General features: G+C 66.1%; 56 protein-coding genes (1 of these 56 running past the window's edge). 16 read left to right on the top strand and 40 right to left on the bottom strand.

What is annotated here, in order from left to right; all coding sequences use genetic code 11:
• On the bottom strand, nt 1-223 hold the start of the coding sequence (locus AC07O3_RS23835) for an IlvD/Edd family dehydratase (RefSeq protein ID WP_093058272.1). Its footprint begins 1,514 nt before the window's first position; the window shows 223 of its 1,737 coding nt (coding positions 1-223); the start codon lies at nt 221-223; its stop codon lies off the left edge, out of view.
• Between the two features lie 149 nt (nt 224-372).
• On the opposite strand from AC07O3_RS23835, the gene AC07O3_RS23830 reads away from it, so the two are divergent.
• From AC07O3_RS23830 to AC07O3_RS23810, 5 genes are all read left to right on the top strand, one after another.
• Entirely contained in the window at nt 373-1,116 is a 744-nt protein-coding gene (locus tag AC07O3_RS23830; RefSeq protein WP_093058273.1) for a FadR/GntR family transcriptional regulator, read from the top strand.
• Nucleotides 1,117-1,227: 111 nt separating this feature from the next.
• Complete coding sequence (locus tag AC07O3_RS23825; RefSeq protein ID WP_093078812.1) at nt 1,228-2,610, top strand: ABC transporter substrate-binding protein; 1,383 nt, start codon at nt 1,228-1,230, stop codon at nt 2,608-2,610.
• Between the two features lie 43 nt (nt 2,611-2,653).
• Nucleotides 2,654-3,535 carry a carbohydrate ABC transporter permease gene (locus tag AC07O3_RS23820; RefSeq protein ID WP_093058275.1) on the top strand — a complete coding sequence of 294 codons (882 nt, stop codon included), beginning with the start codon at nt 2,654-2,656 and terminating at the stop codon, nt 3,533-3,535.
• Nucleotides 3,532-4,383 carry a carbohydrate ABC transporter permease gene (locus tag AC07O3_RS23815; protein ID WP_093058276.1) on the top strand — a complete coding sequence of 284 codons (852 nt, stop codon included), beginning with the start codon at nt 3,532-3,534 and terminating at the stop codon, nt 4,381-4,383. Before AC07O3_RS23820 ends, AC07O3_RS23815 begins: the two co-directional genes overlap by 4 nt.
• Nucleotides 4,384-4,402: 19 nt before the next feature.
• The gene (locus AC07O3_RS23810; protein ID WP_093058277.1) at nt 4,403-5,473 is read left to right on the top strand and encodes an ABC transporter ATP-binding protein; all 1,071 of its coding nucleotides are present in this window, start codon (nt 4,403-4,405) and stop codon (nt 5,471-5,473) included.
• 10 nt (nt 5,474-5,483) lie between these two features.
• Here AC07O3_RS23810 and AC07O3_RS23805 read toward each other — a convergent pair whose 3' ends face one another.
• The 6 genes from AC07O3_RS23805 to AC07O3_RS23780 form a co-directional block, all read right to left on the bottom strand.
• Complete coding sequence (locus AC07O3_RS23805; protein WP_495340488.1) at nt 5,484-6,524, bottom strand: endonuclease/exonuclease/phosphatase family protein; 1,041 nt, start codon at nt 6,522-6,524, stop codon at nt 5,484-5,486.
• An 89-nt stretch (nt 6,525-6,613) separates the two neighbouring features.
• Nucleotides 6,614-8,428 (bottom strand): DEAD/DEAH box helicase, encoded by a 1,815-nt coding sequence (locus AC07O3_RS23800; protein WP_440533855.1) that lies wholly within the window; start codon nt 8,426-8,428, stop codon nt 6,614-6,616.
• A gap of 412 nt (nt 8,429-8,840) precedes the next feature.
• The gene (locus tag AC07O3_RS23795) at nt 8,841-10,913 is read right to left on the bottom strand and encodes a peptidase domain-containing ABC transporter (RefSeq protein WP_495340487.1); all 2,073 of its coding nucleotides are present in this window, start codon (nt 10,911-10,913) and stop codon (nt 8,841-8,843) included.
• Nucleotides 10,914-11,199: 286 nt separating this feature from the next.
• Entirely contained in the window at nt 11,200-11,496 is a 297-nt protein-coding gene (locus AC07O3_RS23790) for a hypothetical protein (RefSeq protein ID WP_495340486.1), read from the bottom strand.
• A 166-nt stretch (nt 11,497-11,662) separates the two neighbouring features.
• The gene (locus tag AC07O3_RS23785) at nt 11,663-12,889 is read right to left on the bottom strand and encodes a JmjC domain-containing protein (RefSeq protein WP_495340485.1); all 1,227 of its coding nucleotides are present in this window, start codon (nt 12,887-12,889) and stop codon (nt 11,663-11,665) included.
• A 38-nt stretch (nt 12,890-12,927) separates the two neighbouring features.
• Entirely contained in the window at nt 12,928-14,421 is a 1,494-nt protein-coding gene (locus AC07O3_RS23780) for an HlyD family secretion protein (RefSeq protein WP_495340484.1), read from the bottom strand.
• Between the two features lie 281 nt (nt 14,422-14,702).
• Between AC07O3_RS23780 and AC07O3_RS23775 the strand changes: the two genes are divergently transcribed.
• From AC07O3_RS23775 to ettA, 3 genes are read left to right on the top strand one after another with little or no spacing between them, the layout of a single operon-like run.
• A complete protein-coding gene (locus tag AC07O3_RS23775; protein ID WP_093177883.1) occupies nt 14,703-14,939 on the top strand; it encodes an AbrB/MazE/SpoVT family DNA-binding domain-containing protein in 237 nt (78 codons plus the stop codon).
• A complete protein-coding gene (locus tag AC07O3_RS23770; RefSeq protein WP_093177881.1) occupies nt 14,926-15,357 on the top strand; it encodes a type II toxin-antitoxin system VapC family toxin in 432 nt (143 codons plus the stop codon). The genes AC07O3_RS23775 and AC07O3_RS23770 overlap by 14 nt, the downstream gene beginning before the upstream one ends.
• Before the next feature lie 2 nt (nt 15,358-15,359).
• Entirely contained in the window at nt 15,360-17,021 is a 1,662-nt protein-coding gene (ettA, locus tag AC07O3_RS23765; protein WP_093058280.1) for an energy-dependent translational throttle protein EttA, read from the top strand.
• 89 nt (nt 17,022-17,110) lie between these two features.
• Here ettA and AC07O3_RS23760 read toward each other — a convergent pair whose 3' ends face one another.
• Genes AC07O3_RS23760 through AC07O3_RS23740 form a run of 5 tightly spaced genes read right to left on the bottom strand, consistent with a single transcriptional unit; the run spans nt 17,111 to nt 22,258 of the window.
• A complete protein-coding gene (locus AC07O3_RS23760) occupies nt 17,111-17,563 on the bottom strand; it encodes a carboxymuconolactone decarboxylase family protein (RefSeq protein WP_495340483.1) in 453 nt (150 codons plus the stop codon).
• Nucleotides 17,481-17,978 carry a MerR family transcriptional regulator gene (locus tag AC07O3_RS23755; RefSeq protein ID WP_093058282.1) on the bottom strand — a complete coding sequence of 166 codons (498 nt, stop codon included), beginning with the start codon at nt 17,976-17,978 and terminating at the stop codon, nt 17,481-17,483. Before AC07O3_RS23755 ends, AC07O3_RS23760 begins: the two co-directional genes overlap by 83 nt.
• A gap of 51 nt (nt 17,979-18,029) precedes the next feature.
• Nucleotides 18,030-19,817, bottom strand: a complete 1,788-nt coding sequence (gene pabB / locus AC07O3_RS23750) for an aminodeoxychorismate synthase component I (RefSeq protein WP_495340482.1) — start codon at nt 19,815-19,817, stop codon at nt 18,030-18,032.
• Nucleotides 19,807-21,213 (bottom strand): TAXI family TRAP transporter solute-binding subunit, encoded by a 1,407-nt coding sequence (locus AC07O3_RS23745; RefSeq protein ID WP_093058283.1) that lies wholly within the window; start codon nt 21,211-21,213, stop codon nt 19,807-19,809. Before AC07O3_RS23745 ends, pabB begins: the two co-directional genes overlap by 11 nt.
• Nucleotides 21,214-21,229: 16 nt before the next feature.
• Nucleotides 21,230-22,258: a P1 family peptidase gene (locus tag AC07O3_RS23740; RefSeq protein WP_093058284.1), complete on the bottom strand. Its 1,029-nt coding sequence runs from the start codon at nt 22,256-22,258 to the stop codon at nt 21,230-21,232.
• 40 nt (nt 22,259-22,298) lie between these two features.
• On the opposite strand from AC07O3_RS23740, the gene AC07O3_RS23735 reads away from it, so the two are divergent.
• Nucleotides 22,299-23,600 carry an NAD(P)/FAD-dependent oxidoreductase gene (locus AC07O3_RS23735; RefSeq protein WP_354337607.1) on the top strand — a complete coding sequence of 434 codons (1,302 nt, stop codon included), beginning with the start codon at nt 22,299-22,301 and terminating at the stop codon, nt 23,598-23,600.
• Here AC07O3_RS23735 and AC07O3_RS23730 read toward each other — a convergent pair.
• Nucleotides 23,597-24,493, bottom strand: a complete 897-nt coding sequence (locus AC07O3_RS23730; RefSeq protein WP_495340481.1) for a LysR family transcriptional regulator — start codon at nt 24,491-24,493, stop codon at nt 23,597-23,599. The genes AC07O3_RS23735 and AC07O3_RS23730 overlap by 4 nt on opposite strands.
• Nucleotides 24,494-24,505: 12 nt before the next feature.
• Between AC07O3_RS23730 and AC07O3_RS23725 the strand changes: the two genes are divergently transcribed.
• Entirely contained in the window at nt 24,506-25,495 is a 990-nt protein-coding gene (locus tag AC07O3_RS23725; RefSeq protein ID WP_495340480.1) for an isocitrate lyase/PEP mutase family protein, read from the top strand.
• On the opposite strand, the gene AC07O3_RS23720 is transcribed toward AC07O3_RS23725, so the two are convergent.
• The 22 genes from AC07O3_RS23720 to AC07O3_RS23615 all read right to left on the bottom strand — a co-directional run bounded on the left by AC07O3_RS23720 (nt 25,464) and on the right by AC07O3_RS23615 (nt 43,175).
• Entirely contained in the window at nt 25,464-25,754 is a 291-nt protein-coding gene (locus AC07O3_RS23720; RefSeq protein ID WP_495340479.1) for a copper-binding protein, read from the bottom strand. The two genes, AC07O3_RS23725 and AC07O3_RS23720, sit on opposite strands and share 32 nt — an antisense overlap.
• Before the next feature lie 32 nt (nt 25,755-25,786).
• Nucleotides 25,787-26,233 (bottom strand): DUF411 domain-containing protein, encoded by a 447-nt coding sequence (locus AC07O3_RS23715; protein ID WP_097199601.1) that lies wholly within the window; start codon nt 26,231-26,233, stop codon nt 25,787-25,789.
• A gap of 10 nt (nt 26,234-26,243) precedes the next feature.
• Nucleotides 26,244-26,762: a cupredoxin domain-containing protein gene (locus AC07O3_RS23710; protein ID WP_495340478.1), complete on the bottom strand. Its 519-nt coding sequence runs from the start codon at nt 26,760-26,762 to the stop codon at nt 26,244-26,246.
• A 33-nt stretch (nt 26,763-26,795) separates the two neighbouring features.
• A complete protein-coding gene (locus AC07O3_RS23705) occupies nt 26,796-28,187 on the bottom strand; it encodes a multicopper oxidase family protein (protein ID WP_495340477.1) in 1,392 nt (463 codons plus the stop codon).
• Nucleotide 28,188: 1 nt separating this feature from the next.
• The gene (locus AC07O3_RS23700; protein WP_495340476.1) at nt 28,189-29,664 is read right to left on the bottom strand and encodes a TolC family protein; all 1,476 of its coding nucleotides are present in this window, start codon (nt 29,662-29,664) and stop codon (nt 28,189-28,191) included.
• Between the two features lie 77 nt (nt 29,665-29,741).
• The gene (locus AC07O3_RS23695) at nt 29,742-30,158 is read right to left on the bottom strand and encodes a hypothetical protein (protein WP_426392115.1); all 417 of its coding nucleotides are present in this window, start codon (nt 30,156-30,158) and stop codon (nt 29,742-29,744) included.
• Between the two features lie 36 nt (nt 30,159-30,194).
• Nucleotides 30,195-30,473: a hypothetical protein gene (locus AC07O3_RS23690; protein ID WP_093058291.1), complete on the bottom strand. Its 279-nt coding sequence runs from the start codon at nt 30,471-30,473 to the stop codon at nt 30,195-30,197.
• Complete coding sequence (locus AC07O3_RS23685; RefSeq protein WP_495340475.1) at nt 30,470-31,471, bottom strand: glycerophosphodiester phosphodiesterase; 1,002 nt, start codon at nt 31,469-31,471, stop codon at nt 30,470-30,472. Before AC07O3_RS23685 ends, AC07O3_RS23690 begins: the two co-directional genes overlap by 4 nt.
• The gene (locus AC07O3_RS23680; protein WP_093058293.1) at nt 31,468-32,049 is read right to left on the bottom strand and encodes a DUF1439 domain-containing protein; all 582 of its coding nucleotides are present in this window, start codon (nt 32,047-32,049) and stop codon (nt 31,468-31,470) included. The genes AC07O3_RS23685 and AC07O3_RS23680 overlap by 4 nt, the downstream gene beginning before the upstream one ends.
• 59 nt (nt 32,050-32,108) lie before the next feature.
• A complete protein-coding gene (locus tag AC07O3_RS23675; protein ID WP_371127407.1) occupies nt 32,109-33,077 on the bottom strand; it encodes a M14 family metallopeptidase in 969 nt (322 codons plus the stop codon).
• A 2-nt stretch (nt 33,078-33,079) separates the two neighbouring features.
• Nucleotides 33,080-34,060 (bottom strand): Bug family tripartite tricarboxylate transporter substrate binding protein, encoded by a 981-nt coding sequence (locus AC07O3_RS23670; RefSeq protein WP_489017154.1) that lies wholly within the window; start codon nt 34,058-34,060, stop codon nt 33,080-33,082.
• A gap of 96 nt (nt 34,061-34,156) precedes the next feature.
• The gene (locus tag AC07O3_RS23665) at nt 34,157-35,050 is read right to left on the bottom strand and encodes a LysR family transcriptional regulator (protein WP_495340474.1); all 894 of its coding nucleotides are present in this window, start codon (nt 35,048-35,050) and stop codon (nt 34,157-34,159) included.
• 18 nt (nt 35,051-35,068) lie between these two features.
• Nucleotides 35,069-35,611: a GNAT family N-acetyltransferase gene (locus AC07O3_RS23660; RefSeq protein WP_495340473.1), complete on the bottom strand. Its 543-nt coding sequence runs from the start codon at nt 35,609-35,611 to the stop codon at nt 35,069-35,071.
• A complete protein-coding gene (locus AC07O3_RS23655) occupies nt 35,612-36,391 on the bottom strand; it encodes an amino acid ABC transporter ATP-binding protein (RefSeq protein ID WP_093078782.1) in 780 nt (259 codons plus the stop codon).
• A complete protein-coding gene (locus AC07O3_RS23650) occupies nt 36,375-37,028 on the bottom strand; it encodes an amino acid ABC transporter permease (RefSeq protein ID WP_495340472.1) in 654 nt (217 codons plus the stop codon). Before AC07O3_RS23650 ends, AC07O3_RS23655 begins: the two co-directional genes overlap by 17 nt.
• A 24-nt stretch (nt 37,029-37,052) precedes the next feature.
• Nucleotides 37,053-37,715: an amino acid ABC transporter permease gene (locus tag AC07O3_RS23645; protein ID WP_093058300.1), complete on the bottom strand. Its 663-nt coding sequence runs from the start codon at nt 37,713-37,715 to the stop codon at nt 37,053-37,055.
• A 15-nt stretch (nt 37,716-37,730) separates the two neighbouring features.
• Entirely contained in the window at nt 37,731-38,531 is an 801-nt protein-coding gene (locus tag AC07O3_RS23640) for a transporter substrate-binding domain-containing protein (RefSeq protein ID WP_093078781.1), read from the bottom strand.
• Complete coding sequence (locus AC07O3_RS23635) at nt 38,528-39,310, bottom strand: GntR family transcriptional regulator (RefSeq protein WP_495340471.1); 783 nt, start codon at nt 39,308-39,310, stop codon at nt 38,528-38,530. Before AC07O3_RS23635 ends, AC07O3_RS23640 begins: the two co-directional genes overlap by 4 nt.
• Before the next feature lie 88 nt (nt 39,311-39,398).
• Complete coding sequence (locus AC07O3_RS23630; RefSeq protein ID WP_495340470.1) at nt 39,399-40,736, bottom strand: MFS transporter; 1,338 nt, start codon at nt 40,734-40,736, stop codon at nt 39,399-39,401.
• Between the two features lie 42 nt (nt 40,737-40,778).
• The gene (locus AC07O3_RS23625; protein WP_495340469.1) at nt 40,779-41,852 is read right to left on the bottom strand and encodes an MBL fold metallo-hydrolase; all 1,074 of its coding nucleotides are present in this window, start codon (nt 41,850-41,852) and stop codon (nt 40,779-40,781) included.
• A gap of 34 nt (nt 41,853-41,886) precedes the next feature.
• On the bottom strand, nt 41,887-42,660 hold the full coding sequence (locus AC07O3_RS23620) for an SDR family NAD(P)-dependent oxidoreductase (protein ID WP_495340468.1): 774 nt from the start codon (nt 42,658-42,660) through the stop codon (nt 41,887-41,889).
• Nucleotides 42,657-43,175, bottom strand: a complete 519-nt coding sequence (locus AC07O3_RS23615; RefSeq protein WP_093058326.1) for an ester cyclase — start codon at nt 43,173-43,175, stop codon at nt 42,657-42,659. Before AC07O3_RS23615 ends, AC07O3_RS23620 begins: the two co-directional genes overlap by 4 nt.
• 142 nt (nt 43,176-43,317) lie before the next feature.
• Between AC07O3_RS23615 and AC07O3_RS23610 the strand changes: the two genes are divergently transcribed.
• Nucleotides 43,318-44,043, top strand: a complete 726-nt coding sequence (locus tag AC07O3_RS23610) for a Crp/Fnr family transcriptional regulator (protein WP_495340467.1) — start codon at nt 43,318-43,320, stop codon at nt 44,041-44,043.
• Between the two features lie 22 nt (nt 44,044-44,065).
• Here the strand turns inward: AC07O3_RS23610 and AC07O3_RS23605 are convergent, their stop codons facing one another.
• Together AC07O3_RS23605 and AC07O3_RS23600 are read right to left on the bottom strand one after the other, a co-directional pair.
• Nucleotides 44,066-45,031, bottom strand: coding sequence for a Bug family tripartite tricarboxylate transporter substrate binding protein (locus tag AC07O3_RS23605; protein WP_495340466.1), 966 nt, complete (start codon nt 45,029-45,031; stop codon nt 44,066-44,068).
• A gap of 43 nt (nt 45,032-45,074) precedes the next feature.
• A complete protein-coding gene (locus AC07O3_RS23600; protein ID WP_426392129.1) occupies nt 45,075-45,515 on the bottom strand; it encodes an OsmC family protein in 441 nt (146 codons plus the stop codon).
• Nucleotides 45,516-45,731: 216 nt separating this feature from the next.
• Here AC07O3_RS23600 and AC07O3_RS23595 point away from each other — a divergent pair, with 216 nt between their 5' ends.
• Entirely contained in the window at nt 45,732-47,429 is a 1,698-nt protein-coding gene (locus AC07O3_RS23595) for a long-chain fatty acid--CoA ligase (protein ID WP_489017135.1), read from the top strand.
• A gap of 7 nt (nt 47,430-47,436) precedes the next feature.
• Here AC07O3_RS23595 and AC07O3_RS23590 read toward each other — a convergent pair whose 3' ends face one another.
• A complete protein-coding gene (locus AC07O3_RS23590) occupies nt 47,437-47,919 on the bottom strand; it encodes a tetratricopeptide repeat protein (RefSeq protein ID WP_093058310.1) in 483 nt (160 codons plus the stop codon).
• 120 nt (nt 47,920-48,039) lie between these two features.
• Here AC07O3_RS23590 and AC07O3_RS23585 point away from each other — a divergent pair, with 120 nt between their 5' ends.
• Complete coding sequence (locus tag AC07O3_RS23585) at nt 48,040-48,564, top strand: thermonuclease family protein (protein ID WP_093078768.1); 525 nt, start codon at nt 48,040-48,042, stop codon at nt 48,562-48,564.
• An 83-nt stretch (nt 48,565-48,647) separates the two neighbouring features.
• Nucleotides 48,648-50,558 carry a PhoX family protein gene (locus AC07O3_RS23580; protein ID WP_495340465.1) on the top strand — a complete coding sequence of 637 codons (1,911 nt, stop codon included), beginning with the start codon at nt 48,648-48,650 and terminating at the stop codon, nt 50,556-50,558.
• A 24-nt stretch (nt 50,559-50,582) separates the two neighbouring features.
• On the opposite strand, the gene AC07O3_RS23575 is transcribed toward AC07O3_RS23580, so the two are convergent.
• Nucleotides 50,583-50,831, bottom strand: a complete 249-nt coding sequence (locus AC07O3_RS23575; RefSeq protein WP_097199583.1) for a hypothetical protein — start codon at nt 50,829-50,831, stop codon at nt 50,583-50,585.
• 18 nt (nt 50,832-50,849) lie between these two features.
• Nucleotides 50,850-52,196 (bottom strand): NAD(P)/FAD-dependent oxidoreductase, encoded by a 1,347-nt coding sequence (locus tag AC07O3_RS23570; RefSeq protein WP_093058314.1) that lies wholly within the window; start codon nt 52,194-52,196, stop codon nt 50,850-50,852.
• A 157-nt stretch (nt 52,197-52,353) separates the two neighbouring features.
• Here AC07O3_RS23570 and egtB point away from each other — a divergent pair, with 157 nt between their 5' ends.
• Together egtB and egtD are read left to right on the top strand one after the other, a co-directional pair.
• Nucleotides 52,354-53,610 carry an ergothioneine biosynthesis protein EgtB gene (gene egtB, locus AC07O3_RS23565; protein WP_495340464.1) on the top strand — a complete coding sequence of 419 codons (1,257 nt, stop codon included), beginning with the start codon at nt 52,354-52,356 and terminating at the stop codon, nt 53,608-53,610.
• 110 nt (nt 53,611-53,720) lie between these two features.
• Nucleotides 53,721-54,617, top strand: a complete 897-nt coding sequence (gene egtD, locus AC07O3_RS23560) for an L-histidine N(alpha)-methyltransferase (protein ID WP_256329591.1) — start codon at nt 53,721-53,723, stop codon at nt 54,615-54,617.
• The last annotated feature ends 81 nt before the right edge of the window (nt 54,618-54,698 follow it).

Raw genomic sequence — 54,698 nt, 5'->3', positions numbered from 1 at the left:
CGCCGATCTTCACCTGCTCCGCGAGCGTGCGGAAGTGCGAATTGCAAGGCGTGAGTTCGCTGAAGGTGTTGCAGATGCCGATGACCGGGCGACCGTCGAACTGGTCGTGCGGCACACCCTTGCCCTTCATCCAGCTGCGGTAGATGAAGCCGTCGCGGTCATGACGGCCGAACCATTGCTGGCTGCGAAGTTCACCGGGTTTTTTCTTTGGGGCGGTGCTCATGAAATGTCTCTCTTTGTTGTCGATGCGTGGGCTCGACCCTCAGGGTTTGTCCTGCCGATCCAGCGTTTCAATCATCATATGATAAGCGTGAACAATGCGCCGGAGCCTTAGTGTTTTCGAGCGGCGAGATACCAGATTTCACATCGCACATGATCAAGAACATCCACGGTCGCACGCTCGAACTCCTCGGTGAAGCCGTGGTGGCGGGGCGCTATGCGATCGGCGCGTCGATCCCCTCCGAGCCCGTGCTCGGCGAGGAACTCGGCGTGAGCCGGACCGTGGTGCGCGAGGCCATCAAGTCGCTGGCGGCCAAGGGCCTGATCGTCACGGGGCCGAAGGTCGGCACGCGCGTGCTGCCCAAGGACAAGTGGAACTGGTTCGATCCCGACGTCATTACCTGGCAGGCGCGCGCGGGGCTCACGCCCGAGTTCCTGCGCGACCTGCAGGACTTGCGCCGCGTGGTGGAGCCGGCGGCAGTAAGGCTCGCGGCCGAGCGGGCCACGGCCACCGACATCGAGGAAATAGAAAGCGCCTTCGCGGGCATGAAGGAAGCCGTGGAGAACGGCGGCGACTACGTCACCTTCGACCTGCGCTTTCACAACGGCCTGCTGAGTGCCGCGGGCAACCGCATGCTGTCGCAGATGAGCAAGGTGCTCAACGCGCTGCTGCGCACCAGCTTCGAGATTTCGACCACCAAGCCCGACGGCCCCACGCTTTCGCTGCCGCTGCATCGCGCGGTGCTCGACGCGGTGATCGCGCACGACCCGGCCAGGGCGGAGCTCGCGATCATCCGTCTCATCGACGGCGCGCGCCAGGACATCGAGGACGTGCTGGGCTCGCGCCGGCGATTGCCGCGCCTGAGCAGACCACCGCCCAGGCTCAAGGCCAGTTAGCTGGTCGTATCGGCGCCGTCTACGCGTTTGTCCGCAGTTCGCATCCGGTTCTTTCACCCTACGCTCGCGCCCCGAGCAAATTCCACCCAAGAGAAGAAGGAGACACCAACCATGAAACTCGTCAAGTCGCTGATTGCGCCGACGCTGGTCGCGCTGGGCCTGCTGTCGGCAGGCCACGCTGCCGCGCAGGAAAAACTCACCGTATGGTGGGTCAAGGGCTTCTACAAGGCGGAGGACGACGCGCTGTTCGCCGCCATCAAGAAGTTCGAGGAGAAGAACAAGAACGTGAAGATCGAACTGTCGCAGTACCCGATCCAGGACATGATCCCCAAGACCGTGTCCGCGCTCGACTCGGGCAGCCCGCCAGACGTGGCGTACGCCGACGTGTACGACTTCCAGGTCACCGGCAAGTGGGCCTACGACGGCAAGCTCGAAGACATCAGCAGCGTGCTCACGCCCATGAAGGACCGCTTCGCGCCCAACACGCTGGAGACCACCTACCTCTACAACGACCAGACCAAGACCAAGGCCTACTACGCCTTCCCGATCAAGCAGCAGACGATGCACATCGAGTACTGGCGCGACATGCTGGCCGAGGCGGGCTTCAAGGAGTCGGACATCCCGACCACCTGGAAGGAGTATTGGTCGTTCTGGTGCGACAAGGTGCAGCCCGCCAGCCGCAAGGAAAGCGGCAAGCGCAACTTCGGCATCGGCATGCCGATGGGCGTTGATTCGAGCGATGCGTTCTATTCGTTCCTGACCTTCATGGACGCCTACAACGTCAAGCTGGTGGACGACAACGGCAAGCTGCTAGTCGACGACCCGAAGGTGCGCACCGGCTTGATCGGCGCCATGACCGACTACACCACGCCCTACACCAAGGGCTGCACGCCGCCTTCCTCCACCAGCTGGAAGGACCCGGACAACAACGTCGCCTTCCACAACAAGACGACCGTGATGACGCACAACGCGACCATCTCCATTGCCGCCAAGTGGCTCGACGATTCGAACAACGCCTCGCTCACGCCCGAGCAGCGTGAAGAAGCGCGCAAGAACTACACCGAGCGCATCCGCACGGCAGGCTTTCCGAGCAAGCCCGACGGCAGCAAGATGGTCTACCGCACGGCCGTGAAGACCGGCGTGGTGTTCAAGGACGCGAAGAACAAGGCCCGTGCCAAGGAGTTCGTCACCTTCCTGCTGCAGGAAGAAAACCTGACGCCGTACGTCGAGGGTTCGCTGGGCCGCTGGTTCCCCGTGACCAAGACCGCGCAGCAGCGTGACTTCTGGAAGGCCGACCCGCACCGCCTCTCGGTCTACAACCAGTACGCCGCCGGCACCGTGACCTTCGAATTCACCAAGAACTACAAGTTCACCGTGCTGAACAACGAGAACGTCTGGGCCAAGGCCATGAGCCGCGTCGTGACCGACAAGGTGCCGGTGGACAAGGCCGTGGACGAGATGATCGCGCGCATCAAGACGGTGGCGGGGCAGTAAGCCGCGCACGCACGGCACCCTTCAACAACAGCAGCTGCATGCCATGAGCGCCACTGCCACCGCCGCCGCGTCGACCACACCGGCGCCTGTCGTCAATCTCGGGGCGCGGCATGCGCGCTGGCAGTTCTGGGGCGCGGTCATGGTCGTGCCCTACCTGCTGGTGTTCGTGGTGTTCGTGCTGTACCCGGTGGGCTACGGGCTTTGGCTCGCCCGCCATCCGCAAAGCTACGTGAAGCTGGTCGAAGACCCGATCTTCTTCCGCTCCGTGATCAACACCGCCATCTTCCTGGTCGTGGCGATCAACCTCAAGATGCTCGTGGCGCTGGTGCTCTCGGGCTTCTTCGTAACGTCTCGCTGGTGGATCAAGATCATTTCGGCGATCTTCATCCTCCCGTGGGCGATGCCCTCGATTCCGACCATCCTGTCGATCCGCTTCATGCTGAACCCGGAGTGGGGCGTGATCAACAGCACCATCTTTCGCCTGACCGGCGCTGATGGTCCCAACTGGCTCAACGACCCTGCGCTGGCGCTGAGCTTCGCGATGGTGGTGCATGTGTGGAAGTCGCTGCCGTTCTGGACGCTCATCCTCGTGGCGGGGCGGCTGGCCATTCCCACCGAGCAATATGAAGCGGCTTCGGTCGATGGAGCCTCGTCGTGGCAGAAGTTCCGCTTCGTGAGCTGGCCTGCGCTCAAGACGCTCTACATCACATCGCTGATCCTCTCGATGATCTGGACGCTGGGCGACTTCAACAGCGTCTATCTGCTCACCGGTGGTGGCCCCGCCGACCTGACGCACGTGCTCGCCACGCTGGGCATCCGCTACCTGCGGCTCGACCAGGTCGACCTGTCGATGGCATCCATCGTGGTGGCCTTGCCACTTGTGCTGCCGCTCGTGTACTTCATGATGAAGAGGCTCTCGAAATGAAGCGCTGGACCCCCAAGGCCGTGGCGACAGAGGCCAAGCTGCTGCTCATCGGCATTCCGGTGCTGCTGTGGACGCTGATCCCGGTCTATCACATGGTGCTGTTCGCGATCTCGTCGAAAGACTCCGCGACCTCGGGCCACCTGTGGCCCAAGAATCCGACGCTGGACAACTTCCGCATCGTGTTCCAGCAGAAGCACTTCTACCTCGACCACTTCTGGCTGCAGCTGTGGAACTCGCTGCTGATCGCGGTGTCGGTCGGCGCGATCACGCTCTTCGTGGCAACCACGGCAGCCTTCGCGATCAGCCGGCTGCGTGTGCGCGGCGGGCGCACGGTGATGAACCTGGCGCTGTTCACGTACTTCATTCCGGCGGCGTTCCTGGCCGTGCCCATGTACAAGACCATGGGCAACTACGGGCTGCTCAACAGCCAGTGGGCGCTCATCCTGGCGATGGTGACCATCGCCTCGCCGTACTGCATCTGGGTGCTGAAGCAGGCGTCGGACAAGCTGCCCTACGAGCTCGACGAAGCCGCGCGCATGGACGGCGCCTCGCCGCTGCAACTGTTCCGCCTCGTGTACCTGCCGCTGATGGTGCCGTCTCTGGTGGCCGTTGGCACGTATTCGCTGCTGCTGGCCTGGAACGAGTACCTCTATGCCTTCCTGCTGCTGTCGAACGACAAGAGCGTGACGCTGGCGGTGGCGCTGGGCAACTTCCTGTCGGCCGACGATTCGCCGTGGGAACTGCTGATGGCCACCGGCCTCATCTACGCACTGCCGCCCGCGGCGATCTATTACGCATTCAAGCGCTACATGGTCGGCGGCCTGACCGCCGGCGCCGTCAAGAGCTGAACGATTTCAGGGACAACACATGGCATCCGTATCCTTTCGCAATATCGAGAAATCCTTCGGCAAGGTCCAGATCATCAAGGGCCTGGGCTTCGACATCACCGACGGCGAGTTCGTCGTGCTGGTCGGGCCTTCGGGCTGCGGCAAGTCGACGCTGCTGCGCATGCTCGCGGGCCTGGAAGACATCAGCGGCGGCGAGATCGTCATCGACGGCCGCGTGGTCAACGACCTCGAGTCGAAGGACCGCGACATCGCGATGGTGTTCCAGAGCTACGCGCTGTACCCGCACATGACGGTGGGCGAGAACATGGGCTTCAGCCTGCGGCTGCGCAACGCCGAGAAGTCGGTGACCGACGAGCGCGTGGCCAGGGCCGCAAAAATTCTCAACCTCGACGCGCTGCTGGGCCGCTACCCGCGCGAGCTCTCGGGCGGCCAGCGCCAGCGCGTGGCCATGGGCCGCGCCATCGTGCGCGACCCGAAGGTTTTCCTGTTCGACGAGCCGCTGTCGAACCTCGACGCCAAGCTGCGTGTGGCAATGCGCGCCGAGATCAAGGCGCTGCACCAGCGGCTGAAGACCACCACCGTCTATGTGACGCACGACCAGATCGAGGCTATGACCATGGCCGACCGCATCGTCGTGATGCACGACGGCATCGTCGAGCAGATCGGCACCCCGCTGGATTTGTACGACCGGCCCGACAACCTGTTCGTCGCGCAGTTCATCGGCTCGCCGTCGATGAACGTCATCGAAGGCACGGTGCGGCGTTCGGGCGGCGACTGCTGGGTCGAGTCGCAGGGTGCGCGCTGGCCGGTTCCCATCGGCACTTCGGCGCCAGACGGCCAGCCGGTGCACTACGGTATCCGGCCCGGCGACATGACGCTCGGCGGCGGCTCGCACGGCGTGGAGGCCAGGGTGATCGTGGTCGAGCCCACGGGCGCGGAGACCGAACTGCTGGTGCAGGTCGGCGAAGCCAAGCTGGTGCTTGCGGTGCATGGGCGTGTCGATGCCGGACCCGACGACACGGTGCGGCTGGCCATCGAGGCCGAGAGCGTGCACATGTTCGACCGGCAGACCGGCCGGCGCATGGGCTGAGTCGCCTGGGTCAGGTCGTGCGCAGCCGCAGCAGGGCGCGCACGAAGCCGTGGTCGGAGCGCGAGCGGTCGCGCCCTTCGTGCAGGTGGTCGTTGAAGTAGTCGACACGCCGCACGTCGCCAAGGCTGTGCCGACTGCTGGCGACGAACTCCTCGCTCACGAGAATCTGGTCGAGCACATCCGGAAAGCCCTGGTGGATGTGCGAGTACGCCACGTCCTTCTTGAGCGCCGACTCACCCTGCATCTCGTAGGCGTTGAACAAGGCCACGTCGCGCGCGGCCTTGTCGTAGGCCACTTCGGAGGTGGCCGCCACGAGCTGCGTCGTCACGCTGTGCGGGTTGTCGTTGAAGTCGCCCATCACCACGAGCGGTACGTTCGTGCCCTGCAGCAGATCGATGACGATGCAACGCAGGGCTGCGGCCTCCGCGCCGCGCATCAGCAGCGAGCGCAGCGACGCCATCACGCCGATCTTGCGGTCGTCGCGGTCCTCGAGGTGGTTGCCCTGCGCGTCCTGCAGGAACTTCGGGCGCTTGGATTTCAGATGCACCGTGAGCACATGCACCTGCTGGCCGTGCTTCATGCGCACCGTGACCAGCAGGGGAGGCCGCTCGAAGCGTGTGTGTGGACCGAGGCCGGGCACATCGACGCCGAAGCCCGGCGGAAAGTCGACGAAGGAGCGGACCTCGTCCACCATCAGGCGCGTGACGATGCCTACGCGCGGCGTGCCTTGTGCGCCAGTTCTCGCAGGCGTGCCCTCGGGGCTGCCGGGCGGTGGCGTGTTCTCGGCGCCGGGCACCGAGACGAAGTCGTAGCGCAGGCCGCTGCGCGCGATGGCCGCCTTCAGCGCCGATTCGTCCCACACCTCCTGCACCGCCAGCACGTCGGCATTGAGCGCATGAAAGCGCTCGCCGGTCCAGTCGATCTTTCGCTCGTACTCGCGCTCGGTGTAGGCGTCCTGGTTCTCGTAGTACACGCGGTTCGGGGCCGCGAGATTGAGGAGGTTGCAGGTGGCTACGAAGAGGGTGGCGTAGTTGGGTGGGATGTATTGCATGGCGGAACGATTGTGCCGATGCACCAAAGAAAAAGGGCACCGAGGTGCCCTTTCTTCATGTTCCGGGGCAGGTGTTCTGCCCGTGGATGTCAGCGACCGAACGAACGTCCGCCGCCACCGCCACCCGAGCGGTTGCCACCACCGCCGCCACCGTAGCCGCCACCACCACCCGAACGGCCACCGCCGCCCGAACGATTGCCGCCGTAGCCACCACCGCCGCCGCCACCCGGGCGACCGCGTCCGCGGCCGCCACCCATGTGGTCGACGCTCGTGCGCAACGGATCCGGCTGGCCGGCGCCGCCTGCGACCGCCTCGGCGCGCAGGTGCGCGACCTGGTTGGCTTGCGTCGGGCTGTGGCTGTTGCCGTGATGGCGCGGTTGGCGCTCGTCGTGCGGCAGATGGCCTTGTTGGTGCTGCGGGGCATGGTGCGGCGTGCGTGCCGGACCTTGCGGGCCGCGGCCTTGCGGCGGGCGAGCGCCCTGGCCGCGCGGACCCTGGCCTTGGCCTTGGCCGCCGCCGTTGTTGGCGTTGCGGCCTTGACCGCCACCGCCCTGGCCGCCACCGCGGCGCTGACCGCCGCCATTGCCGCCACCACCGCCACCGCCAGCACCCTGGCCGGCCTTGTTCTCGCGGATGCGCTGCAGCATCTCGGTGCGGGCAGCCTTGGCGGCTGCCTGCATCACGTCGCGGCTCGGGGGACGACCAGCGCCGCCCCAGATGGTCTGGCGGCCCATGGCGATGGGTTCGGCGCGTTCGCCTTCTTCAGGACCGAAGCCGTCGACGATCTGCACGGGAATCGTCTGCTTGGTGAAGCGTTCGATTTCCTGCATGAAGCCTTCTTCGTCCAGGCACACGAAGCTCACGGCCTCGCCGCTCGAACCGGCACGGCCGGTGCGGCCGATGCGGTGAACGTAGTCTTCGCTGACGTTCGGGATCTCGTAGTTCACGACGTGCGGCAGCTCGTCGATGTCGATGCCGCGGGCCGCGATGTCGGTGGCCACCAGCGCGCGGATGTCGCCGCTCTTGAAGCCGGCCAGCGCCTGCGTGCGCGCGCTCTGGCTCTTGTTGCCGTGCAGCGCCATCGCCTCGATGCCGTTCTTGGTGAGGAATTCGGCCACGCTGTTGGCGCCGAACTTGGTGCGCGTGAACACGAGCACCTGGCTCCACTTGTTCTCGTTGATGATGTGCGCGAGCAGCGCCTTCTTCTTGCCGCGGCCCACGGGGTGGATCACCTGGGTGATGCGCTGCACGGTGGTGTTGCGCGGCGTGACCTGGATGCTTTGCGGGTTCTTCAGCAGCGTGGCCGCGAGGTCGCGGATCTCGTCGCTGAAGGTGGCCGAGAACAGCAGGCTCTGCTTTTCCCTGGGCACCAGGGCCAGGATCTTCTTCACGTCGTGGATGAAGCCCATGTCGAGCATGCGGTCGGCTTCGTCCAGGATCAGCATCTGGACCTGGCTCAGGTCGAGCATGCCTTGCTGCTGCAGGTCGAGCAGGCGGCCGGGGGTGGCCACGAGGATGTCGACACCCTTCTTGAGCTTGCTGATCTGCGGGTTCATGCCGACACCGCCGAAGATCACGGTGGAGTCGAGCTGCAGGTACTTGCCGTAGGTGCGCACCGACTCTTCGACCTGGGCCGCGAGTTCGCGCGTGGGGGTCAGCACGAGGGCGCGGATACCGGTGCCGCCGAACTTGTTGGTGGCGCTGCGGCTCATGCTGAGCTTGTGCAGCATCGGCAGCGTGAAGGCGGCCGTCTTGCCGGTGCCGGTCTGGGCGCCGCCCAGCAGGTCATGGCCTTCGAGAACCGCGGGAATGGCTTGCGCCTGGATGGGGGTGGGAGTGTCGTAGCCGTGCTCGTGCACAGCCTTCAAGATGGCGGGGGCCAGCTTCAGTTCGTCAAAATTCATTGGAAACAATAAGCGCCATACACGGCGCAGTGGCATCGGCCCGCCAGGCGTCTTGTTGACGCCGAGCCAGTCAAGGCAGATGAAGGTCAGGGGTGGGAGCCGGAAAGTCCGCCCTCGCAAAAGGGTTGAAATGGAGCTTTCTTCGTCCCCGGCAGAGAGCCGGTGTTGCGGGCAACTGGACCCGGCAACGGTGGCTATTGTCGCATGAGTCGGGTTTTCCTGTCTCCAAGCCCGACTCAGGTAAATGAACATGCCGTGGATGGGCTCGCGCCGAGCTTCACCTGTCGGCGCTCGGATCGGTTGGCCGAGGTCGACGCCGTGCTGCCTGGCCAACGCACGCAGGCATCGTTCCGACGGACATCGAGCAGGCTAGGCAGCAGTTCAAGAGCGCTGCGCTCGTCGGTCGCGTCTCTCAGGCGATTTGCGGCAACGCCGGCAGCGCCGTGAGATCGATCACGCGATCGGCCATCGCGATCGTCTCAGGGCGGTGCGCGATTGTGATGCGTGTTATGAGAAGGGCGCGGATGGCCTCGTTCACCTGTCTTTCCTTACCCACATCGAGGTGGCTGGTCGCCTCGTCAAGCACCAATACACGAGGCTGTCGATACAGGGCGCGAGCCAGAAGGATGCGCTGCTTCTGTCCGCCCGACAGGCTGCTCCCCATGTCGCCGTTCAGCGTGTGATAGCCCATCGGCATGGCTGTCACCTCAGCGTCGATTGCTGCAAGCGTCGCCGAGACCTGGACACGCGCCAGGTCGATCGTTTCGTCAAAGGCGGCGATGTTGTCCTGCAGGCTGGCGGAAAACAACTGATCGTCCTGCATGACAGCCGCAATCTGTCTGCGCCAATGACCGATGCCGAATCGGTCGAGAGGTACGCCATCGATCCGGACTGTGCCCTCCGTCGGCGTCAGAAGGCCCAGGATGATCTTGGCGAGTGTGGTCTTGCCGCAGCCTGTGGCGCCCACGACGGCAACGTGTTCGCCGGCCCGGATTTCGAGTTGCACATGACGAAGCACCCACGGTGCGCCACTCCCATAGCGAAAGCTGACGTTGTCGAGTGTGATGGTCGGGTGAAAACCCTCTGCACTTGCCAAGCGTGGTACTCCGCCTTGCAGTTGCTCCGGCTCGGCAAGCACGATGTCGGACAGCCGCTCGACGTGCAATCGCAGCATTCGAATGGCCATGAGGTTGTCGACGAAGCGCTGCATGCGCGAGGAGAACTCGTCCTTGTATGAAATGAACGCCATCAGCATACCCACGGTGAGCGTGCCACCGATCGCCATTGCCACGCCCAGGCCGAGCACTGCGATGCTCTCAATGCCGAACACCAGGCTGTAGCCCGCGCCGAAAGCCAGCGTCATCTTCTGTGTGCTCGTCCGTCGATTGGTTGCCTGGACGACTATGTTCGTCCAGCGCGCAGCGCGCTGGTCTTCGAGACCCGCGATCTTGATCGTCTGGATAGCGCGCAAGCTTTCCAGGAAATGGGTTTGCGCCTTGGCGTCGTGCGTCAGCACCTCGTCGCTCGCGCGATGAAAGGCGCCATGGGGCAGCACGCGGATCGCCGCGTAGGCGAGCACGCCGGCGATGACGACGGCAGCAAGCTTGGCGCTGTAGAGCAGCATCACCAGCAGGGTCACGACGGCGAACAGGCCATCGAGCAGGATCTCCACCAGCCTGCCCGTGACTGCCTGCTGGATGCTCTGCATCGACTGGAAGCGCGACACTACGTCGCCCGTGTGCCTGAGCTCGAACCATTGCGCAGGCAGGTGCATGAGATGGCCCATGATCCGTGCGGCCCACTGCGTGCCGAACTGCACCGAGGCGACGATGCTCAGCCATCCCCGCGCCGCTTCGAGCCCTACCTTGATCAGCGTGACCAGGCCGAAGCCGATGACCAGCAGCCATAGCAGTTCGACATCGCCGGAAACAACGGCGTCGTCCACGATCCATTGCGTGAACAGTGGGGCGACCAGCAGCACCACTTGCAGGCTTGCGGCCATCACAAAGAGCTGACCCAAGCTGCGCTTGAGGCCGTGGAGCTTGCCGACGAGTTGACGCCAGCTGATGGGTGTCTTGGGTTCGTTGCGCTCGAATTCGGGGGCGGGTGTGAGCTCGAGCGCGACGCCGGTGAAATGAGGGCTGGCTTCCTTGAGCGTCATGCAGAGCTCGCCCCAAGCCGGATCGTGGATCGTCAGTTTGCCGCGAGAGCATCGGACCAGTACGACAAAGTGACTCATGTCCCAATGAAGGATGCAGGGCAAGGCCAGTTGTGGCACTTCGTCCAGTTCCAGCCTCAGCGGCCGCGCGCGAAGACCGAGTGTGCCGGAGAGTTGCATGAGATCGCCCAGGTCCATCCCGCGCATCGAGACGGCGAATTTGGCGCGCAGCTCACTCATTTCGTAGACGCGGCCATGGTGAGCGGCGATATAGCCGAGGCAGGCGGCGGCGCATTCGGTAGCGGTGGATTGGAGGTAGGAGGGCATGATTCACATTCGAATTCATCGAATGCTTGGAATAAGGGCTGGCTCAGAGGCAAATTTTGTGGTCGGGGCAACAGATGGAGGCAGGGCGATAAATCCTCAAAAGCAGAAGAGCGCTCCGTTTCACAGGGCGTCTTCTGCTGCAAGGAATTAGCTGAGCAATTTATCCCATAGCCCAGAAATCGCGAGAATGCATACGGCGATTATTCCGATTCCTGCAATTTTCACCCATATGCCTTTGAAGAGAAAGGCAATTAATGCGAGAGTGAGAATTGTGATGGATAAAGCATTAATAACCATCGCCGTCTAAATCTTTCCCAATTATGTCGTTGCACATCAGCCCTCCAACAATCGTTCCAAATGCTGCCCCATTGATTCCTGTCACAAAGCTCCGACCTGCCGCAGCACCTATAAGAAATCCAACTGCAGCAAATCCGGCTATGCACTGATTTTCTGTCATGCCACCACTCACCAAGGACATGTCTTCAATAACGAGTTCTCTCATATCACTCCTTTGTTGAGCTTGAAAATTTTCGGAAAAATAAGCCGCTAATTCCTGTAATGCCTGCTGCGGGTATAATTGCAAGAATTATTTTTTAAAGCCCATTGGGCAAATAATTTCGCAAAAATCCAATTGAAATTTGCAGCCAATAACACGCTTAATATCGATATTTGTATTGCTGCTCCAATGGCAAATCATTGAAGAAATAGTGGCGCAATATTAATCGTGTAAATGCGATGGGAATAATCTTTCATATTTCTTGGTATTTTGGGTTCTGATGTGAATTTTCCTTAAATTGTTGTTGAAAAATTGAACGCGTTGCCACTCGATAGTCCGGGACCGGCGAAATGACGTCCTTGTCCGCCAGTTGCTGCAAGAGCGCCGAGGTCTTTTCGCGTTGGTCCGGGGACTTCGAAATTTCCTCCAGCGAGGCTCGTGGTCGCGAGAACAGGCTCGCGATGTGCCTTTGGCTTGCCGCATCCATTCGAATGGCTTGGCCGTTGACGTACATATTTGTCGACGCGGGCGAAGCCGTCCGGTAGACCGAGTTCAATCTGAACTGACCTTGAGGCTCGCCCGATGCGCCGGGTTTGCCCAATGTTTCGATCGCGAATCGCGATACCACCCTCTCGTTCGAGAAGACCTCGCGCTTGAACTCCGCAAGATTTGTCTTGCTGACCAAGAGTTCTTCTGCAGCCTGTGCCGCCAGCGCAAGGCCGTCGAGGTTGTCTCGTTCGGCCTTGATCGACTGGCGCAGTGCGATGTCGGAAGGCAGTGTCTTGAAGCACGACCACGCAACGTAGTCCCTGATCAGCATCGGATGGATGCCAACCGCGATATGGAAGGTCTCTTCGCTGGCGAGTGGAACCGCCTCGTGCCACCAGCCGCGCGGTATGTAGAGCACGTCACCAGCTTCCAGATACCCGTCGAACACGGGCTCCGCCGGGCATTCGTGCTTGTGTTCCTTGCTCTTCTGATGCGGCAGCGGAAGCGCAAAGGTCGGCGCGAACACGCGCCAGCGCTTGCGGCCGATCAACTGGACGGCGAAGACGTCATGCGTGTCCCAGTGCTGCGCGAAGGTGCCTCTGCCGCCGAAGGCGGCGTAGCCGTTGGCGACCGCCTTCTCGCCAACGAAGCGCGCAATCTCCATGGCGAGGTCATGAACGGGCTCCGACTTCGTCTCCAGCCGGTTCAATACCAGCGTCGCACCCTCTTGCAGGAGTTCGTAGAAAGTGTCCTTGACGATCTTCGATCGCTGCATGGCGAGATCGACAAAGGTTTCGGTGTAGTGCTCGACGGGGATCGGGCCGTCCTTGAAAAGCTGCAGCAACCCATCACGAGGATCCCAGGCGAACAGGGCGGAGTTGATGTCCTTCCATGTCACTGGGCGGTGTGCCAGCGCGCCTTTGCGAACGAAGAACTGTTTCTCGTAGTACTCCTCGATGAACCGCTCTGTCGAAACCCCGAAATCGATCATCTTGAAACTCCTGCTTGAAAGAAAAAACGGCGATCGCTTCAGCAGCCGGTGTCGGCGATGCAGCGGATGAACTGGGGCAACCGCTTTCTGGAGAGCACGTCGCCATTCATCGTCGAGACTTCGCTCTCCCCGGGTCGGTGAACCCGAACGATCGCGGCTTCTGAAGCCGTTGAACGTCTTCCGGCGCGGCGGGCGGCGGCGAAGATGCGTCGATCGCGTGGCGAGCTGGTGGTACAAAGAGCGGAAGTTGCTTTTTCATTGGTGCTGCCTAGAAGGTGTACTTGCGCAAGCCGATCAACGGCTCGAGCACCCACTCGATAAGCCGTCTGCGCTCCTGTTCGATATCCGTTTCGAGTGCCATGCCTGGCATCAGCGGCAGCGCCTTGCCGTAGGCCAGGACGCTCTGCGATTCGAGCTTCACGGTCACTCGGTACAGGCCTTCCTGGCTTGCCGATGCGAGCGGCGATGCGGCGCTCAGTTCGCCGGGCTGAAGCGGACTGCGCGACACTTCGGTGACGACGCCGGCGTACTGTCCGAACTTCTGGTACGGAAAAGGCCTGATAGCGGATGCGAACCCGCTGTCCGGCTTCGACAAACCCTACGGCGCGAGAAGGCGCGAAGAGCTGTGCAACCAGTTCCGCATCTGCCGGAAGAAGGGTGGCAAGGGCTTGGCTGCCTGCCGGCTGGCCAACCTGCGCGGTGATCGCTGTGATGACGCCGTCCATTGGCGCAGTTACGGCGAGTTGGTCTCGCGTGCGCGCCTCGGCGACTTCCTGGCCCAATGCGGCCAGGTCGCGTTCCAGCTCGGCGATCTGGGCTTCTGCGCGTGCGGCGGTCTGGTTGAGCTCGCTTTGGACCGAGACGGTCGTGCTCGTCAACTCGGCCTTCTGGCGATGGGCGGCAACCCATTGCGCGCGCAACGTTTCGACTTGATCTTCCTTATCCTGCAGCGCCACTTCGGAGATGAAGCGCTCGCGCGCGAGGGTTCGATGGCGTTCGAGCATCCTTGTGGCGGCTTCGATGCGACGCCCGTGCAGTTCGATCTCCTGCTGGACGCGGCGGCCTTGCTCCCGCAATGTCTCGAGGCGGTTGCGCAGTCCCTGCTGCGTTTGCTCGCGCAGTAGCCGCAGAGTGCCGACGGCCCGCAGCAGGCTGTCGCGGCGCTGCGTCAGTGATGCTGCCTGCGCGTCCGAAAGTCTCGCGTGCTCGGACGCGCCTGCGGCGCGGCGATCGTCGGAGAGTACGAAGAGCAACTCGCCCTGCCGCACGCGCTGGCCTTCTTCGACGCGCTTTTGCGTGACGATGCCAGGCGTCGCAGCAAGCAGGCGGATGGTGCCCTTCGTCGGCACGAGCAGGCCTGCCGCAGTCGCACGCTTGGTATAGCTGCCAAGCGTCAGGTAGCTGCAGATCAGCAGCGCCGTCAGGCCGGCAGCCAGCACTAAAACCAAACTCGGCCAAGGCCGCGCCAGCACGATGGGTCCGTAAGACGCGCACGACCCCACGTTCAGCGCCTCGGCGCGGAACAGGCTCATGGCGTTGGCCTACGGGCGTGCGGAAATCGAGTGAGGGCGGGACTGGCGCCGCGGCGAAAGCCGCAAGCGCGTCAAAGCGTAAGTAAATTTCATTTTTCTCTTCCCTGATGAGCGATTAGCGCGCCGGAATTGCCGGCGGGGCTATCGGCCACTTTGTTGAGCGGCGACCTCTATGGGCGCGAATATAGCAGCGCCGAATGCCACGGCCGCGTCACTGGTCGAACGGTCGGTTCGCGACCATGCGTTAAACTCTTACCCTGCCGGTATTACTACAGCGCAACATGCGACTCACATCCAAAGGTCAGGTAACCATCCCCCAGAACATCCGCGAACTTGCCGGCCTCAAGCCATACGACGAAGTGGAGTTCGAATACCGCAACAAGCAGATCGTGGTGAAGCCCATCAAGCGCACGAATACGCCTGCCGAAGAGGCGATTGCATTGCTGCGCGGCAGTGCCACCTCTAAGCTCGACCTGTCGGCCGACGACTGGCTGGAGATGACGCGTGGCGAGCGTTGAACGTTCCGAAACTTTCCTGATCGACAGCAATGTTCTGATCGACGTGATCCATGAAGATCCGAAATGGATGGATTGGTCTGTCGCGGCTATTTCCGATTGCCTGAACCGGGGTAAGCTGGCGATCAACCCGCTGATCTATGCCGAGGTTTCGGCATACTTCAATTCGGACCGCGATGCCGACGCGGCACTACCTGCGCGGCTGTACGAGCGGCTGGATCTGCCCTACGCAGCCACGCGGGGCGCGACAGTGGCGTTTCACAAGTATCGGAAGGCCGGCGGAACGTGTCCTTCGCTGCTGCCGGATTTCTACATCGGCGCGCATGCGCAACTGCTGGGTTGCACCCTCGTATCGCGCGACAGGGCGCACTACAAGGCCTATTTTCCAAAGCTCAAACTGATTTCACCCAAGCAAAGATAACCATGGCTCAATACGTCTATTCGATGAACCGTGTCAGCAAGACCGTGCCGCCCAAGCGGCAGCTCTTGAAAGACATTTCGCTCTCTTTCTTCCCCGGCGCCAAGATCGGCGTGCTCGGCCTGAACGGCTCGGGCAAGTCCACGCTGCTCAAGATCATGGCGGGTGTGGACAAGGAATTCGAGGGCGAGGCGCTGCCCATGCCGGGGATGACGATCGGCTATCTGGAGCAGGAACCCAAGCTCAACACCGAGCACACGGTGCGCGAGTCGGTCGAAGAGTCCATGGGCGCGGTGTTTGCGGCCAAGGCGCGCCTCGAAGAGGTGTACATCGCCTATGGTGCCGAAGACGCCGACTTCGACGCGCTGGCGGCCGAGCAGGCCCAGCTCGAAGCCATCATCGCCACCGCCGGCACCGATTCCGAACACCAGCTCGAAATTGCCGCCGACGCCCTGCGCCTGCCGGCCTGGGACGCCAAGATCGGCGTGCTGTCGGGCGGTGAAAAGCGCCGCGTGGCGCTGTGTCGCCTGCTGCTGAGCAAGCCCGACATGCTGCTGCTCGACGAACCGACCAACCATTTGGACGCCGAATCTGTCGAATGGCTCGAAGTGTTCCTGCAGCGCTTCACGGGCACCGTGGTGGCCATCACCCACGATCGCTACTTCCTCGACAACGCGGCCGAGTGGATCCTGGAAATGGACCGTGGTCGCGGCATTCCCTGGAAGGGCAACTACAGCACCTGGCTCGAGCAGAAGGGCGAACGCCTGGCGCAGGAGCAAAAGAGCGAAGAAGCCCACGCCAAGGCGCTGAAGAAGGAGCTGGAGTGGTCGCGCCAGAACCCGAAGGCACGCCAGGCCAAGAGCAAATCCCGCCTGGCCCGCTTCGAAGAGCTGAGCGACATGGAATACCAGAAGCGCAACGAGACCCAGGAAATCTTCATTCCGGTGGCGGAGCGGCTGGGTCAGCAGGTGTTCGAGTTCCACGGCGTCAGCAAGTCCTTCGGCGACCGCATGCTGATCGACAACCTGAGCTTCACCGTGCCGCCGGGCGCCATCGTCGGCATCATCGGCCCGAACGGCGCCGGCAAGTCGACGCTGTTCAAGCTGCTCGCGGGCAAGGAAAAGCCGGATTCGGGCGAGGTCGTCATCGGCCAGACCGTGAAGATGGCTTTCGTCGACCAGCATCGCGACGAACTGGCCAACCAGAAGACCGTGTGGGAAGACATCTCGAACGGCCTTGACATCATCAACGTCGGCAAGTTCCAGATGGCCAGCCGCGCGTATGCGGGCCGCTTCAACTTCAACGGCGCCGACCAGCAGAAGAAGGTCGGCACGCTGTCGGGCGGTGAACGCGGCCGCCTGCACCTGGCCAAGACGCTGATTGCGGGCGGCAACGTGCTGCTGCTTGACGAACCCTCGAACGACCTCGACGTGGAAACGCTGCGCGCGCTCGAAGATGCGCTGCTCGAATTCGCCGGCACGGTCATGGTGATCAGCCATGACCGCTGGTTCCTCGACCGTATCGCCACGCACATCCTGGCCGCCGAAGGCGACAGCCAGTGGACCTTCTTCGACGGCAACTACCAGGAGTACGAAGCCGACAAGAAGAAGCGCCTCGGCGAAGAAGGCGCAAAACCCAAGCGCATGCGCTACAAGGCCCTGAAATAAGGCTCACCCCCAGGCTGCGCGCACTTCGTGTCGCTTCTCCTTCCTGCCGGGGGAGGGTTGGGTGGGGGTAGACGGCCTCTGAAAAAAGCTCAGTCTGCTTCAGCAAGAGCGCGCGGTTCCGCAAGGGGCTGCGCGCTTTTTTCATCGTCCGCCGCAAACACCTCGCGTGCGGCGAAGAGGCCGTTCAGTGCCGCCGGGAAGCCTGCGTATACCGCCATCTGCATGATGACCTCGACCACCTCGTCGCGCGTCACGCCGACGTTCAGCGCAGCGTGGATGTGCACCTTCAACTGCGGCGCGGCATTGCCCATGGCGGTGAGCGCGGCCACGGTCGCGATCTCGCGGGAGCGCAGGTCGAGGCCGGAGCGCGAGTAGATGTCGCCGAACGGAAACTCGATCACCAGACGGCCAAAGTCGGGCGCGATGCCGGCCAGGCTCTCGACCACCTTGACGCCGCCTTCACCGTCGATCTCGTGGAGCTTGGCCAGGCCACGCGTGTAGCGCAGGTTGTCGTTGTGGCCCTGGTTCTGTGTGTTCGTCATTGCTCGTCTTTCCTTCCCGGGCTTTGCCCGATAGAGGAGGACGCTTCTTCGTCTTCTCGACCTCGCGGTAGTGGTCGATCTTGAGCGACAGCGCCTGCATGGATTGCTGCAGCGTCGCCACCCGGGCCTGAACTTCGGCAAGGTGCTGTTCGAGCATCTCGCGCCGTTCGCCGACGCTGGCGTCCCCCTGGCTTCGAAGCCTGACGAAGGCCTGCATGCCCTGGATGGACATGCCGGTCTCGCGCAGGCGCAACAGGAAATCCAGCAAGTCCATGTCGGCGCTCGCGTAGCGCCGCTGACCGCCCGGTGCACGCGGCACCGCGGCAATCAGCCCGATGCGTTCGTAGTAGCGCAGCGTGTAGGCCGTCAGGCCGGTTCGCTCTGCGACTTCCGCAATGGTCAGACTGGTTTCCATGGCGTTGATTCTCGAAATTAGAGCGCGCTCTAAGTCAAGCGCTTTGTCGAACTATTTTTGCGGGACGTTCAGATCGGCATCCAGCCAGCCGCGCAGGCTGTTCACGAAGGCCAGCGCCTGCACCCGGGGCAGATCGTCCACCCGCACGACCGCTTCGGCAAGCTGGCCGCTGCGCACGCGGTTGGCGCGGCCGATGCCGTTCAGCAAACCACAGCGCAAGGGCGGCGTGACCCAGCGGCCGTCGAGCAGCAGGGCAATGTTGCCGCGCGTGCATTCGGTGACCTCGCCGTCGCGGTTCCACAGCAGGGTGTCGAACACGCCCGCAGCGGTGGGCGCGAAGGCTTCGTAGTGGGCGCGGCGGGTGGTCTTGAAGCGGGTGAAGTCGCTATGGGCCTCGTCGAATGCGCGGTCCGCGAGCTGCAGTTGCACGCGTGAGGGCGGCGATTCCATCGCGAACGCCTCGGCGCGGGGCGTGCCTTGCGCATCGAGCAGCAGGCGCACGCGCCACGTGCCGGCCGTGTGCTGTGCCTGAAGACGATGCAGGCAGGCGGCGACGAGCGCTTCGTTCCACGCGTAGCCGAAATGCCGGGCGGCGTTTGCCATGCGCGCCAGGTGCGCCGGTGCATCGCGCAATTCGCCTTCCGCCAGTGCCAGTGTTTCGAGCAGCTCGAAAGGCGGATTCACGGGCCGCTTTGCGTGCGACAGGAAGGCGCGCTTGTGCCGCCATTCCTCCCACTCCGCATCGGCTTGCGCATCGGCGGTGATGCCGCTGCCAATGCCGCAACGCGCCTCGCCGTCGCGCAGCGTCACGGTGCGGATCGGTACGTTGAAAGTCGCCTGTCCGCCGGGCTGCACCACGCCCACGGCACCGCAGTACACACCGCGCGCCTCGGGCTCCAGTTCGCGGATCATGCGCATCGCGCTGACCTTGGGCGCTCCGGTGATCGAGCCGCACGGAAACAGCGCCCCGAACACATCGGCCAGTGTGGTGCCTTCGCGCACCAGTGCCTCGACATCCGACGTCATCTGCCACACGGTCGGCAGCGCCTCGGTGTGAAAGAGCCGCGGCACACACACCGAGAAAGGCCGGGCCACGCGCGAGAGGTCGTTGCGGATCAGGTCCACGATCATGACGTTCTCGGCCCGCTCCTTCGGCACGGTGCGCAGCCGCTGCGCCAGCGCTTCGTCTTCGGCGGGCGTGGCGCCGCGCGGGGCTGTGCCCTTCATGGGACGCGTGAGGATGCGGTCGTCGTGCCAGTCGAAGAAGAGTTCGGGTGACACCGACAGCACCTGCTCTTCGCCAGTGTCGATGAAGGCGATGTAGCCGTCGGGCTGCGCTTCTCGTAGCGCAAGGAACCAGTCGCGTGCATGGCCATGGAAGCCGGCATGCAATGGCGCGGTGTAGTTGAGCTGGTAGAGCTCGCCGTTCGCAATCGCGCGGTGGATGGCCTGCATGCGCTGGTCGAAGTCGGCGCGCGAGAGGCTGTCTTGCCAATCGACAGTGGGCACCGGCGAAGCGTTGTTCTGGACTTCCGGCCATGGCAGGGCTTCGTCGTGCACGCCGAACCAGGCCAACGGCCCGTCTGCCGCATGCACCGCGAACGCGGGGTCGAAGGCCGCCGCAGCTTCGTAGCGCAGATACCCCACGCACCAGCGCCCCTCACGCGCCATCGCCTCGACGGCTTCGAGCACAGGCCGCACCTCTGCGGCCGCCCGTGCCACCAGCACGCACGAAGGCGCACCGAAAGACAGGCGCAGCCGGCTCGCACCATCGCCGCGCGGTTGTGCGAAATCGATCAGCGTGCGCAAGGTCGAATGCAGGGCGCCATCAGGCGGCATCGTTCGCCGCGGTCGTCGGTCCGGCCCCACCGCCCGCACTGCTGCCTTGCGGCGCACGGGCCAGCACCCGCTTGCGCACCGCATAGATGTTGTTGCGCAGCGCATAGAGCTCGTCGGCATACGACAGCGGCACCGCCACCTTGTTGACCGTACGGTCGAGCTGGTCGAGGTCTTCGAGCAGGGACTTCTGTTCGGCCTCTTTCACTTCCGTCTTTGCATCGACCTTCGCCTCGATGTCGCGCAGCCGCGCATACCAGCGGAACACGCGCCGGCGCACGCGGAACTGGTACAGCGGCGGCACCACGCGGCTCAGCGGCAGCATCAGCACCAGCAGGCCGCCCAGCACCAGCCACATGCGCTCGACCAGGTTGCTGGCCCAGAAGGGCAGGTAGCGCTGCCAGATCGGCGGCGTGCCGTTGATGGCGCGGTCGCCTTCGGGACTCACCGGCAGTTCGCTGGTGCGGGTGTTGGGAAAGTCGCGCGCCCGGTTGAACCAGCCGGCGCCGCTGTGCACCGATTGCGCCGCCTGCGCGAACAGTTGGCGCAGGGCCGGGTGGGTTTCGTCACGCGACAGCAACGAGGTGGTGGCTGCGAGCAGCGCCACGTCGTGCGGCGGCAGGTCTTTCGACAGGTCGACCACGCCGCGCGGCAGCGTCACCGCCGAGAGGAACGGAAAGCGCCGCGAGTAGGCGTCGGCCTGGCCGAAGTCCATGAGCTTGATGTCGTCCGAACGCAGCAGCCGTTGCACCTGCGGCGATTGCGGGGCGGAAGACAGCACGATGGCATCGAGAAGGCCGGCCTGCAGCGCCTCGGCGGCCGACGCCTGTTCGAGGTTCGACAGCAGCAGATCTTCGGGGCCCAGCCTGTTGGCCTTGAGCAGGCGCTCCATGATGTCTGGCAGCCCGCTGCCCGGAAGGTCGATGTTCACGCGCAGGCCGCGCAATTGGGCGAGCGTGGTCAGCGTGCCGGTCTTGCGGTCGATCTTCTGGGCCGAGTCGGCACGGTAGAAGAGCCAGATCGGCTCGTAGAACAGGCTGCCGAGCGAAGTGAGGCCGGCCTCTTCGTCGGCCACCGGGTCGGCGCTGCCGCCGCGCACGAAGGCCACGTCGGCCCCGCCGGTGCGCAGCAGCTGCAGGTTCTCGGTCGAGCCCGATGTGGGCTTGAGCTCCACTTCGATGCCGCTGTGCTTGAGCGCTTCGGCATAGCGTTTGCCGAACTGCGCATAGGCGCTGCCCGTGGGGCCGGTGGCCAGCGTCACGTGCTTGGGCGGCTGCGGCTGCAGCCACCAGTAGGCGGCGATCAGCAGGCCGATGACGATGAAAATGATCGGCCCCGCCGAGGCGATGAGGTCGCGGATCGACAGCAGGATCAGCTTCAGGGTTCTGGGGAACGCCATGGTGGTCTTCTCGTGTTCAGCCGCGCGCTGCAGCGAGATCCGCCGCGCAGGGAATGTGCAGCTCGCCCACCGTCACCGTGCGCGCCGCATGCACCGCGCGCAGCGTGGCGATGGCCACCGCCTCGGCGGCCATGGTGCTGAGCACCGTCATGCCGGGAGCGTTGCCTTCCAGCGGCACGCGGCCGGTGGCCAGCGCGAACAGCGTGTCGCCGTCGCTCATGGTGTGCACCGGGTTGATGGAACGCGCGAGCCCGTCGTGCGCGACCATGGCGAGCCGGTTGGCCTGTACCTTGGTCAGCACCGCGTCGGTGGCGATCACGCCGATGGTGGTGTTGGTGCCCGCCAGCAGGGGCTTGGGGCTGTCGCCGCGCAGCAGGGCACGGCGGGTGTCGAGCAGCGCCTTGCCGTCTTCGGTGCGCGCGCCGGCCACGGGCTGGCCGGTGTTGTGATCGATCACGTCGCCCAGCGAGTTCACCGCGATCAGCGCACCCACCGTGACGCCGCCGACCGTGACCGATGCGGTGCCGATGCCGCCCTTCATCGCGCGCTGCACGCCGAAGAGCTTGCCCACCAGCGCGCCGGTGCCCGCGCCCACGTTGCCTTCGGCGGGGGCAGCGGTGCTCGCGGCCTCGCAGGCGGCATAGCCGGCCGCGGCGTCGGGGCGGATGCGCGCGTCGCCCATGGGCAGGTCGAACAGCACGGCGGCCGGCACGATGGGCAGGGTGCCGAAGCGCACGTCCATGCCGATGTTGCGTTCTTCCATCCAGCGCATCGCGCCGTCGGCGGCTGCCAGGCCCCAGGCGCTGCCGCCCGCGAGCATCACGGCGTGTACCTGTTGCACGAGGTTGCCGGGCGCGAGCAGGTCGGTCTCGCGCGTGCCGGGTGCGGCGCCGCGAACGTCCACGCCGGCCACGGCGCCGTCGCGCGCCATGACGACGGTGCAGCCGGTGGGGCGGCGGGTGTCGGAGAAGTGGCCGACCTCGATGCCGGCGACGTCGGTGATGGAACCGGCGGAATGAGTGGGGGTGGAAGACGGGGCAGACATGGCGGCCGATTATGAGACCGCACCCTCTACGATCCCCACCATGACAGTTGCAAGAAGTTTCTCCCCAGACGGCGGCCGCCGTCATGTCGTGGTGATCGGCGCGGGCGCGGTGGGCAGCGCCACCGCCATCGAAGCCCTGCGCGCGGGCCTGCGCGTGACGGTGGTGGAGCCCGGCGAACCGGGTGGTCCGCAGGCCACGAGCTACGGCAATGCCGGCTGGCTGTCGTCGCACTCCGTGGTGCCGCCCGCGCTGCCGGGTGCCTGGCGCAAGGTGCCGGGCTGGCTGGCCGACCCGCTCGGGCCGCTCGCCCTGCGCTGGCGCTACCTGCCGCGCGCCCTGCCATGGCTGTTGCGTTACCTGGCCTCGGGCTGGACCGAGGCGCGCGTGCAGCGCACAGCCGATGCCCTCCGCACGCTGCTGGCCGATGCGCCCGCGCTGCATGCGCAACTGGCCGCCGAGGCCGGCGTGCCGCAGCTCATCGAGCGGCGTGGGCTGCTGCACGCCTACCGTTCGCGAGCCGAGTTCGACGGCGATGCGCTGGGCTGGCGCGTGCGCCAGCGCGTCGGCGTCCAGTGGGAGGAATGGCCGGAAGACGAACTGCGCCGCCGCGAGCCCGATCTGGCGGCGCGCTACACGCTCGGCATCTTCGTGCCCGAAGCCGGCCACTGCCGCAATCCGGGCGCCTACGTGGCGGCCCTGGCGCAGCATGCACTCGATGTGGGCGCCGAACGTGTCGCCGCCCGCGCGACGGGCTTTCGCATCGAGGGCGGCCGTCTGCGCGCCGTGCGCACAGAGGCTGGCGAAATCGCCTGCGACGGCGCCGCCATCTGCGCCGGTGCCCGCTCAGGCCCGCTGGCCGCAGCCGCCGGCTCCGCGGTGCCGCTGGAGTCGGAGCGCGGCTACCACGTGGTCGTCGAAGACGCCACGGCCGGCCCGCGCACGCCGACCATGGTGGCCGACGGCAAGCTCATCGCGCACTGGATGGACGGCGGCCTGCGCGCGGCAGGGCAGGTCGAGATCGCGGGCCTCGAAGCGGCGCCCGACTGGCGCCGCGCCGAAATCCTGCACGAGCATCTGCAATCGATGTTTCCGTCGCTTGCACGACCCGCGCCCGGCGCGCCTTCAGTGAAGCACTGGCTCGGACACCGCCCGAGCCTGCCCGACGGGCTGCCCTGCATCGGCCCGTCAGGCGGCAGCGCCGACATCGTGCTGGCCTTCGGGCATGGCCATGTCGGCCTGTGCGGCTCGGCGCGCACGGGGCGGCTGGCGGCTCAGTTGCTCGCGGGCGTTGCTGCGGAGATACCGTTGGCGCCTTTCGACCCGGGGCGCTTCAAGTCCTAGAGTTCGCCGCGCTCCAGCTCCGTGAGTAGTGCGCGCGTCGCGCGGCTGAGAAATGCCGACCGGCGCACGACGCAAGCTACGGGAACGCTCACATCGAGATCCGCGACTCGGATCAGCGCGAGATTGCCTTGTCCGACTTCCTCGGCAATGGCGCTTTCCTGGAGGAGCGCCAGGCCGAATCCCGCTTCGACCAGGCGCTTCTGAGCGGTCAGGCTGTCGATGGCGGTCCAGTCGATCCGCTCCACGCCCCGCACGAGGAACTGCGAAAAGATCGCCTCTGCGTAGGGCTCTGCGCGCCGCGGTTGCTGCGGAAAAGCCAGCCACCGTTCCCCCGAAAGACGGACGAGCGACTTCAACCGCTTGCCCGCGAGCGGATGGGCCGGCGCGCATGCGATCACAAGTCGCTCGTGGTGAATGATCTTGCACAGGAGGTCCGGCGACGGATCTTCGTAGTAGCGCAACCCCACGGCCGCATCGCCGGCACGGACCTTCTCGCTGACCTCGGCGCTGGTTGCCGTCTGCAGGCGGATGTCGAGGTCGGGAAGCGAGGACTTGAGTGTGGCGAGCACGGCAGCGAGGCCGGAGCTTGCGAGCGTTCCGACAGCCGCGATGTGCACCGTGCCTGCCGCGCCGGACTTGGCGGCCTCCACCGCGGCGGCAGCGTCGCCGAGCGCAGCGGCAACCTTCTCGGCGTGGGGCAGCAGGGCCTGGCCCGCCTGGCTCAGCCGGAGCCCGCGACCGATGCGCTCGAACAGCGGCGCGCCCAGCTCCTCCTCCAGCAGCGCGATGCGGCGACTGATTGCCGATTGCGTGCGTGCAAGCGCAGACGCGGCTGCAGACACGCCGCCTCGCCGATGCACCGTCAGGAACGTGGCAAGAGCTTCTGAATCCATGTGACGCCATCCATGCAAGAGATCGATAGATCAAAGAAATATTATGCGTTTGACGCGCATCTGCCTCCACATCACCATCGCGCCTTCATCCATCACGGCGGAGTTGAAATGGACCAGGAGACACGCATTGCGCGCGGCCGCACCTTCCTCGAACTGCATCGGGCGAAGCGCGGATTCATCATGCCCAACGCCTGGGATCCGGGCAGCGCGGTGCTGCTCGCATCAGAGGGCTTCAAGGCAATCGGCACCACCAGCGCCGGCATCGCGTTCTCGCTGGGAAAGCCGGACTACAACGTCAGGGATGCCCGCCTCTCAGTCAGCCGCGAGGAGATGCTCGCGGTGGTACGGAAGATCGCCGAAGCGGTGGCCATTCCCGTGAGTGCCGACCTGGAAGCCGGCTACGGGGACGCGCCGGAGCAAGTCGCCGACACTGTTCGCATGGCCATCGACGCGGGTGCGGCGGGCGGCAACATCGAGGACACCGATGCCGAGCATGGGCGCCTGTTCGACGAGGGGCTGGCCGTCGCCCGCATCGCCGCAGCGCGTGCCGCCGTCGATGCCGCAGGCGGCGGCTTCGTGCTGAACGCGCGCACCGATGCGTTCCTGCTTCCCGGCGACGATGCACTGAACGTCGCGATCCGGCGCGCCAACCACTTCATGGAGGCGGGGGCGCACTGCGTGTTCGTGCCCGGGGTCACTGACCTGTCCCGGGTCGCGACGCTGGCGCGCGAAATCGCGGGCCCCCTCAACATCGTGGTGGGGTTGAATGAGGCGTCCGCCAGCGCTTTCGAACTGATCGATGCCGGGGCCGCGCGGATCAGTGTAGGAGGATCGATCGCACGCTCGGTCATGGCGCTCGTGAGGCGCAGCGCGCGGGAACTGCACGCGCACGGAACGGTCTCCTACGCGGGCAGCCAGATTCCCCAGCACGAACTCAATGCCCTGTTCGAAGGGGCACTGCGAGCGAAGCTCAGTTTGCCGGCGCTATCGACAGCACAGTGAGTGCGCCGTCGACCTTGTCGGCCGTGAATTGCACCTTGTCGCCGGGCTTCACCTTCGTGAGCAGCGCGGGATCGCTCACGCGGAAGACCATCGTCATGCCCATCATATCGAGGTTGGGAATGTCGCCGTGCTTCAGCGTGATCTTCTTCGCGTCGGTGTCGATCTTGCGGACCTCGCCTTCGACGGTTGGCAATGCAGCCTGCGCGAAGGCGGCTGCAGCGAGCAGGGCGGCACAGAGTGCGGTGAACAGTTTCTTCATGATGAGTTTGCTTTCCTCGGTTGTCGGTTGATTCAGCGATAGCTTTGATAGATGCGCGTGCTGCCATCGGCCAGCACCAGCAGCACGTCGTAGGGATCGCGCTGGTCGCCGTAGGCGGGGCCATCCATGCCCGGCGAGCCGATCGGCATGCCGGGCACGGCGAGGCCGACGGCCTTGGGCTTTTCTTTGAGCAGCCGCTGTACTTCGCGTGCGGGCACGTGGCCTTCGATGGCGTAGCCACCGACGAGGCCCGTGTGGCACGAGCCCAGCTTGGCGGGCATGCCCAGGCGGGTGCGCGCGGCCGTGTTGCCTTCGTCGTGCACGCGCGTGGCAAAGCCGCTCTTGTTGAGGTGCTTGACCCAGTCCTGGCAGCAGCCGCAGTTCGGGTCTTTCCAGATCTCGACCATCGGTGCCGCGGCCATCGCAGTGAAAGGCACGGCAGTGGAAGCCAGTGCCAGCAGCAGGTTTCTTCGTTGCATGGTTTCTCCTTCAGGATTTGCCAGCGGCAGCCAGCACGCGGATGCGGCCGGCCATGCCGAGTTCGTAGTGGTCCTTCACGAGGCAGGCGAAGTCGAAATCGCCGGCGCGGTTGAAGGTCCAGACCATGTCGCCGGTCTTGCCGGCGGGCACATGCACCATCCACGGGTCGTCGTGTTCCATGTCCGGGAACTTCTTCATCATGGCCGCGTGAGCCTCGATCTCGGCGGTGGTGCCGAGCACGAGTTCGTGCAGTTCCTTGCCGCGGTTCTTCAGGCGCAGGCGGATGGTGTCGCCTTCGCGCACTTCGATGACCGAGGGCGTGAAGGTCATGTCGTCGGCCATCGCGATGTCGATGGTTCGCTTCACCGCATTGGCCTTGCCTGCGATGCCCCAGGCCTTCTGCTCGGGCGCGAGCGTGGCAGCGCCTCTGGGCTTGGGGCCGTTGTGGGCCTCGTGGGCCAACGAAGCAGTAGTGGCAGCCGCGAGCACGAGGCCCGCGGCGATGGACTTGATGAGTGTCTTGTTCATGATTTGAGCTCCAGAGAGGAAGGGGTAAAGGAATCAGTGGTTGTGTGCGCCAGACCCGGAGGGCTTGCGCACGGTTGCGTCCGGGCTGCTGTTCTTCATCGACGGCGCGGGTGTTTCCTTGCGCGTGGCCGGCGGCACGTTCGCGTTCGGCACTTCGCGCGCGACGGTGCCGGGCGGGTGCTTGAACCAACCCGGATCGCGGTAGTCGCCGGGCTTCTGGTCGCGCCGCACCTTCAGCAGCGTGAACATGCCGCCCATCTCGGCCGATCCGAAGGGGCCGGTGCCGGTCATCATCGGCACGGTGTTGTCGGGAATGGGCATCTCCATTTCGCCCATGTCCGCCATGCCCTTGTCTCCCATCACCATGTAGTCGGGCACGAGCTTGCGGATCTTCTCGGCCACGCCCTTGTGGTCCACGCCGATCATGGTGGGCACGTCGTGGCCCATCGGCCCCATGGTGTGGTGCGCCTTGTGGCAGTGCAGCGACCAGTCGCCTTCCTCGTCGGCTATGAATTCCATCTGCCGCATCTGGCCCACCGCGATGTCAACCGACACCTCGGGCCAGCGCGCGGTGTGCGGCACGGGGCCGCCGTCGGTGCCGGTCACCTCGAACTCGTGGCCGTGGATGTGAATGGGGTGGTTGGTCATCGTGAGGTTGCCCACGCGGATGCGCACGCGGTCGCCCTTGCGCACGTTCAGCGTGTCGATGGCCGGGAACACGCGGCTGTTGAAGCTCCAGATGTTGAAGTCGGTCATGGTGTTGACCTTGGGCGTGGCGCTGCCGGGCTCCACGTCGAAGCTGCCGAGCAGGAAGCAGAAGTCGCGCTGCACGGGCTCGATCAGCGGATGGCTCTCCTTCGGGTGCGTGACCCAGAAGCCCATCATCCCCATCGCCATCTGCACCATCTCGTCGGCGTGCGGGTGGTACATGAAGGTGCCGGGCCGGCGCGCGGTGAACTCGTAGACGAAGGTCTTGCCCGGCGGAATGTGCGGCTGAGTGATGCCGCCCACGCCGTCCATGCCGTTGGGCAGGCGCTGGCCGTGCCAGTGCACGGTGGTGTGCTCGGGCAGCCGGTTGGTCACGAAGATGCGCAGGCGGTCGCCCTCGACCACCTCGATGGTCGGGCCGGGCGACTGGCCGTTGTAGCCCCACATGTTGACCTTGAAGCCGGGCGCCATCTCGCGCACTACGGGTTCGGCGACGAGGTGGAATTCCTTGACGCCGGCGTTCATGCGCCAGGGCAGTGTCCAGCCGTTGAGCGTGACGACGGGGTTGTAGGGGCGGCCGTTCGGCGGAACGAGCGGCGGCGCAGTGGCGGTGGAGCCTTGCGACACAGGTTCGGGCAGTGCTGCCATGGACACACGGCTGACGGTGGTTGCGGCAACAGCGGTGGCTGCGCCTGCGAAGAAGTTGCGACGATTCATTTCAATGGCCTCCCGTTGCGGGGGCATCACCGGCCGACGCGGTCTGCGCAGCCGTCATTCCACCGGGCGAGCTGCCCGTGAGCACCAGCTGCAGATCGGTGTCCGCCAGCCAGAAATCGCGCTGCGCCTCGATGCCGGCGTTCACGGCGAGCATGCTGGCGCGCGTTTCGCCAAGCAGCTCCCACACGCTCGCGAGCATGCCGTTGTAGCGCAGCACCATCTCTTCGTTGACCTTCTTGCGCAGTGGCAGCACCTCGTCGCGGTAGCGGCGGGCGATGGCGTAGGCGGTGTTCCAGCCCTGCCATGCTTCGCGCGCCTCGCTCGCGGCCAGCACGCCCACGTCGCGCACGCGGGCGGCCGACTGCAGGTATTGCGCCTCGGCGCGGCCGTTGCGGGCCTGTCCCCAGTCGAAGATCGGAATGGGCAGGTCGAGTTCGAAGCCGCGCTTGGTCTTTTTCGTGCGGTCGGCGTCGTTGTCGAAGGTGGTGTTGCGCACCACGCCCAGTTCCATCGCGTTGATCACGCTGGTGGCACGCGTCAGGCCCAGCGAGCCGGCTACGGCGGTGTTCTGCGCTTGCGCCGAACGCACGTCGAGGCGGTCGCGCAGCGCCAGCGCCTGCACGTCGCCCAGTTCGGGCGCGGCTTGCGGCAGCGGTGGCAGGCGGTCGGGCAGGGTGTAGCCGGCGCGAGCGCCGCTCAGGCCCATCAGGCGCGTGAGCTGCTCGCGGCTAGCGACAGCCGCCTGCTCGGCACGCGCGAGCTGCGCGGCCGCGTCGGCCAGCAGCAGTTGTTCGCGGGTGCGCTGCAACGTGCTCCAGTTGCCGACCTGGGCCATGCGATGCGCGAGTTCGGCGCCGGCTTCCGCGGCCTCCTTCGCGTCGCGCAGGTAGACCACGCCTTGCTGCGCGGCCACTGCGCGCACCCAGGCGCGGCGAGTGTCAGCGGCGAGCATCAGCACGCTTTGCGCAGCCTGCAGCTTGGCCGCCTCGTGCCGCTGGCCGGCCCATCGGGCCTGCCATGGCAGCGTGACCAGGCCCACCACGTTGAAGCTGAGCATCCGCTCGAACTCGCGCTCGCTGCCCTGCGCCAGCCGGCTGAAGGAAAGCACCGGATTCGGCAGGCTCGCGGCCTGCACACGGTCGACATCGCTCAGTTGCAGGGTGGCGAAGGCGTCTTGCACGCGCGGGCCGTTGATAAGTGCGATGCGTACCGCGGCTTCGACGTCCAGCGGCCTGGCAAGCAGCGTGTCGACGCTCTTTTGCGAGGCTTCGTCGGGCGTGCGCTGGGCTGCGGTGCCCGCCATCAGCGGGTTGCCGTGGACCAGCGCCTGCACGTCGGCGGTGCCGCCGTCGGGCGAGAGGCTGGCGCAGCCGGCCAGTATCAGGACGCTCGCGAGTGCAGTGGCGCGTTTGAGCAGCGCGCTACTTCTTCGATAGCAAGGGGGGCCGGCAAGCTGCCGGCGAACAATGGGGTTCACGCTCGATCTCCATGAGCAATACGACGGACGCTGCGAGCCGGAAAGGGCTCACTGCGGACGGACTACGGGCAGGGAGATCAGGAAATGGGCGGCTTCAGGCCCTGTGCGGGCTCTGCGCTGGCGAAGCGGGCCGCGTGTGCCGCGGGCGGCGCCTGGGGCGCGCTGTGCACGATGTCGACGAGGGGCATGCCGCCAAGGGCCACCGTATGGCAGACCTGACAGGCGGTGCAGGTGCCGCAGCCTTGATGGCCGGTGCCGTCGTTGCTGCTGTTGTCATGCGAACCGGCGTGGTCCGCCATGCCCATCTGCATGTCCATGCTGCTGCCGGCATCCATCGCCTCGTGGCAATGGGCTTCGGTAGCCGCAGTCGCCATGGACACGGCTGCCTCAGCCGCCGGCAGCGAATGCCGCACCATCTCGACCGCCATGGCATCGCCGAGCCAGCCGCGGATGGGCAGCAGGGCGATCATGAGGGCGAGCAGCAGGGTGCGCATGGGCGGGATGATAAACCTGCGTCCTAAGACATCAGTTCAAGACACCAGCTGGCCCCGGGCCTTGTCCACCCACACCTGCAGGTTGTCGAGCAGGTCTTTCTGGCTGAAGGAGCAGCTTTCCTCGCTGAAGAGCGCGCTCGACTCCAGCCGGTCGAGCAGGCTCAGCAGCACCTCGCCGTAGCGCGGTGGCAGGGCGCCGAGCAGCTCGGTGCTGGCGCGGGCTTCGTTCGACAGCGTGGTGACGGAGCCGCCGCCGTCGGTGCGCAGGGCCGCGATGCGCGCGGCGATGGCATCGAGTTGCTGTACGGCGCTCATTGCTTGTTCTTTCCGGGCGGCGGCAGCGACAGCCCGCGCTCGCGCATCAGGTCGCGCAGGATGTCCGGGTAGTCCGTGATGATCCCGTCCGCCCCCCAGTCCATCAGCCGCTGCATGTCGGCGCGCTGGTTCACGGTCCAGGGCAACACCTTCAGGCCCAGCTTCTGCCCTTCCTTGATGACGGTAGGCGTGAGGTCGGCAAAGGCCGGCGACCAGATCACCGGGCCCGGCGCGTTGGCCGAAGCGGCCCTGACCATTTGCGGCACCGAGGCGAAGCCGGCCGCATCGATTCCGGCGGTCCAGCGACTGTCCTTCAGCGTGCGGGGCGTTGTGAGGTAGGCGCGCGGCAATTGCGGCGCGAGCTTGCCGACCAGCGCCAGCGTGCGCCAGTCGAAGCTCTGGATCGTCACGCGGTCGGCCATCTTCGCCTTGTCGATCTCGGCGAGAAGCGCGCGCACCATCGGCTCGGGCGCGGCGGTTTCCTCAGGCTTGGTCGGGTCGATCTTGGTCTCGATGTTGAAGCGCACCGTGGCCGCGTCGGCGCCGCGTGCCTGCACCTGCGCGAACAGCGCGGCCAGAGTGGGAATGCGCTCGCCGTCGCGCGGCTGCTGCAGCGCGAACTGCTTGCCGTAGTTGCTCGTCGGATTGAGGCGGCCCACGTCGTAGGTCTGCAGCTGCGCCAGCGTGAGCGAGCGGATGGCCGCGCCGGTGTTCGGCGCCAGCCATGCGCCGCTCGCATCGCGCGTGTGGTCGGGGTTGAGCGAAGTGTCGTGCGAGATCACGACAACGCCGTCGGCCGTGAGCCCGATGTCGAGTTCGAGCGTGGTCACGCCAAGGTCGACGGCATTGGAGAACGCGGCCAGCGTGTTCTCGGGTGCCAGTCCGCGTCCGCCGCGGTGGGCTTCGAGGTCGAAGTGCTGCTTGGCCGTGGGCAGGACGGCGGCGCAGCCTGCCATGAGCAGGGCGGAAAGGGCAGCAGAGAGAAGGGTGTATTTCATTTGAGCTGCACTTTGATCCCGTTGTCTTGCACCGTGATGTCGCCGATCTCGTAGGTCTTGCGCCCGACCGTGAGTTCGTCGGCCGTGAAGCTGCGCAGCACCTGGCCCTGCAGCAGTTCCTGCGCGACCACCGCGCCGATTTTCTGCAGCCGCTCGGCGTCGCGGCCTTCGACGCCCTGCAACTCGAGGCGCTCGGCCTTGGGCTGGTCGAGCCGCAGCGCGCGCGTGGCCGGGTCGTACCTCAACGCACTGCTGACCGACACCAGGCCCTGCACCGGCGAGGCCGCCAGCAGCGGGCTGGCGATGGTCAGCGTGGCCGTGATGGCCGCGCGGTTGCCGCGTGCGTCCAGGCCCAACTGCGGATCGCGCAGCCCGACCATGAAGATCTCGGCATAGCGCTCGGCCACCGGGAAGCGCTTGGCGATCTGCGTCTGCAGCTCGTCGCGGGTGGCGGTGTATTCGCTGGTGAAGAAATTGAAGCCGGCCAGCGCCGCGAAGGGCGCCTGCAGGGCCGCGGCGCCCAGCAGCGCGCGCAGCACCCGGCGACGGGAGGTGAGGGACGAGGTGCGGAGGTTCATACCGGCCCGAGCTTGCCACAGCCGCAAAGGTTCCCGCCAGCCGCCCCTCGGGCGGTGCCTCAGAGCAGCCGGCGACGGGCGTAACGCACCACCGTCACACCGGGCTTGGCCTGGCGCGTCGAGGGCATGACGAGCACGCAGTCGTCGTAGGGCGTGACCACGGGTTCGCCCTCGTTCCAGCCGATCACGGTGCCCGCGCGTTCGATCACTTCCAGGCCGGTGAAGGGCTGCGCGAAGCGGAAGTCCTCGCCGCGCGCCACCACGGGGCCGGTCACGTCCAGCGCCCACTGCCGGGGTGCGTCGGGCTGCAGCCAGCCGGGCAGTTGCTGCGCGATGGCGGCATCGTCCAGCGTGCCGGCCGCCCGCAGGAAGCGCGCGCACTGGTCTTGCGCCACCGTGCGGCTGGCCGGGTCGCCATGGAATCCGCATTCGACCAGCAGCGCGAGGGCGTCGCTTTGCGCGTCGGCATCGGGCGCGCCGAACCGGCCGAAGTCGCGCATGCGCACGCCGTCCTTGTGGCCCGCGTCGATGACCACGTGCTCGGGGCTGCGCATTGCCTGCGCCAGCCGCAGATTGCGCGGCTGGATGCCGGTGAGCGTCAGCGGCGCCGAGGGCTCGTGCATCGAGTGCAGGTCGAGCAGCCAGTCGGCCTGAGTCACATAGGGCAGCAGCGCCGCGGCACGACGCCTCTCCCGCGTGCCACCGGCCTCGATGCGATCGGGCAGCCACTGGCGGTTGAGGTCTTCGTCGACAAAGCGCGAGGCATCGTGGTCGGCCACGTCGAAGGTGTCGAAGGCTTCCAGGTTGCAGAACGCCAGCGTGAGCGTGCCGCGCTGCGGGCGCACGCCGGCCTCCAGCAGGCCCTTGAGCGCCCAGGCGCCGCAAACTTCGTTGCCGTGCACGAGCGCGCTGATCATCACGTGCCGGCCGGGCGCTTCGGCTTCGAAGTGCCAGACGCCTTCGACGCCGGTGTTGCCGGCGCGCCAGGCAGAGAGGTCGGGGGCGGGGAGTTGAAACAGCGTGGACAAGCTCATTCCTTGATGTTGGCGAATTTGACGATGGTCTTGTACTTGGCGGTCTCGGTGACCAGGAATTTGTCGATGTCAACGTTCGACGTCGGGACGACCGAGCTGGCGGCTTCCATCTTCTTGCGGAAGTCGGGCGACTGCAGCGTCTCGTTCAGTGCCGTCTTCAGCCGGGCCAGCACCGGCTCCGGCAGCTTCGCCGGCCCCAGCAGCGCGAACCAGACGCCGATGTCCAGGCCCTTGAGGCTCGGGCTCTCGCTGAGCGCCGGCAGGTCGGGCGTGATGGCCGAGCGCCTGGCCTCGGTGGTGCCCAGCGCCACCATCTTGCCGCTGCGGATGTAGGGCAGGGCGCTGGAGAGGACGAACACGCCGAAGTCGATGTTGCCGCCCAGCAGGTCATTGGTGAGCGGCGCCACGCCGCGGTAGGGCACGTGCGTCATGAACACGCCGCCCTGCTGCTTGAGCATTTCTCCGGCCAGGTGCAGCGAGGTTCCGACGCCGGAGCTGCCGTAGCTGTACTTGCCGGGGTTCTTCTTCAGCAGCGCGAGGAATTCGCCGGTGTTCTTCACGCCGGCGCCCGGGGCGGCCACCAGAACCAGCGGCTGCGAGGCAATCAGGCCGATGGGGGTGAAGTCCTTGGGCTCGTACTTCACGTTGCTGTTGACCAGCCTGTTGATCGCCACTTCGTTGCTGGCACCGGCGAGCAGCGTGTAGCCATCGGGCGCGGCATTGGCGACCTTCTGCGCGCCGATGGCGCCACCGGCACCGCCCACGTTGTCGATGATCACCGGTACGCCGAGGCGATGGGACAACTCGACGCCGAGCGCACGCCCTGTGAGATCGGTCGAGCCGCCCGGCGGGTAGGCCACCACCAGCGTGATGGGCTTGTTCGGGTAGGCCTGGGCATTGGCCGGGCCGGAGGCGGCCCAGGCAAGGCCGCACAGGGCCACGGCGACACAGGAGGAGAAAGCACGGGGAAGACGCATCGTTGCCTCGGAGTTGTAGTAATCCTGAGGATTCTGCGGGGCAGATTGTTCTTGCATGGTGCCGTGCTGGCACGAAGTCGTGCTGATTGGATTGGGCTAGCGCGGCGTCATTGCCCGCCACACATCCTCGGCCAGCGGACCCAGCCGGCGCTTCGGCCGATAAAGCCGAACCTCGAAGCGCACCTCCATGCGCCGGCCGCCCACGGCCACCAGCCGGCCGGCCTTGCAATCGCCCTGCACCATCGACCAGGGCAGCCATGCCACGCCCAGCCCTCTCAGCACGTACTCGTAGAGCGCATCGGCCGAATCGCATTCGATGCGACGCTGGAGGCGCGGCGCCTGCGGATTGTTGGCAAGCAGGTCTTCCACCATGCGGCCCATGGCGAGCGTGCGGGCATAAGAAAGAAACGGCACCTGGCCGGTGCCGTCGAAGCTGTGCCTGGCAAGGCCTTGCGCATCGGTGCGCGACACGGGCACAAGCTTGTCGGACGCCACCGTCACATGGGAAAACTGCCGCCCATCGAGCCGGAAAGTGAGCGCGGCGTGATGAAAGATCAGCGAGAAATCCACCTCGTTGAGTTCCAGCATCCGCACCGTTTCCGCCAGCGCACCCGTCAGCACGCGCACCTCGCCATCGCGCAGCACGGGTTGCAGCCGCACCAGCCAGTCGGCCATCACCGTGCGCGCCAGCGTGCGGCCCGTGACCAGCGTCACCGTGCGGGCCTGCCGGCCGGCCACGTTGTGCACCTCTTCACGCGAGCCCTCGACGCTGCGCACCACTTGGCTGGCGTTGTCCAGGAAGCTCTCGCCTGCCGCCGTCAGCACGACCGGCGAGCTGCCGCGTTCGATCAGCGTCGCGCCGGCCCACGACTCGAGTGCGCGGATGCGCCGCCCGAAGGCCGGGTGCGTGACATGGCGAAGCTCGGCCGCGCGCGTAAAGCTTCGCGTCTGCGCCAGTGCGATGAAGTCCTCCATCCATTTGAATTGCATGGTGCGGAGCGAGGTTGGCTAGTTGCCCAAGGGGAGTTCGTAGCGGGCAAAGGACGAGGTGCCTTTTTGAATCTCACTGTGCAGCAGGAAACCGAAGCGTTCGTAGAGGCTTCGCAGGGCCGCCCTGTCTGCCACGCAATCGAGCCGCAGATGCCTGCGCCCGAGCTCGAAGGCGCGCTCTCGTGCAAAGGCCAGGAGGGCGGTCGACACGCCGCGCCCGGCCCACGCCCGGCGAACAGCCAGCTTGTGCACGAACGCCGAACTGCCCGGTTCGATTTCGGGCCAGAAAAAGGGGTCTTCCATGTCGAGCCGCATCACGCCGGCCACGTCGCCGTTCTCGCGTGCGATGAAGTAGCGCCCGGCATCGGTGTCGCGCTGCACGCGCTCGAGGCCGACGTCGGCGGCCGACCACAGCGGACGGCCATCGGCGGCGAGCCATTGGGCGGCTTCGTTCAGAACGGCGGCAACTGTGGCCGCTTCGGAGGGTGTTGCTTGCTCTATGTACATCGCGGTGGCGGAGGATAGCCGACCGACCGCAAGACCCCTCTCGGCCTCAATCACTCAGTCATGCAGCGACGACAGGAACTGCTTGAGCTCCGCCGTCTGCGGATTTCCGAACAGTTCCGCCGGCGGCCCCATCTCGTGCACGCGGCCCTGGTGCATGAAGATCACGCGGTCGCTGACCTTGCGCGCGAAGCTCATCTCGTGCGTGACCATCAGCAGCGTCATGCCCTCGTCGGCCAGCGACTCCACCACGCGCAGCACCTCGCCCACCAGTTCGGGGTCGAGCGCCGATGTAATTTCGTCGCACAGCAGCACGGCCGGTTCCATCGCCAGCGCGCGGGCGATGGCCACCCGCTGCTGCTGGCCGCCAGAGAGCTGGTCGGGCATGGCGTCGAATTTTTCGGCCAGGCCCACGCGCGTGAGCAGCTTGCGCGCCTGCGAGGCGGCTTCGAGGCTGCCGCGCTTCTTCACCAGCGTGGGCGCGAGCATCACGTTCTTGCCGACCGTGAGGTGCGGGAACAGGTTGAAGCTCTGGAAGATCATGCCCACGCGCTGGCGCAGCTCGCGCATGGCCATGGCGCTTTCGTGCAGCAGGGGCTTGCCGTCGACCGTGAGCGAGCCTTCCTGGAACACTTCGAGTCCGTTGATGCAGCGCAGCAGCGTGCTCTTGCCCGAACCGCTCTTGCCGATGATGGCGATTACCTCGCCGCGCTTCACGTCGAGGTCGATGCCCTTCAGGACTTCGTTGGTGCCGTACGATTTGCGCAGCGCGGTGATGCGCACGATGGGAGCGCCCACCGAGGTGGCGGGTTGTTGCGGTTCAAGCACGGCGGCCATGGGTTTTCCTCTCGAGATTCTTGGCGTACAGGCTCACGGGGAAGCACAGCACGAAATAAAGCAGGGCCACGCAGCTGAACACCACGAAGGGCTTGAAGGTGGCGTTCGAAATCATGCTGCCGGCCTTGGTGAGTTCGACAAAGCCGATCACCGACGCGAGCGCCGTGCCCTTGATGACTTGCACCAGAAAGCCGACCGTTGGCGCAATGGCGATCTTCACGGCCTGCGGCAGGATCACGTGGCGCATCTGCTCGCCGAAGCTCAAGGCCAGGCTGCCCGAGGCTTCCCACTGGCCCTTCGGAATCGAGGCCACGCAGCCGCGCCAGATCTCGGTGAGAAACGCACTGGTGTAGAGCGTGAGCGCCACGCTCGCGGCCGTCCACGCAGACACGTCGATGCCGAACAACGCAATGCCGAAGTAGGCCAGGAACAGCTGCATCAGCAGCGGCGTGCCCTGGAAGAGCTGCACGTAAAGGCTCACGGCCCTGCCGATCGCCTCGCCGCCGCGCATCCGCAAAAACAGCAGCAGCGCGCCCACGAGGCCACCGCCGATGAAGGCGATGAGCGACAGCACGACGGTCCAGCGCAATGCCATCAGCAGGTTGCGCAGGATGTCCCAGAGAGAAAAATCAGCCATGGTGAAAAAGGCCTCGGTATTCGGTCAGCGGCCGAAGAAGAACTTCGGACCCGCCCAGTCGAGCAGCCGCCGCAGCGCCACCGACAGCGCCAGGTAGATCAGCGTGGCGATGATGAAAGCCTCGAAGGCGCGGAAGTTGCGGCTCTGGATCAGGTTGGCCGCGTAGCTCAGCTCCTCGGTCGAGATCTGCCCGCACACGGCGGAGCCCAGCATCACGATGACGATCTGGCTCACCATCGCGGGCCACACCTTCTTCAGCGCCGGCGGCAGCACCACGCGCAGGAACACCTGCGACTTGCTCAGCGCCAGGCTCACGGCCGCCTCGATCTGCCCCTTGGGCGTGGCCTCGATGCCGGCGCGGATGATCTCGGTGGAATAGGCGCCCAGGTTCATCACCATCGCGATCACCGAAGCCACCTCCGGCGAAAGCTTGACGCCCGCCGCCGGCAGCCCGAAGAAGATGAAGAACAGCTGCACGATGAAGGGCGTGTTGCGGATCAGCTCCACATAGGTGCCCACGATGGCGCGCAGCCACTTCGGGCCGCCCGAGCGCGCCCATGCGCAGAAGGTGCCGACGATCATGCCCAGCACGGTGCCCACGGCGGTGAGGCCGACGGTCCACGCCACGCCGCGCAGCAGCAGCGGCCATTCGGCGAGCACCGCGCCAAAGTCAAACTCGATGTTCATGGCCGCGCAGTTCGATCAGACGGGCAGGTCGCCGGCTGCCTTGCCGAGCCACTTCTTCGACATGGCGTCCAGCGTGCCGTCCTTCTTGGCGGCGGCAATGATTTCGTTGACCTTGGTCTTCAACGCGGTTTCGCCCTTGGCAACGCCGACGAAGCAGGGGCTGTCTTTCAGCAGCAGCTTGAACTCGGCGCTCACCTTCGGATTCTTGGCGAGCATGTCGCCAGCAACCGCCGCGCTGGTCGCGAGGGTTTGCGTCTGGCCGGCCACGAAGGCGGCGATCGTCGCGTTGTTGTCCTCGAAGCGGCGGTAGTCGACGTTCGGCGGCGCCACCTTGTTCAGCTCCTGGTCTTCCATCGCGCCGCGCGTCACGGCGACGGTCTTGCCGGCCATGTCGGCGAAGCTGGTGAGCTTCATGCTCTTGGCGGCGTACACGGCCTGGAAGAAGGGCGCATAAGCCGACGTGAACTCGATCACCTTCTCGCGCTCCGGGTTCTTGCCGAGCGTGGAGATCACCAGGTCGGCCTTCCTGGTCTGCAGGTACGGAATGCGGTTGGCGCTGGTCACGGGCACCAGCTCGACCTTCACGCCGAGCTTGGCGGCGATGAGCTCGGCCATTTCAACGTCGAGGCCCTGCGGCTTCATGTTCTTGTCGACCGAGCCGTAGGGCGGGTAGTCGGTGGGCACTGCGATCTTGATGGTCTTGGCCTTGAGCACGTTGTCGAGCGCGTTCTGGGCGTACGCGCCGCCGGCCGAAGCCAGCATGGCGACTGAAGCAAGCGCAAGGGCGAGGTGGCGTTTGGATGCAGAGAAGGTCATAGCAAGGCTCCTAGGTAAGTCGAAGAATCTGAATCGGGGGACGCGGCGTCGGCAGCCTTGCGGCGCTTTTTGGCCTTGGGCGCCGGGGCGGCATTGGTGTTGTGCAGCGGCGCCAGCGCATCGCGCAGCTGCGCCAGCGGATCGGTGGGCGCCTGCACGCGCAGTGCCGACTGCACCGTGCCGATGTGCGCGGCCATCAATGCTTCGGCGGCGGCGTGGTCGCCGCGCTCCAGCGCCGCGACGATCTGCACGTGGTCTTCGCACGACTGCACCGCGTCGTGCGTGGACTGGTAGAGCATGGCGATCAGCGTGGTGCGCGCCGTGTAGTCGCGCAGCGTGTCGGCCAGCAGCGTGTTGCCCAGGCATTCGGCCAGGCACACATGGAAGTCGCCCAGCAGGAAGCTGCGGTTGCCGACGTCGCTTTCTTTCAGTGCGGCCTTTTCACGCTGGAGGTGCGCCTTCAATTGGCGCAGGGCGGTCTTCTCGATCCTTCCGGTGCTGCCCGCACTGCGGATGAGGCCCAGCTCAATGACGCGCCGCGCCTCGAAGGCCTCGCGCGCCTCGTCCTGCGAGGGCTCGATGACGAACCAGCCGCGCCGCGCGCTCACCGTGACGATGCCGCGCGCCGCCAGCCGCGTGAGGGCCTCGCGCACGATGGTGCGGCTGCAGTCGAACAGCATCGCCAGCTGCTGCTCGCCCAGGCGCGAACCCGGCGCGAGCTTCTGCGCCATCACCGCTTCGACGATGCGTGCACTGATTTCGGATGCGGAGATGGCCATAGGCCTGCATACCAGCAGCTTCTGTGCCAACTGGTATGCAAGATCTGTGCACCTAAATGGAACATGACCCCGAAAGGGGCGCGCGGGCTCAGCGCCGGGCTTGTCCCCGGCCCAGTGCGCTCGCCGGCAAGGCCACAAGCATGAGCAATGCCGACAGCACCAGGGCCCCGCTCAGCACGTAGAGGCTGAGGGTGAAGCCGCCCGTCAGCGTCTTCAGCGCGCCGACCATCATCGGCGCCACCAGCCCTGCGCTCCCGCCGATGGTGCTGATGAGCGCGATGCCCGCGGCCGCGGCGCTCTTCGACATGAAATTGCCGGGCACCGACCAGAGCACTGTGAACGCGGCGGAAATGCCCATGGCCGCCAGCGCCAGGCACAGCACGGCGGCAAAGGCGTTGTGCATGAAGAGCGTGGTCAGCGCCAGCCCGGCCGCGCCTACCACTGCGCTCAGCGCAAAGTGCCAGCGGCGCTCCTTGCACCGGTCCGAATGCCGCCCCACGACGATGTTGGCCGCAATGCCCGCCACCGCCGGAATGACTGAATAGAAGCCGATCTGCAGCGCGCTGAGCCCCATCGACTTCAGGATCGTGGGCTGCCAGAACGACATGGCGTAGATGCCCAGGATGATCAGGAACGACATGAAGCCGATCAGCCAGACCCGGGCGTCGCGCATGGCCGCACCGAAGGTGTGGCGCCCGGTGGCGCCGTTCGCGGCCTGGTCTTCGGCCAGCAGGCGCGCCACGCGCTGCTTCTCGGCTGCGGACAGCCAGGCCGCCTGCGACGGATTGTTCGACAGCCAGCGGAACGCCGCCACGCCCAGCAGCACGCTCGGAATGCCTTCGAGCAGGAACAGCCACTGCCAGCCGCGCAGCGACAGCACGCCGTCCAGGTAGGTCATGGTGAGCCCGGCGATCGGCCCTGCCACGATGGGCGCCGCGCCGAAAGCCATGAAGAACAGCGCGGTGGCCTGTGCGCGGCGGTGCGACGGGAACCACAGCGTCAGGTAGAACAGCACGCCCGGCGCGAAGCCGGCCTCGAACACGCCGATGAGAAAGCGCAGCACGTAGAACTGCGTGGGCGTGGTTGCGAACATCATCGCCGCCGATGCCAGCCCCCACAGGCCCATGATGCGCAGCAGCGTCGCGCGCACGCCGATCTTCGCGAGCATCAGGTTGCTCGGAATCTCGAACACCGCATAGCCGATGAAGAAGATGCCCGCGCCCAGGCCGAACACCGCGTCGCTGAAGCCCAGCTGGTCCTTCATCTGCAGCTGTGCATAGCCGACATTGGTGCGGTCGAGATAGTTCAGCACGTAGCAGGCGCACAGCAGCGGCATCAGGCGCCAGGTGATCTTGCGGAAGAGCGCGGCGTCGGTGGTGTCGGCCGGCGTGCGTGCGTCCGCGGCATCGAGGGTGGCGGTGTTCATCGTCTGTGTCTCCTTCTGTGTTGTTCCTGCGGCGGCGGCGTTTCAGGCGACGGTGGGCGTGCCGAAGCAGGTCTCGCCCCACAGGTGGCTGGCCGGCGCGCCCGGAAACAGCCAGTGCGGCGAGCATTCAGCCGACGGCACCACGTTGCTGAACCCGTGCGAGGACGAGGTGCCGGCGAGAGTCTTCTCCAGCACCATCGACAGGTACTGGTCGTTGCTGCTTTCCTGTGTGTTGCCGTTGAGGATCACCTCCGCGCCGGTAGCCTGCGCGTAGCGGCGGATGCCGTTGTGCCGCGACTGCAGCGGCGCCCAGCTGTCGGCCGCCACGCCGTTCTCGCTGCTCACGCGCAGGCCGTCGGCGATGCGGTAGACCAGCGAATGGTTGCCCTCTGTGTGGCCCGGCGTATGCACCAGCGCAAGGCCGCGGCCCAGCTGGATGCTGCCGTCGAAGGGCACGATGCGCTCGGCCGGCACGCCTTCGAGCCCGTGCGGGCAGTACCACTCGGCCTGCACCGGCAGCAAGCCTTGCACGCTGGCGAGTTCCTGGCGGTGCACCAGCAGCCTGGCGTTCGGCAGCAGGCCCGGCATGGCGGCGCTGCCGAGCCAGCGGCGTACGTCCTGCGTGTGCAGGTGGTCGTAGGTGATGAAGTCGACTTGCTCCGGCGCGACGCCGCAGCTTGCCAGCGCCTGCAGGACAGTCTGGTAGACCGGTGCGATGGCCTTGTGCAGAAATCTCGGCGTTTGCTCGCCCAGGCGCTTGAAGTAGGGCGTTTCGTTGCCGGCCTCGAAGTCGGCCGGCGTGAACAGCAGTGTGCGCAGGCGGCCCTCGAAGTCGTCGTACTGGATCAGCACGGTGCGCGCCAGCAGGTGGACCATGTGCGGCTTGAGCAGCTGCTGCGAATACACGCCGGTGAAGGCGAACCATGCGGGGTACGGAATGCGCAGCAGGTTGAAGCTGCGCGCGAAGCGCACCGGCGGCGCATCGAGCAGGCGTTCGCGCAGGCCTTCGGCTGAGCGGCGGATGGCGCGCAGGCGGTCTTGCGGCATGGCGGCGTCGCGGGTGCCGTCGAAATCCGCCAGGTGTGCGAAGCCGGTCGGGTCGGGGTCTCGGGTCATGGGAAGTTCTCCTTGGCTTTTGGTGCGCAGGCTCTCAATACATCGAGCGGCCGCCCGAAATGTCGAACACCGCGCCGGTGCTGAAAGAGCAGTCGTCCGACGCCAGCCATGCGGCCATCGCGGCCACCTCGTCGACCTCGACGAAGCGCCCCATCGGCACGCGCGAGAGCAGGGCGGTGCGCAGTTGCTCGCGGTGCTCGGCTGGCACAGCCGCGAACACTTCGGTGTCGGCCGCCGAGGGCGTGATGCAGTTCACCAGCACGCCCGATGCAGCCAGCTCCTTGCCGAGCGACTTGGTCAGCGAAATGAGCCCGGCCTTGGAGGCCGAGTAGGCGGCGTTGAAGCCGTTGCCCTCCTTGCCGGCAACCGAGGCGATGTTGACGATGCGGCCACGCCGGCGGGCGAGCATCACCGGTGCGACCGCGCGACAGCACAGCCACGCGCCCGTCAGGTTGACGTCGAGCACGTTGCGCCACTGCGCGGGCGTGTGCTCCCAGGCAGGCACGGTCGGGCCGAGCACGCCCGCGTTGTTCACGAGGATGTCAATGCCGCCGAAGCGTTCCTGCGACTGGGCGGCGGCACGGGCGACCTGGTCTTCGTCGCGCACGTCGACGACTGCCGAGGTGGCGGTGCCGAGCGGTGCGAGCGTTCGCAGCGCATTTGCCAGTACTGACGCATCGAGGTCCCACAGCGCGACGCTGGCGCCGGCCGCCAGATAGCGCCGCGCTATTGCAAGGCCGATGCCGCGCGCGCCGCCCGTCACGATGGCGTGGCGGCCTGCGAGCGCATCGTTGCGCAGCGCAGTCATGCAGCCGCCGCCTCGGGTGCGCGAGTTGCGGCTGGCTGCCCCAGCAACCCGCCTACCAGCGCGGCGACATGCTCCGCGGGCACACCGGCCAGCAGCTGCCGAAGCATCGTCAGCGTGTCGAAGTACACGCGCTCGCACACCAGCCGGTCGCCTTCGAAGATGAAGAACGCGTTCATGCGGCAGCGAAAGCTGTTGCCTGTCGGCGGCAGGCCTTTGAGCGGACCGCGGTGCGTGCCCAGCAGCCAGAACTCGACGACCACCGAATCGTCGGCGTGCCGCAACTGGATGATCTCGTGCCGCTGGTCGGGAAAGGCGCGGCGCGTGTCGGCGTAGTACTGGCGCACGTCGGCAATGCCGTCGTGCACTTCGCCGCTGGGAATCAGCTCGTAGTGCGGATGCGGGAAGGTGCCGAGCACGGCGTCGAAGTCTTGCCGGGTCTCGTCGGCGAAGTGATCGAGCACGAGGCGCTCGCGGCGGGCTTGAAGTTCGGTGCGTGGGGTGTTGTTGTCGTTCATCGGGGTGTGCTCCATGTGACAGGGATGACAGGTGACATCGGGTTGCTGCGAATGCGCAGGTCCGGGCTCGCTGCTTACTATCGGCACGCTCCCGCAACAAGACTGTCCGGTGTTGGCAATCGCCGCTCGGGACAAACCCGCGATGCCACGCACGCCCCCTTCATCCAACGCCACCGGCGCCGCGCCGGACGCGCAGCCGTCACCGGTGCACAACAGCGACATGCGGCTGGCCGGGGACGTGCAGCAGCGGCTGCTCGCCGTGGCGCACCGGCGCATGCTGGCGCGCGGCGAGTCGCTCTTTCACAAGGGGTCGTCGCCCGATGCGCTGTTCGGCGTGGTCAGCGGTTCGTTGCGCGTGAGCGTGGTCGCGCCGGGCGGGCGCGAGGCGGTGATCGCGATGCTCGAACCCGGCCACTGGTTCGGCGAGGTGTCGCTGCTGGTCGGGCGCGAGCGCGTCTACGACACCTGCGCGGCCGACACGACCGAGATGGCGGTGGTCGCGGCGGCCGATTTCCACCGGCTGGTGGCCGAGCACCCCGACGTGCACATGGCCTTCACCCGGCTGGTCTGCCTGAGGCTGCGCCAGGCGCTGGCGTGGATCGACGACGTGATCCTGATGCCGCTGCAGGTGCGGCTCGCGCACCGGCTGCTCACGCTGGACGCGCGCGCCCAAAGCCCGGGCGAGGGCGGCGGCACGCTGCTGGGCATGTCGCAGGAAGACCTGTCGTTCATGCTCGGCGTGTCGCGCCAGAGCGTGAACCGGCAATTGAAGCTGTGGGAAGAAGACGGCACGCTGCGCGTGCGCTACCGGGGCATCGAACTGCTGGACCGCGCGCAGCTGGAGCGGCACGCCGCAACGCCGCGCTGAGCCGCGCTGAAGGCGTGCGGAATCAGTCCATCCGCGCGCCCGACGCCTTCACGGCCTTTTCCCAGCGCGGCGTTTCCGTCGCCAGGAAGCGCCCGAAATCCTCGCTGCCCAGGAAGGCCGGGTCTGCGCCCTGGCTCACCATGCGGTCGCGCACCTCGGGGTTGTTCAGCACCTGCCTGAATGCGTCGCTGAGTTTGGCGACCACGTCTTTCGGCGTGTCCTTCGGCGCGAAGAAGCCATAGAAGCCCACCACCTCGAAGCCCTTGACGCCCGACTCGATCACGGTCGGTACGTCGGGCAGGGCGGGGTTGCGCTCGCGGCTGGTCACGGCCAGTGCGCGCACCTTGCCCTGCTTGTGATAGTTGGCGGCTTGCGGAATCGACTCGGCCATGAACTGCACCTGCCCGCCCATCAGGTCGGTGAAGGCCGGCGCACTGCCGCGGTAGGGGATGTGCACCATGAAGATGCCCGTCGCGGTCTTGAACATCTCGGGCACCAGGTGGCTGATGCCGCCGTTGCCGGCCGAGCCGTAGTTGACCTGGCCGGGCCGCGCCTTGGCGTAGTCGACGAACTGCTTGAGGTTCTGCACCGGCAGCTTGGGCGTGACCAGCAGCGCCAGCGGCTGCATGGCGGTGCGCGCGATGGGCACGAAGTCGCGCTGCGTGTTGTAGGGCAGCTTGCTGTAGAGCGCGCCGTTGATGACGGCCACGCCGGTGTTGGCCAGCATCAGCGTGTAGCCGTCGGCCGGGCTCTTGGCGACTGCGTCGGCGCCCACCGAGCCGCCCGCGCCGGGCTTGTAGTCGACGATCAGCGGCTGGCCGAGCACGGCCTGCAGCTTGTCGGTTAGCAGGCGCGCGTGCTGGTCGAGCGGGCCGCCGGCCGGAAAGCCGATGACGACCTTGATCGGCTTGTCGGGGTAGGCCGCCATCGCGGCCGTGCCGAGGGCGAAAGAAAGGACCGCGAGCGCGGTCCGGGCAGGCTTGTTCATGATCCGTCTCCTTTTTATTGGGAGACGATCATAAGCAGCGCACTCAGCTGGCTAGCGTGGCCTTCAGCGTGATCTCGGGCACGCTCGCCAGCGCTTTCGACAGCGGGCAGCCGGCCTTGGCGGCAGCCGCGATCTGCTGGAACCTGGCTTCGTCGAGGTTCGGCACGGAGGCGTCGAGTTCGAGCGCAATACGGTCGATCTTGAAGCCGTCGCCGTCCTTGGCCAGCCGCACGGCGGCCCTGGTGTCGATCTTCGTGGCGGCCAGGCCTTCTCTTTCGAGCGCGAAGGCGAAGGCCATCGTGAGGCAGGCGGCATGCGCCGCGCCGACGATTTCCTCGGGGTTGGTGCCGCGCTTGTCGTCCTCGAAGCGGCTGGCGAAGCCGTAGGGGTAGTCTTTCAGGGCGCCGGTCTCGGTGCTGACCTGGCCCTTGCCGGTTTTGCCGGCGCCTTCCCAGTGAACGCTTGCGTGCTTTTCTGCTGCCATGTGAGTTCCTTCATTCGGTGGGTGGGAGGCTGACAGGTATCGCGCGGAAGGCGGCCCGTGTCTGTAGTCGCAAGGCGCGAGAGCAGAAGGTTGCGCATGTGAGAAGAAATGGCGTCACCTAGGCGACGCTCCGGGGGCTTCCCCGATGGGAGCGGCGGCCTTGGCGGCTTAGGCTGGCGGGCTGTCGCGCTTTTCTTTGTCCCGCCTGTACTCACCATGCAACAACGCCCGCATTACAAGTTCTGGCCCAAACGCCTCCCGCATTCGATTACCGTCCCCGCCACCTCCCTCTGGCACAACCTGGCCACCTCGGCCGCACGCTATCCCGACAAGCCCGCGCTCGTGTTCTTCGGCCGCGTGATCAGCTACCGCGAGTTCGCCGCCCAGGCCGAGCGCCTGGCTGGCACGCTGCATGCGCTGGGCGTGAAGCGCGGCGACCGCGTGATCCTGGACATGCAGAACTGCCCGCAGCTGGTGATCGCACATTTCGCGATCCTGCGCGCCAATGCGGTGGTGGTGCCGGTCAACCCGATGAACCGGGCCGAGGAGCTCAAGCACTACATCACCGATCCCGACGCCAAGGTGGCCATCATCACCGGCGACCTGGCGCCCGAATTGGCCAAGGCCAGCAATGCGCTGCCACCCGAGCATCGGCTCGCCCACATGATCGTGACCCAGTTCACCGACGCCTTCGACGCCGACGCGTCGGGCGACGACGCCCCGGCCCCCGCCTGGAAAGACTGGCTCACCACCCGCCATCCGCTGCCCGCGCTGGACGGCGGCAAGGTCATCGCCTGGACCGACGCGCTCGAGGCCGGTCATCCGCCGCCCGAGCACGTGGTGGGCGCCGACGACATGGCGCTGCTGCCCTACACCAGCGGCACCACCGGCCTGCCCAAGGGCTGCATCCACCACCATTCGAGCCTGATGCACAACGCGGTCTCCGGCCAGATGTGGGGCGGGTCGACCTCGGAGACGGTGGTGCTGGCCGTGGTGCCCATGTTCCACATCACCGGCGTGGTGAGCATGATGCACACGGCCATCCTCGCAGCGGCCACGCTGATCATCATGCCGCGCTGGGACCGCGACGTGGCCGGCCGGCTGATCTCGCGCTGGAAGGTAACGGCCTGGACCAACATCCCGACCATGGTCATCGACCTCATGGCCAGCCCCAACTTCGCGAGCTATGACCTGTCGAGCATGACCTACATCGGCGGTGGTGGCGCGGCGATGCCGCAGGCCGTGGCGCAGCGCCTGCTCGAGCAGTACGGGCTGAAGTACCAGGAGGGCTACGGCCTCACTGAAACCGCCGCGCCCTCGCACACCAACCCGTCGGACCATCCCAAGCAGCAATGCCTGGGCATTCCGTTCATGAGCACCGACGCGCGCGTGGTCGACCCCGACACGCTGAAGGAGATGCCCATCGGCGAATCAGGCGAGATCATCATCCACGGCCCCGAGGTGTTCCAGGGCTACTGGAAGCGCCCCGATGCCACGGCCGCCGCATTCGTCGAGTTCGAGGGCAAGCGCTTCTTCCGCTCGGGCGACATGGGCCGCATGGACGAGGACGGCTACTTCTTCATCACCGACCGTCTCAAGCGAATGATCAACGCGAGCGGCTTCAAGGTGTGGCCGGCCGAGGTCGAACTGCTGATGTTTCGCCACCCCGCGATTCAGGAGGCCTGCGTCATCTCGACCAAGGACGACTACCGCGGCGAGTCGGTCAAGGCCGTCGTGGTGCTGCGCGCCACGCACAAGGACACGACCGAGCAGCAGATCATCGACTGGTGCCGCGAGAACATGGCTGTCTACAAGATTCCGCGCAAGGTGCAGTTCGTCGATGCGCTGCCGAAGAGCGGCAGCGGGAAGGTGATGTGGCGGTTGCTGCAGGAGGACGAGAACGCGGCGAAGTGAGCGCGCTTCACTTGATGAGGCCCAGCGACTTCAGCAGCGCCCCCGCCTCCGTGCGTCCGTTCGGAGTGATGGACTGCGAGGCCACCGCCTTGCCCAGGTAGTCCACCACCTTGTGCCGATTCTGGTTCGGCCCTTCCCACAGGAAGAGCCGTCCCAGCTCCAGCGCCGCATCGCCGTCGCCCTGCGCATAGGCCTTCTCGAACCAGAAGCGCGCCCAGCGGAAATTGCCCTCGTCGCGGTAGCAGATGGCGAGGTTGGCGCACCCCGCCACGTCGCCCGCCTTGGCGGCCTTGCGGTACCAGTCGCGCGCGGCCGCGGGGTTCTTCTTCACGCCGATGCCATGGTCGAGGAAATAGCCGACGCTGTTGAGCGCGTGGGTCTCGCCCGCGGCCGCGGCCTTGAGGAACAGCGAGAGGGCCTTCTTGTGCGCGCCAGCGTCCCATGCGTCGTTGGCCGCGAGGAACCAGTCGTCCTGGGTAGGTTCTTGCATGGTGCGTGCTCTCCTTCGAAGCGTGGTTCAAAAGAAAAAGTCTGTGTACCGATCGGTTCCGCCGGGTGGATCACTTAGCCTCGATCGGTCCTGCCATTCTGCCTATCTCGCCGCTTCTTCATGCATTCACGCGCGCTGCTGCTTTCCTGCCTTCTTGCCTTTTCTCCCTTCCTGAGCCAAGCCGCTCCCCGTACCTGCCTCGTCGTGGGCATCAGCGACGGCGACACGCTCACCGCTCGCTGCGGCCGCATCGGCGCCTACGAGCGCGTGAAGGTGCGTATCGCCGCCATCGACGCGCCCGAAAAAGCCCAGCCCTACGGCCAGCGCAGCAAGCAGGCGCTGAGCAACATCTGCTTTCGCGAGCAGGCGCTCATCACCGAGATCGACACCGACCGCTATGGCCGCACGGTGGCCGACGTGCGCTGCAACGGTGAGGACGCCGGCAGCCGCATGGTGTCCGAAGGCTGGGCCTGGGTGTACGACTACAACCACCTGGCCACCAAACGCGGCGGCGGGCTGTTCAAGCTGCAGGACAGCGCGCGTGCCCGGCACGCCGGCCTGTGGGCCGACTCGAAGCCGACGCCGCCCTGGGACTGGCGCAAGCGCCAGCGCGGCGAGCAGCCGCATTGGGGCGGCTTCTTCTAAGTTCCTGTTACAGGCCCGTGTCATGCGGAATTCACGAGGCGGCGACACTATGCCCGGCTCCGTAACCCCACGACGACAAGAGCATGGCCAAAGACTTCGCCCGCATGGAGGACTCCAACCCGTCCGCCAATCCCACGATCCACGAAGTGTCCGACCCGAAGCGTCGCATGCTCGTGCAAGGCGGCCTCGCTGCCGCGATTGCGGGGCTGTTCGGCCCGCTGGCCGGGTGTGCGGCAACAGGCGGCACGGCGGGTTCGCTGGGCCGTGCCATCGGTTTCAAGAGCGTGCCGATGGCCGCCGTCGACACCGTGGTCGTGCCCGAGGGCTACAGCACCCAGGTGCTCTACCGCTGGGGCGACGCCACCGGCATCGCGGGCGCCATGCCCGCCTTCAAGACCGACGGCTCCAACACCGCTGAAGAGCAGGCGCTGCAGGCCGGCATGCACCACGACGGCATGGCCTTCTTTCCGATCGATGGCTCCAACCGCGGCCTGCTGGTGCTGAACCACGAATACGTCGACGACGGCCTGCTGCACACCGACGGCATGAAGACCTGGACGCCCGAGAAGGTGCGCAAGTCGATGAATGCGCACGGCGTGTCGGTCATCGAGCTGCAGCGCGACGGCGGCAAGTGGACGCAGCTTGCACCCTCGCGCTTCGCGCGCCGCATCACCGCCCTGACGCCGATGACGCTCACCGGCCCCGCAGCCGGCCACGCCATGCTGCGCACCGCCGCCGACCCGTCGGGCACGCAGGTGCTGGGTACCTTCAACAACTGCTCGAACGGCCACACGCCGTGGGGCACGTACCTGACCTGCGAAGAAAACTTCGCCGACTACTTCGAAGGCACCGACACGCCCGACGCCCACCAGAAGCGCTGGGGCATCAGGAAGGGCAATGGCGCGAAGTACCGCTGGCACGAGCATGAAGCGCGCTTCGACGTGTCGAAGAACCCGAACGAATCGAACCGCTACGGCTGGGTGGTCGAGATCGATCCGCAAGACCCCACCTCGACGCCGCGCAAGCGCACCGCGCTCGGCCGCGCCGCCCACGAAGGCGCCGCCACCGCGCTCACCAACGACGGCCGCGCCGTCATCTACATGGGCGAAGACTCGCGCTTCGAGTACATCTACAAGTTCGTGAGCCGCGACAGCGTCAAGCCCGGCGGCGCCGCGGCCAACCGAGACCTGCTCGACCACGGCACGCTGTACGTCGGCCGCTTCGACGTGGACGGCACCGGCGAATGGCTGCCGTTGGTGCAGGGAAAGAACGGCCTGGTGGCCGACAAGGGCTTCACCACGCAAGGCGACGTGCTCATCAAGGCACGCCAGGCTAGCGACCTGCTTGGCGCCACCAAGATGGACCGCCCCGAGTGGACCACCGTAGACCCGCTCACCAAGGAGGTCTACTGCACGCTGACCAACAACAGCAACCGCGGCGCCGCCGGCCAGCCCTTCATGGACGCGGCCAATCCGCGCTCCAACAACACGATGGGCCAGATCATCCGCTGGAAGGAAACCGGCGACCTCGACGCGACCAAGTTCGCCTGGAACCACCTCGTGCTCGCGGGCGACCCGAAGCAGACGCGCTATGAAGCACAGGGCAACATCAAGGGCGACACCTTCGGCAGCCCCGACGGCCTGATGGTCGATGCGCGCGGCGTGCTGTGGATCGAGACCGACGTGTCGACTTCCACGCTGGGCAAGGGCGAGTACGCCAACCTGCCCAACAACCAGATGCTGGCCTGCGACCCGACCAAGGGCGAAATCCGCCGCTTCCTGCTCGGCCCGGCCGGCTGCGAGATCACCGGGCTCACGGCCACGCCGGATCTGCGCACGCTGTTCATCAACATCCAGCACCCGGGCGAGCCGGCCAACGAGCGCAGCGACCCGGATCGTCCGCTCGCCGTGTCGAAGTGGCCCGACGGCGCGGGCCGTCCGCGCTCGGCAACCATCGCCATCACCAAGAACGACGGCGGCGTGATCGGGACCTGATGGAGTAGGGTGGGTTGGCGGTGCTCAGCAGGAGCCGCCGACCCAGCAGCGCAGCGAGGGCACGAACAGGCCCACGACGAAAGTGATGGCGCAGAAGACCAGCAGGATCAGCGCCGCCATGCGCAGCCCCTCGGCGCTCCAGCGCGGCGCGAAGTTGCTGACAAGGCCCGAGGCGAAACTGCCTTCGAGCCGTTCGGCACCGCCCCAGCGCAGCACCCAGAGGCAGAAGAGCGCTTCGGCGGCATGCACCGCGATCCACAAGGCCAGCGACATTTCGCGTGATCTCCTTCTTCAGGACTCGCTCTTGCCCTGCACGTCTGCCACCACGCGCGCATTGCGCTGGAAGCTCCAGTAGGCGCCTGCCCAGTCCATCATCACGACGATGCGGTTGCGAAAGCCGATCAGGAAGTACGCGTGCGCGAACAGCCAGAACAGCCACGCGAGCCGGCCACTGAAGCGCAGCGGGCCGAAGGGCGTGCCCAGGTCGACCACCGCCGAGTTGCGGCCGATGGTCGCGAGGTTGCCGTAGTCCGCATAGCGGAACGGCACCGTCGGCTGGCCCGCGATACGGCGCAGGATGTTGGCGGCCGCTGCGCGCCCCATCTGCTTGGCGCCGGGCGACACGCCGGGCACGGGCTTGGGCGGCTTGCCGGGCGCATGGCTCATGGCGGCGGCGAGGTCGCCGACCACGCTGATCTCAGGATGGCCCGCCAGGCTCAGGTCGGGCTCGACCTTGATGCGGCCCGCGCGATCGCATTCGACGCCGGTGGCCGTGCCCAGCATGCGGCCCAGCGGCGAGGCCGCCACACCCGCCGCCCACACCACGCAGCTGCTATCGATTCGGTAGCTGGCGACCGGTGCACCGTCTGCGCCACCACCGGTCTGCACTTCGAGCCCGGTGGCATCGATGGACGTCACGCGCGCGTTGAGCCGCACTTCGACGCCCAGTTTCTCCAGCTGTTCGAGCGCCTTCTGGCTCAGCGACTCGGGCATGGCCTGCAGCACGCGCGGGCCGCCTTCGACCAGCAGCACCTGTGCGCTGGCGGGGTCGATGTGGCGGAACTCGCCCGACAGCGTGTGCTTGGCGATCTCGGCCAGCGTGCCGGCCATCTCGACGCCCGTGGGGCCGGCGCCGATCACCACGAAGGTGAGCAGGGCGCGGCGGCGCTCCAGGTCGGCCGCGACCTCGGCGCTCTCGAACGACAGCAGCACGCGGCGGCGGATCTCGAAGGCATCGGCCAGCGTCTTCAGGCCCGGGGCCATGGGCGCCCATTCGTCGTGCCCGAAATAGCTGTGCGTGGCACCGGCCGCGACGATCAGGTGGTCGTACGGCACGCGGTCCCCATTGGCCAGTTGCACCGATCGCGTGGCCGGATCGATGCCGCCCACCTCGCCCAGCAGCGTCGTGATGTTCGGCTGCTTGCGGAACAGCGCGCGCACCGGCGCCGCGATCGACGGCGCGGCGAGCCCGGCGGTTGCCACCTGGTACAGCAGCGGCTGGAACAGGTGGTGGTTGGTCTTGTCGATCACCGTCACGTCCACGTCGGCGCTCTGCAGCTTGCGTGCCGCTTCGAGTCCGCCGAATCCGCAGCCGACGATGACGACTTTGGGCCTGCCCGAGGGGTTGGTCGTTTGCATCGCACGGATGATACGCAGCCGCCTGCAAGGCCTCGAATCTTGTGCCACAGTGGCTGCCCTTTGCCGAAGTGCCGGCGGCAGGGCGGCGGCGTTTTGTCCTACGCGCCGCCGCAGCCCGGATGGGCTAAAACTTGCGGCTGACCCGACTGGAGACCCCATGACGCTTTCCCGGCCGATCACACAGGCGGCGAGCACACTGCGCGACAGGTTTCGCGAGGTGCGCGCTACGAGCCTGGCGCTTGCCGCTCCGCTTTCCGCCGAAGACCAGTGCATCCAGTCGATGCCCGACGCGAGCCCGACCAAGTGGCACCTCGCGCACACCACGTGGTTCTTCGAGACCGTGCTGCTGCAGCCGCATTCCGGCGGCTACCAGCCCTTCGATGCACGTTTTCATTACCTCTTCAACTCGTATTACGAGGCACTCGGGCCGCGGCATCCGAGGCCGCAGCGCGGACTGCTGACGCGGCCTTCGGTAGACGAGGTGCATGCCTACCGCCGGCACGTTGACGAGGCTGTGGTCGCGCTGCTCGAAGAGAGCGGGCTCGACTGGGCTACCGTCGAGCCCATCGTCACGCTCGGGCTGAACCACGAGCAGCAGCACCAGGAACTGCTGCTCACCGACATCCTGCACGCGCTGTCGTGCAACCCGCTGCTGCCGGCCTACAAGCCCGCGAGCGGGCCCGCGCTGCGGCTGGCTGCCGTGCCGCCTGCGGTGCGCTGGATCGAACAAGCCGGCGGCGTACTCGAAGTGGGGTTCGCGGGGCCGGGCTTTTCCTTCGACAACGAGACCCCGCGCCACAAGGCCCTGCTGCAGCCCTATGCGATTGCCGACCGGCTGGTGAACTGCGGCGACTACGCGCAGTTCATCGCGGACGGCGGCTATCAACGGGCCGAGCTCTGGCTGTCCGATGGCTGGGCTGCCGTGCAGGCGAACGGTTGGAGGCATCCGGCGTACTGGCTCGAGCCGGACGATCCACGCCTTGGCCTTGGCGCACAGCAACAGCAGGGCAACGCAGGCTGGCAAGTGTTCGGCCTGCACGGCGTGCGGCCGATGGAGGCCGATGCACCCGTATCGCAGCTCAGTTTCTATGAAGCCGCCGCGTACGCCGAATGGGCCGGCGCGCGACTGCCGACCGAATTCGAATGGGAAGCCGCGTTCGACGCACCCGGCATCTCGCAGATGACGGGGCATGTCTGGCAATGGACGCGTTCGTCGTACGACCCGTATCCCGGCTTCCGTCCCATGCCTGGCATCGCGGCCGAATACAACGGCAAGTTCATGGTGGGGCAACTGGTGCTGCGAGGCGGCAGCGTGGCCACGCCGGCAGGGCACACGCGGCCCAGCTATCGCAACTTCTTTCCGCCGGCGGCGCGCTGGCAGTTCTCGGGGCTGCGGCTCGCGAAAGACCTTTGATCATGCGCAATCCAACTTCTTCCTCGTCGCTGTCGTTCGCGCCTGCTGCGCAGCCGCGTGTTTCTTCTTCTTCCACGGCCGCGACGCCGTTGTCCGAGTTCGGGCGGGAGATGCAGGCAGGACTTGCGCGGTCGCCACGCAGCATCTCGCCGAAGTTTTTCTACGACGCGGCGGGGTCGCAGCTGTTCGACCGCATCTGCGAGCTGCCGGAGTACTACCCGACGCGCACCGAGCTGCGCATTCTTGGCGAATGCGCCGGGGAGATCGCCGAACAGATCGGGCCGAACGCGGAGATCGTGGAGTTCGGGGCGGGGTCGCTCACGAAGGTGCGGCTGCTGCTCGATGCGCTGCAGGCGCCGAAGCGCTATCTGCCCATCGATATCTCAGGGGAGCACCTGGAGGCTGCGGCCGAGCGGTTGAAAGCGGACTATCCGAAGCTGGTGGTGCAGCCCATTGCTGCGGACTACACGATGCCTTTGGTGCTGCCTGCGCCTATGGCTGGTTCGGGGCGGCGAGTCGGGTTTTTTCCGGGGTCGACGATCGGGAACTTCGAGCCTGAGGAGGCGCTGGCCTTTTTGCAGCTGGCTGCGCGGATGTTGCGTGGGGGTGGGCTGCTGATTGGCGTGGATCTGGTGAAGGATCCGGGGCGCTTGCATGCGGCCTACAACGATGCGCAAGGGGTTACGGGGGAGTTCAATCTCAATCTGCTGCGTCGGGCGAATGCCGAGCTGGATGCGGACTTCGATGTCGATGGGTTTGCGCATGCGGCGTTCTACAACGCGCCTCGGCAGCGGATCGAGATGCATCTTGTTAGCCGGCGGGCTCAGAGCGTTTCGTTGAATGGGGAACGGTTTGGGTTTGAGGAGGGCGAGACTATTCATACTGAGTACTCGCATAAGTTCACTGTTGAAGGGCTTCGGGCTTTGGCTGCTCGGGCTGGGTTTCGGCCTGCTGCGGTTTGGACGGATCCTGAGAAGCTCTTTAGCGTTCACTGGTTGGCTGCCTAGTTTTTGTTCCGGGGCCGGGACTCGCCCCGGCGGGCGACCTACTTTTCTTTGCTTCGCCAAAGAAAAGTAGGCAAAAGAAAG

This window comes from Variovorax sp. GW821-FHT09D05 (assembly GCF_059416325.1).
Note: the sequence above shows the minus strand (reverse complement) of the source record. Positions and strands in the feature narration are given on the sequence as shown.

Excerpts from the sequence above, each read along its gene's own strand:
- AC07O3_RS23570 (WP_093058314.1), bottom strand. The coding sequence starts at position 52,196 with ATGCAAACGACCAACCCCTCGGGCAGGCCCAAAGTCGTCATCGTCGGC.
- AC07O3_RS23590 (WP_093058310.1), bottom strand. The coding sequence starts at position 47,919 with ATGCAAGAACCTACCCAGGACGACTGGTTCCTCGCGGCCAACGACGCA.
- AC07O3_RS23800 (WP_440533855.1), bottom strand. The coding sequence starts at position 8,428 with ATGAATTTTGACGAACTGAAGCTGGCCCCCGCCATCTTGAAGGCTGTG.
- AC07O3_RS23620 (WP_495340468.1), bottom strand. The coding sequence starts at position 42,660 with ATGACTGCGCTGCGCAACGATGCGCTCGCAGGCCGCCACGCCATCGTG.
- egtD (WP_256329591.1), top strand. The coding sequence starts at position 53,721 with ATGCAGGCAGGACTTGCGCGGTCGCCACGCAGCATCTCGCCGAAGTTT.
- AC07O3_RS23820 (WP_093058275.1), top strand. The coding sequence starts at position 2,654 with ATGAGCGCCACTGCCACCGCCGCCGCGTCGACCACACCGGCGCCTGTC.
- AC07O3_RS23595 (WP_489017135.1), top strand. The coding sequence starts at position 45,732 with ATGCAACAACGCCCGCATTACAAGTTCTGGCCCAAACGCCTCCCGCAT.
- AC07O3_RS23755 (WP_093058282.1), bottom strand. The coding sequence starts at position 17,978 with ATGGAAACCAGTCTGACCATTGCGGAAGTCGCAGAGCGAACCGGCCTG.
- AC07O3_RS23830 (WP_093058273.1), top strand. The coding sequence starts at position 373 with ATGATCAAGAACATCCACGGTCGCACGCTCGAACTCCTCGGTGAAGCC.
- AC07O3_RS23580 (WP_495340465.1), top strand. The coding sequence starts at position 48,648 with ATGGCCAAAGACTTCGCCCGCATGGAGGACTCCAACCCGTCCGCCAAT.
- AC07O3_RS23810 (WP_093058277.1), top strand. The coding sequence starts at position 4,403 with ATGGCATCCGTATCCTTTCGCAATATCGAGAAATCCTTCGGCAAGGTC.
- AC07O3_RS23680 (WP_093058293.1), bottom strand. The coding sequence starts at position 32,049 with ATGAACCTCCGCACCTCGTCCCTCACCTCCCGTCGCCGGGTGCTGCGC.
- AC07O3_RS23650 (WP_495340472.1), bottom strand. The coding sequence starts at position 37,028 with ATGGCTGATTTTTCTCTCTGGGACATCCTGCGCAACCTGCTGATGGCA.
- AC07O3_RS23640 (WP_093078781.1), bottom strand. The coding sequence starts at position 38,531 with ATGACCTTCTCTGCATCCAAACGCCACCTCGCCCTTGCGCTTGCTTCA.
- AC07O3_RS23775 (WP_093177883.1), top strand. The coding sequence starts at position 14,703 with ATGCGACTCACATCCAAAGGTCAGGTAACCATCCCCCAGAACATCCGC.
- AC07O3_RS23575 (WP_097199583.1), bottom strand. The coding sequence starts at position 50,831 with ATGTCGCTGGCCTTGTGGATCGCGGTGCATGCCGCCGAAGCGCTCTTC.
- AC07O3_RS23780 (WP_495340484.1), bottom strand. The coding sequence starts at position 14,421 with ATGAGCCTGTTCCGCGCCGAGGCGCTGAACGTGGGGTCGTGCGCGTCT.
- AC07O3_RS23665 (WP_495340474.1), bottom strand. The coding sequence starts at position 35,050 with ATGCAATTCAAATGGATGGAGGACTTCATCGCACTGGCGCAGACGCGA.
- AC07O3_RS23585 (WP_093078768.1), top strand. The coding sequence starts at position 48,040 with ATGCATTCACGCGCGCTGCTGCTTTCCTGCCTTCTTGCCTTTTCTCCC.
- AC07O3_RS23720 (WP_495340479.1), bottom strand. The coding sequence starts at position 25,754 with ATGAAGAAACTGTTCACCGCACTCTGTGCCGCCCTGCTCGCTGCAGCC.
- AC07O3_RS23685 (WP_495340475.1), bottom strand. The coding sequence starts at position 31,471 with ATGAAATACACCCTTCTCTCTGCTGCCCTTTCCGCCCTGCTCATGGCA.
- AC07O3_RS23615 (WP_093058326.1), bottom strand. The coding sequence starts at position 43,175 with ATGAACGACAACAACACCCCACGCACCGAACTTCAAGCCCGCCGCGAG.
- AC07O3_RS23655 (WP_093078782.1), bottom strand. The coding sequence starts at position 36,391 with ATGGCCGCCGTGCTTGAACCGCAACAACCCGCCACCTCGGTGGGCGCT.
- AC07O3_RS23605 (WP_495340466.1), bottom strand. The coding sequence starts at position 45,031 with ATGAACAAGCCTGCCCGGACCGCGCTCGCGGTCCTTTCTTTCGCCCTC.
- AC07O3_RS23715 (WP_097199601.1), bottom strand. The coding sequence starts at position 26,233 with ATGCAACGAAGAAACCTGCTGCTGGCACTGGCTTCCACTGCCGTGCCT.
- AC07O3_RS23625 (WP_495340469.1), bottom strand. The coding sequence starts at position 41,852 with ATGACCCGAGACCCCGACCCGACCGGCTTCGCACACCTGGCGGATTTC.
- AC07O3_RS23600 (WP_426392129.1), bottom strand. The coding sequence starts at position 45,515 with ATGGCAGCAGAAAAGCACGCAAGCGTTCACTGGGAAGGCGCCGGCAAA.
- AC07O3_RS23670 (WP_489017154.1), bottom strand. The coding sequence starts at position 34,060 with ATGCGTCTTCCCCGTGCTTTCTCCTCCTGTGTCGCCGTGGCCCTGTGC.
- AC07O3_RS23805 (WP_495340488.1), bottom strand. The coding sequence starts at position 6,524 with ATGCAATACATCCCACCCAACTACGCCACCCTCTTCGTAGCCACCTGC.
- AC07O3_RS23785 (WP_495340485.1), bottom strand. The coding sequence starts at position 12,889 with ATGATCGATTTCGGGGTTTCGACAGAGCGGTTCATCGAGGAGTACTAC.
- AC07O3_RS23645 (WP_093058300.1), bottom strand. The coding sequence starts at position 37,715 with ATGAACATCGAGTTTGACTTTGGCGCGGTGCTCGCCGAATGGCCGCTG.
- AC07O3_RS23795 (WP_495340487.1), bottom strand. The coding sequence starts at position 10,913 with ATGCCCTCCTACCTCCAATCCACCGCTACCGAATGCGCCGCCGCCTGC.
- AC07O3_RS23705 (WP_495340477.1), bottom strand. The coding sequence starts at position 28,187 with ATGAATCGTCGCAACTTCTTCGCAGGCGCAGCCACCGCTGTTGCCGCA.
- AC07O3_RS23815 (WP_093058276.1), top strand. The coding sequence starts at position 3,532 with ATGAAGCGCTGGACCCCCAAGGCCGTGGCGACAGAGGCCAAGCTGCTG.
- AC07O3_RS23710 (WP_495340478.1), bottom strand. The coding sequence starts at position 26,762 with ATGAACAAGACACTCATCAAGTCCATCGCCGCGGGCCTCGTGCTCGCG.
- AC07O3_RS23735 (WP_354337607.1), top strand. The coding sequence starts at position 22,299 with ATGACAGTTGCAAGAAGTTTCTCCCCAGACGGCGGCCGCCGTCATGTC.
- ettA (WP_093058280.1), top strand. The coding sequence starts at position 15,360 with ATGGCTCAATACGTCTATTCGATGAACCGTGTCAGCAAGACCGTGCCG.
- pabB (WP_495340482.1), bottom strand. The coding sequence starts at position 19,817 with ATGCCGCCTGATGGCGCCCTGCATTCGACCTTGCGCACGCTGATCGAT.
- AC07O3_RS23760 (WP_495340483.1), bottom strand. The coding sequence starts at position 17,563 with ATGACGAACACACAGAACCAGGGCCACAACGACAACCTGCGCTACACG.
- AC07O3_RS23740 (WP_093058284.1), bottom strand. The coding sequence starts at position 22,258 with ATGTCTGCCCCGTCTTCCACCCCCACTCATTCCGCCGGTTCCATCACC.
- AC07O3_RS23825 (WP_093078812.1), top strand. The coding sequence starts at position 1,228 with ATGAAACTCGTCAAGTCGCTGATTGCGCCGACGCTGGTCGCGCTGGGC.
- AC07O3_RS23725 (WP_495340480.1), top strand. The coding sequence starts at position 24,506 with ATGCAAGAGATCGATAGATCAAAGAAATATTATGCGTTTGACGCGCAT.
- AC07O3_RS23630 (WP_495340470.1), bottom strand. The coding sequence starts at position 40,736 with ATGAACACCGCCACCCTCGATGCCGCGGACGCACGCACGCCGGCCGAC.
- AC07O3_RS23730 (WP_495340481.1), bottom strand. The coding sequence starts at position 24,493 with ATGGATTCAGAAGCTCTTGCCACGTTCCTGACGGTGCATCGGCGAGGC.
- AC07O3_RS23695 (WP_426392115.1), bottom strand. The coding sequence starts at position 30,158 with ATGCGCACCCTGCTGCTCGCCCTCATGATCGCCCTGCTGCCCATCCGC.
- AC07O3_RS23610 (WP_495340467.1), top strand. The coding sequence starts at position 43,318 with ATGCCACGCACGCCCCCTTCATCCAACGCCACCGGCGCCGCGCCGGAC.
- AC07O3_RS23745 (WP_093058283.1), bottom strand. The coding sequence starts at position 21,213 with ATGGCGTTCCCCAGAACCCTGAAGCTGATCCTGCTGTCGATCCGCGAC.
- egtB (WP_495340464.1), top strand. The coding sequence starts at position 52,354 with ATGACGCTTTCCCGGCCGATCACACAGGCGGCGAGCACACTGCGCGAC.
- AC07O3_RS23635 (WP_495340471.1), bottom strand. The coding sequence starts at position 39,310 with ATGGCCATCTCCGCATCCGAAATCAGTGCACGCATCGTCGAAGCGGTG.
- AC07O3_RS23690 (WP_093058291.1), bottom strand. The coding sequence starts at position 30,473 with ATGAGCGCCGTACAGCAACTCGATGCCATCGCCGCGCGCATCGCGGCC.